The sequence below is a fragment of the Anaerotruncus sp. 1XD42-93 genome, assembly GCF_009917605.1.
Classification (GTDB): Bacteria; Bacillota; Clostridia; order Oscillospirales; family Ruminococcaceae; genus Anaerotruncus.
Map to the genome: position 1 here is coordinate 1 of NZ_QZEG01000012.1, position 54,726 is coordinate 54,726.

General features: G+C 43.9%; 74 protein-coding genes, 1 tRNA gene and 1 pseudogene (1 of these 76 only partly in view). 75 read left to right on the top strand and 1 reads right to left on the bottom strand.

Annotated features, from left to right (window positions below; genetic code table 11):
* Positions 1 to 105: pseudogene (locus D5269_RS18520) on the top strand (IS5/IS1182 family transposase); the annotation flags it as partial.
* 236 nt (positions 106 to 341) lie between these two features.
* Here D5269_RS18520 and D5269_RS06530 read toward each other — a convergent pair.
* Positions 342 to 1,580 (bottom strand): tyrosine-type recombinase/integrase, encoded by a 1,239-nt coding sequence (locus tag D5269_RS06530; RefSeq protein ID WP_120484267.1) that lies wholly within the window; start codon positions 1,578 to 1,580, stop codon positions 342 to 344.
* Between the two features lie 125 nt (positions 1,581 to 1,705).
* Between D5269_RS06530 and D5269_RS18525 the strand changes: the two genes are divergently transcribed.
* The 74 genes from D5269_RS18525 to D5269_RS18535 all read left to right on the top strand — a co-directional run.
* Positions 1,706 to 2,023: a DUF6431 domain-containing protein gene (locus D5269_RS18525; protein ID WP_120484268.1), complete on the top strand. Its 318-nt coding sequence runs from the start codon at positions 1,706 to 1,708 to the stop codon at positions 2,021 to 2,023.
* Between the two features lie 33 nt (positions 2,024 to 2,056).
* Positions 2,057 to 2,296 carry a hypothetical protein gene (locus tag D5269_RS06540; protein ID WP_120484269.1) on the top strand — a complete coding sequence of 80 codons (240 nt, stop codon included), beginning with the start codon at positions 2,057 to 2,059 and terminating at the stop codon, positions 2,294 to 2,296.
* A 95-nt stretch (positions 2,297 to 2,391) separates the two neighbouring features.
* Positions 2,392 to 2,643: a hypothetical protein gene (locus tag D5269_RS06545; RefSeq protein ID WP_120484270.1), complete on the top strand. Its 252-nt coding sequence runs from the start codon at positions 2,392 to 2,394 to the stop codon at positions 2,641 to 2,643.
* Positions 2,643 to 3,062 (top strand): hypothetical protein, encoded by a 420-nt coding sequence (locus D5269_RS06550; RefSeq protein ID WP_120484271.1) that lies wholly within the window; start codon positions 2,643 to 2,645, stop codon positions 3,060 to 3,062. The genes D5269_RS06545 and D5269_RS06550 overlap by 1 nt, the downstream gene beginning before the upstream one ends.
* Before the next feature lies 1 nt (position 3,063).
* Entirely contained in the window at positions 3,064 to 3,273 is a 210-nt protein-coding gene (locus D5269_RS06555) for a DNA-directed RNA polymerase (RefSeq protein WP_120484272.1), read from the top strand.
* A gap of 272 nt (positions 3,274 to 3,545) precedes the next feature.
* A complete protein-coding gene (locus D5269_RS06560; protein ID WP_120484273.1) occupies positions 3,546 to 3,776 on the top strand; it encodes a beta-lactamase induction signal transducer protein in 231 nt (76 codons plus the stop codon).
* Between the two features lie 50 nt (positions 3,777 to 3,826).
* Complete coding sequence (locus D5269_RS06565) at positions 3,827 to 4,216, top strand: hypothetical protein (protein ID WP_120484274.1); 390 nt, start codon at positions 3,827 to 3,829, stop codon at positions 4,214 to 4,216.
* A gap of 185 nt (positions 4,217 to 4,401) precedes the next feature.
* A complete protein-coding gene (locus D5269_RS06570) occupies positions 4,402 to 4,716 on the top strand; it encodes a hypothetical protein (protein WP_120484275.1) in 315 nt (104 codons plus the stop codon).
* 63 nt (positions 4,717 to 4,779) lie between these two features.
* Complete coding sequence (locus D5269_RS06575) at positions 4,780 to 5,139, top strand: hypothetical protein (RefSeq protein WP_120484276.1); 360 nt, start codon at positions 4,780 to 4,782, stop codon at positions 5,137 to 5,139.
* 291 nt (positions 5,140 to 5,430) lie between these two features.
* The gene (locus tag D5269_RS06580; RefSeq protein ID WP_120484277.1) at positions 5,431 to 5,646 is read left to right on the top strand and encodes a CTP synthase; all 216 of its coding nucleotides are present in this window, start codon (positions 5,431 to 5,433) and stop codon (positions 5,644 to 5,646) included.
* Positions 5,647 to 5,745: 99 nt separating this feature from the next.
* The gene (locus D5269_RS06585) at positions 5,746 to 5,934 is read left to right on the top strand and encodes a hypothetical protein (protein ID WP_120484278.1); all 189 of its coding nucleotides are present in this window, start codon (positions 5,746 to 5,748) and stop codon (positions 5,932 to 5,934) included.
* 237 nt (positions 5,935 to 6,171) lie between these two features.
* Positions 6,172 to 6,312 carry a hypothetical protein gene (locus tag D5269_RS06590; protein ID WP_158604885.1) on the top strand — a complete coding sequence of 47 codons (141 nt, stop codon included), beginning with the start codon at positions 6,172 to 6,174 and terminating at the stop codon, positions 6,310 to 6,312.
* A gap of 303 nt (positions 6,313 to 6,615) precedes the next feature.
* A tRNA-OTHER gene (locus tag D5269_RS06595) sits at positions 6,616 to 6,685 on the top strand.
* 60 nt (positions 6,686 to 6,745) lie between these two features.
* On the top strand, positions 6,746 to 7,522 hold the full coding sequence (locus D5269_RS06600) for a DUF6353 family protein (protein WP_120484279.1): 777 nt from the start codon (positions 6,746 to 6,748) through the stop codon (positions 7,520 to 7,522).
* A gap of 46 nt (positions 7,523 to 7,568) precedes the next feature.
* A complete protein-coding gene (locus D5269_RS06605) occupies positions 7,569 to 7,739 on the top strand; it encodes a hypothetical protein (protein ID WP_166545148.1) in 171 nt (56 codons plus the stop codon).
* 35 nt (positions 7,740 to 7,774) lie between these two features.
* A complete protein-coding gene (locus D5269_RS06610; protein WP_120484280.1) occupies positions 7,775 to 8,080 on the top strand; it encodes a hypothetical protein in 306 nt (101 codons plus the stop codon).
* A 29-nt stretch (positions 8,081 to 8,109) separates the two neighbouring features.
* Complete coding sequence (locus tag D5269_RS06615) at positions 8,110 to 8,658, top strand: DUF6273 domain-containing protein (RefSeq protein WP_120484281.1); 549 nt, start codon at positions 8,110 to 8,112, stop codon at positions 8,656 to 8,658.
* Positions 8,659 to 8,737: 79 nt separating this feature from the next.
* Positions 8,738 to 9,508, top strand: coding sequence for a DUF6353 family protein (locus tag D5269_RS06620; RefSeq protein ID WP_120484282.1), 771 nt, complete (start codon positions 8,738 to 8,740; stop codon positions 9,506 to 9,508).
* A gap of 67 nt (positions 9,509 to 9,575) precedes the next feature.
* The gene (locus D5269_RS06625; RefSeq protein WP_120484283.1) at positions 9,576 to 9,836 is read left to right on the top strand and encodes a hypothetical protein; all 261 of its coding nucleotides are present in this window, start codon (positions 9,576 to 9,578) and stop codon (positions 9,834 to 9,836) included.
* A gap of 92 nt (positions 9,837 to 9,928) precedes the next feature.
* Entirely contained in the window at positions 9,929 to 10,132 is a 204-nt protein-coding gene (locus D5269_RS06630; protein WP_120484284.1) for a hypothetical protein, read from the top strand.
* Positions 10,133 to 10,753, top strand: a complete 621-nt coding sequence (locus D5269_RS06635) for a hypothetical protein (protein ID WP_120484285.1) — start codon at positions 10,133 to 10,135, stop codon at positions 10,751 to 10,753. It abuts the gene before it with no gap.
* 13 nt (positions 10,754 to 10,766) lie between these two features.
* Positions 10,767 to 11,018, top strand: a complete 252-nt coding sequence (locus D5269_RS06640) for a DUF3310 domain-containing protein (RefSeq protein WP_120484286.1) — start codon at positions 10,767 to 10,769, stop codon at positions 11,016 to 11,018.
* Positions 11,019 to 11,020: 2 nt separating this feature from the next.
* Entirely contained in the window at positions 11,021 to 11,986 is a 966-nt protein-coding gene (locus D5269_RS06645; protein ID WP_161909610.1) for a DUF6353 family protein, read from the top strand.
* Positions 11,987 to 12,104: 118 nt separating this feature from the next.
* Complete coding sequence (locus tag D5269_RS06650; protein WP_120484288.1) at positions 12,105 to 12,656, top strand: cell wall hydrolase; 552 nt, start codon at positions 12,105 to 12,107, stop codon at positions 12,654 to 12,656.
* 119 nt (positions 12,657 to 12,775) lie between these two features.
* Entirely contained in the window at positions 12,776 to 12,955 is a 180-nt protein-coding gene (locus tag D5269_RS06655) for a histidine kinase (protein ID WP_161909609.1), read from the top strand.
* Complete coding sequence (locus D5269_RS06660; protein ID WP_161909617.1) at positions 12,948 to 13,547, top strand: hypothetical protein; 600 nt, start codon at positions 12,948 to 12,950, stop codon at positions 13,545 to 13,547. The genes D5269_RS06655 and D5269_RS06660 overlap by 8 nt, the downstream gene beginning before the upstream one ends.
* A gap of 38 nt (positions 13,548 to 13,585) precedes the next feature.
* Positions 13,586 to 14,095, top strand: coding sequence for a hypothetical protein (locus tag D5269_RS06665; protein WP_347707289.1), 510 nt, complete (start codon positions 13,586 to 13,588; stop codon positions 14,093 to 14,095).
* Between the two features lie 15 nt (positions 14,096 to 14,110).
* Complete coding sequence (locus D5269_RS06670) at positions 14,111 to 14,323, top strand: methionyl-tRNA synthetase (RefSeq protein ID WP_120484292.1); 213 nt, start codon at positions 14,111 to 14,113, stop codon at positions 14,321 to 14,323.
* Entirely contained in the window at positions 14,323 to 14,556 is a 234-nt protein-coding gene (locus D5269_RS06675; RefSeq protein WP_120484293.1) for a hypothetical protein, read from the top strand. The genes D5269_RS06670 and D5269_RS06675 overlap by 1 nt, the downstream gene beginning before the upstream one ends.
* 8 nt (positions 14,557 to 14,564) lie before the next feature.
* Positions 14,565 to 18,872 (top strand): DUF5906 domain-containing protein, encoded by a 4,308-nt coding sequence (locus tag D5269_RS06680; RefSeq protein ID WP_120484294.1) that lies wholly within the window; start codon positions 14,565 to 14,567, stop codon positions 18,870 to 18,872.
* An 18-nt stretch (positions 18,873 to 18,890) separates the two neighbouring features.
* Complete coding sequence (locus D5269_RS06685; protein ID WP_120484295.1) at positions 18,891 to 19,391, top strand: hypothetical protein; 501 nt, start codon at positions 18,891 to 18,893, stop codon at positions 19,389 to 19,391.
* A gap of 26 nt (positions 19,392 to 19,417) precedes the next feature.
* Positions 19,418 to 20,371 (top strand): N-6 DNA methylase, encoded by a 954-nt coding sequence (locus D5269_RS06690; RefSeq protein ID WP_120484296.1) that lies wholly within the window; start codon positions 19,418 to 19,420, stop codon positions 20,369 to 20,371.
* Positions 20,352 to 20,504, top strand: a complete 153-nt coding sequence (locus D5269_RS06695; protein ID WP_166545149.1) for a hypothetical protein — start codon at positions 20,352 to 20,354, stop codon at positions 20,502 to 20,504. The genes D5269_RS06690 and D5269_RS06695 overlap by 20 nt, the downstream gene beginning before the upstream one ends.
* A gap of 24 nt (positions 20,505 to 20,528) precedes the next feature.
* Positions 20,529 to 20,993 (top strand): hypothetical protein, encoded by a 465-nt coding sequence (locus D5269_RS06700; protein ID WP_120484297.1) that lies wholly within the window; start codon positions 20,529 to 20,531, stop codon positions 20,991 to 20,993.
* A gap of 2 nt (positions 20,994 to 20,995) precedes the next feature.
* Positions 20,996 to 22,252, top strand: coding sequence for a DEAD/DEAH box helicase family protein (locus D5269_RS06705; protein WP_120484298.1), 1,257 nt, complete (start codon positions 20,996 to 20,998; stop codon positions 22,250 to 22,252).
* 13 nt (positions 22,253 to 22,265) lie between these two features.
* Entirely contained in the window at positions 22,266 to 22,439 is a 174-nt protein-coding gene (locus tag D5269_RS06710) for a hypothetical protein (RefSeq protein WP_166545150.1), read from the top strand.
* Positions 22,440 to 22,712 carry a hypothetical protein gene (locus D5269_RS06715; RefSeq protein WP_120484299.1) on the top strand — a complete coding sequence of 91 codons (273 nt, stop codon included), beginning with the start codon at positions 22,440 to 22,442 and terminating at the stop codon, positions 22,710 to 22,712.
* A 291-nt stretch (positions 22,713 to 23,003) separates the two neighbouring features.
* Positions 23,004 to 23,480, top strand: a complete 477-nt coding sequence (locus D5269_RS18530; RefSeq protein WP_243126681.1) for an HAD hydrolase family protein — start codon at positions 23,004 to 23,006, stop codon at positions 23,478 to 23,480.
* Positions 23,467 to 23,787: a hypothetical protein gene (locus tag D5269_RS06725; RefSeq protein WP_120484300.1), complete on the top strand. Its 321-nt coding sequence runs from the start codon at positions 23,467 to 23,469 to the stop codon at positions 23,785 to 23,787. Before D5269_RS18530 ends, D5269_RS06725 begins: the two co-directional genes overlap by 14 nt.
* Positions 23,788 to 23,976: 189 nt before the next feature.
* On the top strand, positions 23,977 to 24,696 hold the full coding sequence (locus D5269_RS06730) for a hypothetical protein (protein ID WP_120484353.1): 720 nt from the start codon (positions 23,977 to 23,979) through the stop codon (positions 24,694 to 24,696).
* A gap of 1 nt (position 24,697) precedes the next feature.
* Entirely contained in the window at positions 24,698 to 24,937 is a 240-nt protein-coding gene (locus D5269_RS06735; RefSeq protein WP_120484301.1) for a hypothetical protein, read from the top strand.
* Positions 24,921 to 25,445 (top strand): DUF5662 family protein, encoded by a 525-nt coding sequence (locus tag D5269_RS06740; RefSeq protein WP_120484302.1) that lies wholly within the window; start codon positions 24,921 to 24,923, stop codon positions 25,443 to 25,445. Before D5269_RS06735 ends, D5269_RS06740 begins: the two co-directional genes overlap by 17 nt.
* Positions 25,442 to 25,657: a hypothetical protein gene (locus D5269_RS06745; RefSeq protein WP_120484303.1), complete on the top strand. Its 216-nt coding sequence runs from the start codon at positions 25,442 to 25,444 to the stop codon at positions 25,655 to 25,657. Before D5269_RS06740 ends, D5269_RS06745 begins: the two co-directional genes overlap by 4 nt.
* A 296-nt stretch (positions 25,658 to 25,953) precedes the next feature.
* Positions 25,954 to 26,301, top strand: a complete 348-nt coding sequence (locus tag D5269_RS06750) for a hypothetical protein (protein WP_120484304.1) — start codon at positions 25,954 to 25,956, stop codon at positions 26,299 to 26,301.
* Entirely contained in the window at positions 26,291 to 26,491 is a 201-nt protein-coding gene (locus tag D5269_RS06755) for a hypothetical protein (RefSeq protein ID WP_120484305.1), read from the top strand. Before D5269_RS06750 ends, D5269_RS06755 begins: the two co-directional genes overlap by 11 nt.
* Before the next feature lie 5 nt (positions 26,492 to 26,496).
* Positions 26,497 to 26,727 carry a hypothetical protein gene (locus D5269_RS06760; protein WP_120484306.1) on the top strand — a complete coding sequence of 77 codons (231 nt, stop codon included), beginning with the start codon at positions 26,497 to 26,499 and terminating at the stop codon, positions 26,725 to 26,727.
* Between the two features lie 407 nt (positions 26,728 to 27,134).
* Positions 27,135 to 27,317, top strand: a complete 183-nt coding sequence (locus D5269_RS06765; RefSeq protein ID WP_120484307.1) for a hypothetical protein — start codon at positions 27,135 to 27,137, stop codon at positions 27,315 to 27,317.
* Between the two features lie 283 nt (positions 27,318 to 27,600).
* Positions 27,601 to 28,416, top strand: coding sequence for a DUF6591 domain-containing protein (locus tag D5269_RS06770; protein WP_120484308.1), 816 nt, complete (start codon positions 27,601 to 27,603; stop codon positions 28,414 to 28,416).
* A gap of 127 nt (positions 28,417 to 28,543) precedes the next feature.
* On the top strand, positions 28,544 to 28,726 hold the full coding sequence (locus D5269_RS06775) for a hypothetical protein (RefSeq protein ID WP_120484309.1): 183 nt from the start codon (positions 28,544 to 28,546) through the stop codon (positions 28,724 to 28,726).
* A gap of 156 nt (positions 28,727 to 28,882) precedes the next feature.
* Positions 28,883 to 29,173 (top strand): hypothetical protein, encoded by a 291-nt coding sequence (locus tag D5269_RS06780; protein WP_120484310.1) that lies wholly within the window; start codon positions 28,883 to 28,885, stop codon positions 29,171 to 29,173.
* Entirely contained in the window at positions 29,145 to 29,702 is a 558-nt protein-coding gene (locus tag D5269_RS06785; protein WP_120484311.1) for a DUF2800 domain-containing protein, read from the top strand. The genes D5269_RS06780 and D5269_RS06785 overlap by 29 nt, the downstream gene beginning before the upstream one ends.
* Before the next feature lie 3 nt (positions 29,703 to 29,705).
* Positions 29,706 to 32,408, top strand: coding sequence for a helix-turn-helix domain-containing protein (locus D5269_RS06790; protein ID WP_120484312.1), 2,703 nt, complete (start codon positions 29,706 to 29,708; stop codon positions 32,406 to 32,408).
* A 22-nt stretch (positions 32,409 to 32,430) separates the two neighbouring features.
* The gene (locus D5269_RS06795; protein WP_120484313.1) at positions 32,431 to 32,682 is read left to right on the top strand and encodes a hypothetical protein; all 252 of its coding nucleotides are present in this window, start codon (positions 32,431 to 32,433) and stop codon (positions 32,680 to 32,682) included.
* A 373-nt stretch (positions 32,683 to 33,055) separates the two neighbouring features.
* Positions 33,056 to 33,400, top strand: a complete 345-nt coding sequence (locus D5269_RS06800; protein ID WP_120484314.1) for a hypothetical protein — start codon at positions 33,056 to 33,058, stop codon at positions 33,398 to 33,400.
* Positions 33,384 to 33,797 (top strand): hypothetical protein, encoded by a 414-nt coding sequence (locus tag D5269_RS06805; RefSeq protein WP_120484315.1) that lies wholly within the window; start codon positions 33,384 to 33,386, stop codon positions 33,795 to 33,797. The genes D5269_RS06800 and D5269_RS06805 overlap by 17 nt, the downstream gene beginning before the upstream one ends.
* Before the next feature lie 14 nt (positions 33,798 to 33,811).
* Positions 33,812 to 34,045 (top strand): SH3 domain-containing protein, encoded by a 234-nt coding sequence (locus D5269_RS06810; protein WP_158604886.1) that lies wholly within the window; start codon positions 33,812 to 33,814, stop codon positions 34,043 to 34,045.
* Positions 34,046 to 34,063: 18 nt separating this feature from the next.
* Positions 34,064 to 34,435, top strand: a complete 372-nt coding sequence (locus tag D5269_RS06815) for a hypothetical protein (RefSeq protein ID WP_199735697.1) — start codon at positions 34,064 to 34,066, stop codon at positions 34,433 to 34,435.
* Positions 34,428 to 34,847 (top strand): hypothetical protein, encoded by a 420-nt coding sequence (locus D5269_RS06820; RefSeq protein WP_199735698.1) that lies wholly within the window; start codon positions 34,428 to 34,430, stop codon positions 34,845 to 34,847. Before D5269_RS06815 ends, D5269_RS06820 begins: the two co-directional genes overlap by 8 nt.
* A 10-nt stretch (positions 34,848 to 34,857) precedes the next feature.
* Positions 34,858 to 36,603, top strand: a complete 1,746-nt coding sequence (locus D5269_RS06825; RefSeq protein ID WP_120484317.1) for a terminase TerL endonuclease subunit — start codon at positions 34,858 to 34,860, stop codon at positions 36,601 to 36,603.
* Positions 36,604 to 36,627: 24 nt separating this feature from the next.
* Positions 36,628 to 37,071, top strand: coding sequence for a hypothetical protein (locus D5269_RS06830; RefSeq protein ID WP_120484355.1), 444 nt, complete (start codon positions 36,628 to 36,630; stop codon positions 37,069 to 37,071).
* A 15-nt stretch (positions 37,072 to 37,086) separates the two neighbouring features.
* Positions 37,087 to 38,445, top strand: coding sequence for a phage portal protein (locus D5269_RS06835; RefSeq protein ID WP_120484318.1), 1,359 nt, complete (start codon positions 37,087 to 37,089; stop codon positions 38,443 to 38,445).
* Complete coding sequence (locus D5269_RS06840; protein WP_120484319.1) at positions 38,446 to 39,285, top strand: hypothetical protein; 840 nt, start codon at positions 38,446 to 38,448, stop codon at positions 39,283 to 39,285.
* 15 nt (positions 39,286 to 39,300) lie between these two features.
* Positions 39,301 to 41,154 carry an HK97 family phage prohead protease gene (locus tag D5269_RS06845; RefSeq protein WP_120484320.1) on the top strand — a complete coding sequence of 618 codons (1,854 nt, stop codon included), beginning with the start codon at positions 39,301 to 39,303 and terminating at the stop codon, positions 41,152 to 41,154.
* 23 nt (positions 41,155 to 41,177) lie between these two features.
* On the top strand, positions 41,178 to 41,516 hold the full coding sequence (locus tag D5269_RS06850) for a hypothetical protein (protein ID WP_120484321.1): 339 nt from the start codon (positions 41,178 to 41,180) through the stop codon (positions 41,514 to 41,516).
* Positions 41,517 to 41,808: 292 nt separating this feature from the next.
* Positions 41,809 to 42,129, top strand: a complete 321-nt coding sequence (locus D5269_RS06860; protein ID WP_120484323.1) for a DUF4406 domain-containing protein — start codon at positions 41,809 to 41,811, stop codon at positions 42,127 to 42,129.
* Positions 42,130 to 42,143: 14 nt separating this feature from the next.
* Complete coding sequence (locus tag D5269_RS06865) at positions 42,144 to 42,851, top strand: hypothetical protein (protein WP_120484324.1); 708 nt, start codon at positions 42,144 to 42,146, stop codon at positions 42,849 to 42,851.
* A 91-nt stretch (positions 42,852 to 42,942) separates the two neighbouring features.
* Positions 42,943 to 43,344: a hypothetical protein gene (locus D5269_RS06870; protein ID WP_120484325.1), complete on the top strand. Its 402-nt coding sequence runs from the start codon at positions 42,943 to 42,945 to the stop codon at positions 43,342 to 43,344.
* A gap of 27 nt (positions 43,345 to 43,371) precedes the next feature.
* Positions 43,372 to 43,917, top strand: coding sequence for a hypothetical protein (locus D5269_RS06875; RefSeq protein ID WP_120484326.1), 546 nt, complete (start codon positions 43,372 to 43,374; stop codon positions 43,915 to 43,917).
* A 7-nt stretch (positions 43,918 to 43,924) separates the two neighbouring features.
* Positions 43,925 to 45,523 carry a GH25 family lysozyme gene (locus D5269_RS06880; RefSeq protein ID WP_120484327.1) on the top strand — a complete coding sequence of 533 codons (1,599 nt, stop codon included), beginning with the start codon at positions 43,925 to 43,927 and terminating at the stop codon, positions 45,521 to 45,523.
* Positions 45,524 to 45,535: 12 nt separating this feature from the next.
* On the top strand, positions 45,536 to 45,913 hold the full coding sequence (locus tag D5269_RS06885; RefSeq protein ID WP_120484328.1) for an HK97 gp10 family phage protein: 378 nt from the start codon (positions 45,536 to 45,538) through the stop codon (positions 45,911 to 45,913).
* The gene (locus D5269_RS06890; RefSeq protein WP_120484329.1) at positions 45,910 to 52,737 is read left to right on the top strand and encodes a tape measure protein; all 6,828 of its coding nucleotides are present in this window, start codon (positions 45,910 to 45,912) and stop codon (positions 52,735 to 52,737) included. Before D5269_RS06885 ends, D5269_RS06890 begins: the two co-directional genes overlap by 4 nt.
* The gene (locus D5269_RS06895) at positions 52,734 to 53,648 is read left to right on the top strand and encodes a phage tail domain-containing protein (RefSeq protein ID WP_120484330.1); all 915 of its coding nucleotides are present in this window, start codon (positions 52,734 to 52,736) and stop codon (positions 53,646 to 53,648) included. The genes D5269_RS06890 and D5269_RS06895 overlap by 4 nt, the downstream gene beginning before the upstream one ends.
* 2 nt (positions 53,649 to 53,650) lie before the next feature.
* The gene (locus D5269_RS06900; RefSeq protein ID WP_120484331.1) at positions 53,651 to 54,724 is read left to right on the top strand and encodes a siphovirus ReqiPepy6 Gp37-like family protein; all 1,074 of its coding nucleotides are present in this window, start codon (positions 53,651 to 53,653) and stop codon (positions 54,722 to 54,724) included.
* Positions 54,724 to 54,726, top strand: the beginning of a protein-coding gene (locus tag D5269_RS18535) for a hypothetical protein (RefSeq protein WP_243126683.1). It continues 1,506 nt past the right edge of the window; 3 of the gene's 1,509 nt are visible here — the first part of the coding sequence; its start codon is at positions 54,724 to 54,726; its stop codon lies beyond the right edge, outside the window. The genes D5269_RS06900 and D5269_RS18535 overlap by 1 nt, the downstream gene beginning before the upstream one ends.

The following is a 54,726-nucleotide window of genomic DNA, read 5'->3' on the forward strand; positions in this document are numbered from 1 at the left end:
CGCCGTATCAAGCGATTTCGTCGCATTTTTACCCGCTATGACAAACTGGATATTATCTTTTTGGCTTTTGTTTTTTTTGCTCTCATTGTCGATGTGCTTATGTGAACACTACCTAGAAAATACCAGCGTATATTCCTCATGATATTTTGCAGTTTGTTTGAATTTCAGTATAGGCATTAGAATATATAAATAAAAACTTCCTAAGCTGACTACTTGCGAAAAAACCAGTAAAATCAATACTTTTAAAAGCGGTTAGAAGTGGTAAAAAGCAGGGAAATGTATGTAAATCATATATTATTCCTGCACCACTCCTATACCAACATTCCTACACAAAAGACATTCTATTTTATTTTTTCTATTTCCTCTCGCAGCCAGTCAAACTCTCTTGCTGTGTACACTTTTTCAGTGATGTCAGAAATCTTATGTCCGACCATATATTTGATGGCGTATTCATCGATGCCATATTTTTTTGCCATACTTACGAAATGTTTTCGTCCGTCATGTGGTCTATGGTCTGGATTCAACTTCAGCTCATCACGGATTCTTGTAAATCCCTTTTGATACCGGTTGTACGTGAACTTTATATTTTTCCGGTTTCTGTCCGGATCGGTGCAATTGAAAAGGAATTCGCTCCCCAGGGATTCTGCCTCTTTATATTTTCTGAGCACTAGCGACTGTATCTTTGAATGAATCGGAACAACCCTATCGGTACCGGCATCTGTTTTCATACCGCCTTTGAAAGTCCAATTCTCCAAATCAACATCTTCCAACCGTATCAATCCAAGTTCCTGCGGTCTCCATCCAGAATAGCATTGAATCAGGATTGCGTCAACATACCGTTTATCATCCACATGTTCCCAAAGCAATGCAATTTCTTCATCCGTAAACGGGATGTGTTCCTTTTTAACGGTCTGGATTTCTTTGATGGTTTCTTCCGTCAGATTGAAACTTCTGGAGTAGTTACGGTCAACAATCTCATATTCCAAAGCATAATCCAACATAAGGTTGAACAGAGATTTAATTTTATTTTTCATGGACGCACTAGGCCGCTGCTCTTTCCCCCTAACTACAGCTATTCCTTCTTCCATACAGCCTTTTACATGGCGCGCCCGAATGTCCATTACCCGCATATCGTAGACAGATGAGCAATAAGCCCAGGCAGAGGTAACGGCCCTCGCACTCGCATCGTTCTTCAGAGTCTTGAAATATTCTTCTGTCCATTTTTCATAGAGTTCTTTCGCTGTTATGGCTGGCTCTAAATCATACGGATTCTTGTTATATTCTACCAAAGCAGCATAGGCATCATTATAAGTGGGAAAGTATGACTCCGGTTTGAGTGGCTTACAAATAGGCCGTCCAGTCGGAGTTTTTCCAACTGTAACCATAGCTCGAAATGGATTTCGAAGATTTCTTCCTTTGATTTCACTTATCTGTCCGAATCCATTTGGCAGTCTTCTTCGCTTGTTGGATTTGCGAGGCTTTCTTGGTTTTATGTCTGGCTGCATCGGATAGCCACAATGAGGACAGTATGTTGCCTTATCGCTTACTTGCAGTTGGCATTCGGGACATTGCATCAGCATGGTGCGCTCACTCCTTTCTTGACAAATCTCAGAGTTTCTGTTGATTTGCCATTAGTAATCATATATCATAGTGTAGGAATTGTCAACTACTCCTACACTTATTTTTCACTCTGGAGGTGATGTATATGGTTACTCATGACGAATCAACCTGTCCTGATTGCGGCGGAGCGTTGAAATACTACGACAGCGTTCCAAGAATTGTACGAACAAAAAGGAGAAGTACAAGCTGGATTAAGGTTCGGAGATTACGCTGTATCAAATGTGGACATTTACATAGAGAGCTTCCAGATGATATTTTTCCGTACAAGCAGTATGAGGCGGAAATTATCCGAGGCGTGATAGAGGGACTTATTACTTGTGAGACGATTGGATATGAGGATTATCCTTGCGAGATGACGATGATTCGGTGGAAATCTTCGCAAAAATTACAACTGCTATTATGAAAGAATTGTTTATATTTCGAAAGGAGAATTATTATGTCAGAAGAAATTAAAACAACAGTAACGGAAGAAGAAGCTATGAAAGCACTTAGCGAGTTTGCAAATTCTTGCTATAATAAAGGCGCAAAAGACGTCCTTATTGGAGTAGGAATCGGAGCAGCTTTCTCGGCGCTGATTATATTCGGAATCGAAACTGTTGATCTGTGGAAAGACAAAATAAAACTTAAAAGAGAAATTAAAGCATTTGGAAAGTATGTAGACGAGATGGAGTCCTAACAAGGACTCTTTCTTTTTGCCGCCATACCACCGAGGTTGTTTTTACTAAAAGCGGTTCTTATCCTAGAATAGCCGTTGAAAGGAGGCAAGAGCCAATGGAAGAAATTATATTTGAGTCGGGTTCGGTGCCGGTGGTCGTCGCGGCCAGAGTGTACGGTAAGGATGCATCCTGGGTCAGAGCCGGAATCATATCCGGATGGCTTCCAATCGGAAAGGCCACTCGAAACGGCAAACTTGTAACCAACATTGAGGAGATGAATTCGAGGTACGGACGTATCAATTTCTATATCTCTCCGAAGCTCCTCTATGAAGAAACAGGCTATTTGTGGAAAGGAGAGAAACGCTAATGGGAACGACGATACGACCGGAGTTGTCCGAGAAGAATCCCTATTGGATTGAAAAACACCGGTATTATGAGTTGAAACATTTCTGTCTCCAGTATCCTATCTGGAAAAAAGCATACTTAGCCTTGAACGGGCTGGCTAAGAGACCGACAGATTTGGTTTTGTTTTCGAGTCAGCAGCATCTTGGTGATCCGACAGCAAAATGCGCTGAGGCGAGGATATTTTACTCCGACAGAATGGAATTGGTGAAACTGGTAGCCGAAGAAACCGATGCGGTACTTGGAAGTTATATTTTACAGGCTGTTACAAATGGCATCTCTTACGATTGTTTGAAAGCTAGATTAGATATTCCATGCTGTAAGGATGTCTATTACGACTTGTACAGACGATTCTTCTGGCTGCTAAACAAGGAGCGTGGTTGATATGAAGATTGTAGATGTTGCGGTGAAAAAAGTGTACCGATTCAACTGCCCGAATTGTCAAAGCCGGTTGGAAGCGGACAGTCAGGATTTGGAGGACATCGGCGGCAAAGTGATTAAATTCTTCTGCCCAGTCTGCCGGAAGGAACGTTATATTTCGTGGTCTGATTTGAGGAAGAAAATCGTCTATGAAGGTGAGGGTTCGCAGAAATAACAGCTCCTATTATGAAAGGAGAGTGATATTTTATGAAAATCAAAAATCCATACATAGCAGGGCTTATCCCTTGGATTGGCATCTGCATTATAGGGATTATCGGAACAGAATACCTTATCACAAGACTTTTAAAAGACTGAGCCAGCAATGGCTCTTTCTTTTTATTCTAGCTTAGAATTCCAGTACGCAGGTGACGGAAAAACATGGTATTTTGATATCTGAAAAATTCCCGGGTGGAAAAATTTGAAAAAACAATTTGAAAGGAGAACTCTATGGAACTTGTAATTATCCTTGTAATTATCTTTGCGATCGACATTGTAATTGCTTCAATTATAACCAAGATTATAACTAAACCTTTGGATATTGGCACTTTACGGATTGATACCTCTGACCCGGATGGACCATTTATGTTTCTGGAACTATCCAAGGATGTAGATACCGTAGCATCCAAGAAGTATGTAATTCTTAAAGTCAACCTCAAAAGTTATATTTCGCAGAAATAACAGTTCCTTTTATGGAAACTGATAAAACCGAGTGAAAGGAGAAAAACAAAATGGAAGAAATCCGCAACTTATTGGACGAGGAGATTAAAGCAGAAATCGAAGCATTATCTTCTATGCAATTCGGGAGCAAAGAACATTTGACAGCGACAGAAAATCTGGCAACGTTGTACAAGCTGAGGGTCGATGAGACTAAAACAGCACTGGACTTCGAGGAGAAATCAGAAAATCGTAAAAACGATGATGAGTTTAAGAAGAACCAGTTAGCTGAACAGGTCAAAGACCGATACTTCAGGCTTGGTACGGCAGCGGCCGAGTTAATATTGCCGTTGATGTTCTATGCAATCTGGATGCGCAGGGGATTTAAGTTCGAGGAAAGCGGAACATACACCTCAACAACATTCAGAGGATTATTTAACCGTTTTAGACCGACGAAGAAATAAGGAATTTGAGAGTTTCGGAACGAGAGGACGTGTGAAAAGCATGTCCTTTTCGTTTTTCTACGTGATTTTTACAGTCCCTATTATGGAATGGAGATGCAAAAGAGCTCTTTATCTCTTGACTTAATATAGAGAGTAACCGTACAATAATGCTGTTACTTTCGGATTATCAAGGAGGTAATGACTTTATGAGCCAAAAAATTATCAGACCCGAAGGTATGGAATTGGTAGAATACCTGAATAACGGGTATGCGATTTGCAACAAATGTGGGGCTGTAATGGACCGCAGAGAAGATCTAAACGGTGGATGTGATATTTACGCCTGCCCATCATGTGGATGGGAAGTGGATGAAATGGAATATGAGTACGAAGATGACGAAGAAGTAGAATGGACATCAAGCGTACATAAGAGTTTTGGAGGTGATATTCCACCGGCAGGATGCAGAGCCTGCGGAGGTCCATATCCGCATTGCAAAACGTCATGTAAACTATTTGACGATTAAAGAATTATCAACACAAGAGGGAGTCCTGACGAGGGCTCTTTCTTTTGCTTTTGGGAGGCTGGCATGAGATACCATTACAAAAAGCCTGCTATTTATCTTTCGATGTATGGTAAACTTTATATTTGTGAACATCCAGTTTATAACAGTTGCACTCTTTTTCAGATTAGTGATAAAGGATTAGCCGTCATTCAGCAACGATATGACTCAGAGACAAAGAGTACGTGGTGGAGTGAAGTTGACCCATGGCTGACAGATGATTTATATTTGCATCCGGGATTCAAGAAATACTTTGACGAACGAGCTGGAGAATGTAAAGATGGTCTCTACCCTACTGTTACCATCCGGCAGATTATGTGGGCGTTGAAGATGAAGCCAATTGCGAGAGAACGGTGGGAAACGGTCTTTGACAGACGTGATATTTAGACGCAAAATTTACAGCTCCTTTTATGGAAAATTATGCATTTATGAAAGGAGAAAAAAAGTGAGCAAAACAGAAAAGCATTTAAGCAGTAAGATACGCATATTTGAGGATATGCTGCTACGAAGTAAAAATGTCTATGAAATGGAAACACTCAGAAGTGAACTTGCAAAGATGCGTATATCATTACAGAAATTACAGTATGAGAGAGAGTCCTAACAAGGGCTCTTTCTTTTTGCGCTTAAAATACAACCCCCTTTATGAAAAACCAACGTTTGGAAAGGAGAAAAAGGAGTATGGACGAAATGAAAATCAACTCAAAATTCTTGAGGAACTTGATTGCCAAGTTTGTAAAAAGAGAGGTAAAGAAAAAAGCCGGATATGAAGTGGATATCCAGTTGAATGAATTCACCGCAACGGTTACAGACGGAACGGCTCATGTTCACTTGAATATAGATGCGGAATTGGGAAAAGATGAGCTTACAAAGCTCCTGGCAGCGATTGGTTTATAAAGAGTTGAGACTGTGGAAACACGGTCTCTTCGCTTTTACATACGCAAAATTTACAAGGGCTTTTATGAAAAAATAAACTAATTTCAGGAGGGTACAATTATGATGAGAGCATTAAAAGAATACAACGAAATGGTTATGAGACCGTCATGGAAATGGCTGAGGAGGCACTGGAAAGGATATTCGGTGTTACTGGTGATTTCGATGATTGTTCCGTACCTTTGGTTCTACTGGAGCGACATCACAGAGTACATCAAGAGTAGGTTTAAGAAAAACGAGGAGGAGTCCTAACAAGGGCTCTTTCTTTTTGCGCGATATTTACATTGCGTATTATGAAAGGATGGTGAAGAGTTATGACTTTATTAGGATGTGCACTGATTTTGATTGGGGTGTTAATTCTGATAAAAGGTAGAAACGATACCAACGATTAGCAAAAATGTAAAAAGGGAATGCGTTTAAACGGGTTCTCTTTTTTCTTCGCATAAAATACAACTTCTTTTATGAAAAAAATAGAAGGAGGATGAAAGTATGCTTACTATTATTTTATTGGTTACGGGGATTCTTATTTTGGGGACGCAGTTTAAAATCGTAAGAATGCTGAAACAAATTGGGAAAGAAATTAACCAGATCGAAGGATGGAACGGTATACCGAAAGAACACTATTTTTAACAGGAGTGGAGTCCTAACAAGGGCTCTTTCTTTTTGCGCGATATTTACATTGCGTATTATGAAAGGATGGTGTAACGATATGATATTATTTACGGTGTTATTGATTCTGTTACTGGTATTTAGTGTATGTGCTATTTTCACGATTGGAACATGTGGAATAGTATTTATACTGATGTTTGGTGATGTGATTATATGTATCGGTCTAATAGTTATCATTATTAGATACATTATCAAGCGAAGGAAGTGAGCCGCTAACAACGGCTCTTTTTCTTTTTACGCGAAATTTACAGGTTATATTATGGAGAGACAGTAGCTCAATTGGTAGAGCGCCACACACCCGTGGAAGTTATAGGTTCGAGTCCTATCTGCTTCTCTTAAGTTTGGAGTCGGCAACGGCTCTTTTATTTTTGCCAAAAATGAAAGGAGAAAACATATGGGCAAATTTACAATGGGGTTGCGACGATCATCCCCGACAATCCTAACTGCTTTAGGAATCGTCGGCGTTGTTGGTACGGCTGTAACGGCAGTACGAGCAACACCTAAAGCATTGCGGCTTATTAAAGCCAAGAAAGATGAGCTGGAAACGGATAAGCTTACACCTATGGAACTTGTACAGACGACTTGGCAATGTTATATTCCGTCAGTCTTGATAGGTATTGGCACCGTTACGTGTATTGTTGGTATTGGTGTAATGGACAAGCGCAATCAGGCGGCTTTGACGAGCGCATACGCTATGCTTAACGAATCCTACAAGCAGTACCAACAAGCAGCCAAAAAAGTTTATGGCGAAGATGCTGATAACAAAATCCATGCTGAAATAGCTAAAGAAACCTATATTTCGGCTGACGGGTTAGGTGTCTATTCGGCGGATATGGACTCGGAAAGCGAAAAAATTCTTTGTTATGACATGTTTTCCAAGAGATATTTTACTGCAACAATGGCCGCCATAGTGAACGCTCAGTATCATATAAATCGAAATCTTCAACTTCGAGGCTATACAACTATAAATGAGTTCTATGATTTCCTTGGTCTTGACGGAATCAAATACGGAGATGAAATAGCCTGGGCTATGGACGATCTTATGGAAGGTGGAATTATGTGGCTTGACTTTGAAAATCATCGCACTGTGATGGAAGACGGTTTGGAATGTTGTGTGATATCCGCTGTCTGGGACCCTAACAAATTTGATGGGAAATTGGATATTTCTTAGTTCGCAAAAATTGCAAGTTCTATTATGAAAAGGAGGTAATCGCTTTATGGCTACTAAGAGTAAATTGATTAAAGTTCTTGGTCTGGCGGCGACTTTTATAGGAGTGGCGGCAACGCTTGTAACCGATTGGGTCAACGAGCAGAAGATGGATGAAAAAATCGAAGAAAAAGTAAACGAAGCACTTGCCAAAAGAGATGACGAAATTGAGGAGTCCTAACAGGGACTCTTCTTTTCTGTTATAAGGGGAGAGCTATGTCTAAGTATGAACAGGTTATTTTGATTATTGAGGATTATATTTTCGATTTCACAGAACCACAACGAAGTTGGGATAAGCATTGGTTCAAGGAAGTTAGTTATCAACGATGGGCTGGAAACGAACTCTTGAATTGTATTCGCAAAAATCCGGAACAAGACCCAATTGATATCATTTCGGACTTCGCAACAAAGACACGAGAATTTTCTATGAAAGACCACGCTGATAAAAGAGACAGGCAGATATTTAATGTTGCCTATGAAATAGCAACAGACATCTTGGAAATTACAAGATGTTTGAAATAATTAGCCAAAATTGAAAGGAGAAAAAAATCATGAAGGTAGCAAGAAAGGTGCTGTTCAAGACAAACGAAATTTGTGTAGGAGATCAGATTACGGTGAGGCTGAGCGGCTTCGGAAAGTTTACGGCCACGGCTCAGAGAGTGACGGACAAGGGAATTCTTTTCCTGTTTGACGATGTTATCGCCCGGCATCCGATGAATGAGACCAACACCAATGAGGGCGGTTTCGACAAATCGGATATGTGCAGGTGGCTCCGCGAAACGGTTCTTCCGTCATTTCCGGAAAAGCTGAGAACCAAAATTCGTGAGATTACGCTTCCTACATACGGGGAGATTTTCGGTCACGACGATTTTTACGAAAACTTTGAGCCGGATAACGATGAGCAGTTCGAGCTTATGAAGCGGCGCGGAAACAGAGTCTGCGATTTTAAGGATGACTGGTGCTGGTGGTGGCTTCGCAATGCAACCAAGAGGAGCGTTTCTTCGGCTCATTTCGCCGATGTGAACGGCAGGGGCGATGCGTACTGCAACGTCGCTTCGAACTCTAGCGGGGTTCGTCCGGAGTTCTGGTTGGTTAAATAATCGCCGCCCCTTGTGGGCGGTTTTATATTTTAGAAAGGGGATGCGCTTATGTGCGACCAGATTCGAAAGGAGAACATCGATGGACAAAAAAACAATAGCGGCAGCTATCCGAAACATGCGAACTGCCGTGAAAAAACACAGTCCGGAAATTCTAACCGGTATCGGGATTGCCGGGATGATTACAACAACCGTGATGGCGGTCCGGGCTACACCAAAAGCTCTAATTCTCATTGAAGAAAGGAAGGACGAGCTGGAGGTAAACGATCTCACACCGAAAGAAACCGTTCAGGCTGCGTGGGCTTGTTACATTCCAACGGCTGTTATCGGAACTGTTTCAATAGCCTGTTTAATCGGAGCCAGTTCAGTAAATATACGGCGCAGAGCGGCGCTTGCTACGGCTTATACACTTTCGGAATCGGCTTTGAAAGAGTATCAGGAAAAAGTGGTGGAAACCATCGGAGAGAAAAAAGAACAGGGAATCCGGGATGCGGTTGCTAAGGATAAAATCGAGAAGAATCCGGTAAGCAATCGTGAGGTGGTTATTCTTGAGCGTGGAAACACTCTCTGCTTCGATACTGTGTCCGGGCGATATTTTAAGTCCGATATCGAGAAGATAAAGAAGGCTGTCAATGAGCTTAACTTACGGATGCGGGATGAGATGTATATTTCTCTGAACGAGTTCTATTACGAAATCGGTTTGAACGGGACTTCCATCGGAGATGAACTCGGCTGGAACATTGACCAAGGGTATATTGATGTGTCATTCAGCTCGCAATTGGCTGACGACGGAACGCCTTGCCTTGTAATTGAGTATCACATCGCTCCGAGATACGATTTCAGCAACGGTTAATGCGCGAAAAAAACAATGTCTTTAATGGAGTAATCCACATTATTTCATAAACGAAAGGAGAACAATTATGGAACCTAACGAAGTTATGGCAAACGAGGAACTTATCGAAACTACAACGGAGGAAGTTGTTGAAGCGAGTTCTCGCTGCGGCTGTAAGGTGGCGGCTGGTTTCGGTTTGGGCATCCTTGCAGGTATGGCAATCTGCAAGCTGGCTAAACCGGTAATGGCCAAAATCAAAGCACGGAGAGAGGCAAAGCGTATGGAGTCCGACGTGGTGGTAGATGTCGATGTCGAGGTTGCCGAAACCGATGAAGAATCAGAAAAATAAAAATCTGCGTGTATGATATTTGGTGGATCATGCGAGGGAGAGTATCTGAAACAAGGTGCTTTCCCTTTTTCCTTTTTGCAGGAGGTGTTTTTATGAACCAGTATGCATATGATGGACCGGTTATGGAGTTTGAAAACTGTGTCGCGCATCGTTGGAAATCGACCACCTATGCCGTGTCTGAGAAAAAAGCAAGGAGTAATCTTGTGTATCAATTTAAAAAGCAGCACAACAGACTTCCGAATACGAGAATTACGTTACCTGGGAAGCTGATTGCGGCTGGTGAAAGGAGAAAGTAAATGGAAGAATACAAGCCGAATTCTCATAAATCCAAAGAAGAACAGCGAGAATCCGATGCTTTACCTGAGAAAAAAGTAGGGAAAGTAATCACCGGCTCTGCCAAATCAAAAAAGAAAGGTGAAATGCAGAAGTTTGCCGATGTCTTTATTTCCGAGGATGTCGGGAATGTCAAATCCTATATCATTATGGAGGTTTTGGTACCTGCGGTAAAGAAAGCAATCTCAGATATTGTGACGAACGGAATTGACATGATTCTTTACGGTGAAACAGGACGTACCAAGAAAAACTCGACAGCATCCAAGGTATCTTACGGAAAATTCTATGACCGGGATTCTGACCGGAGGAGGGATTATCGTTCAGCGGGGACGAGGGGCGGGTATGATTACGACGACATTATATTTGAAACCCGTGGGGACGCTGAGTCAGTTCTCGATGCTATGAACGACATTATCAGCCAGTATGGAGTGGTCAGCGTTGGCGATTTGTATGATTTGGCTGATGTATCAACAAACAACTATGCCGTGAATAAGTACGGCTGGACAGATATCAGCGGATGCAAGCCCGTTCGGGTAAGAGACGGTTATATTCTTAAGCTGCCTAAAGCGCTTCCGCTGAATTAGGGAGGGATTTGCCATGTATGAATCAAGGGACAAAATGGTATCCCATCCCGATCACTACCAGTCAGAAACAGGGTTGGAAGTAATCGAGGCAATAGAAGCTTTTACGTTCGACCTCAAGGGTATTGAAGCGGTGGATACCGGTAACATCATCAAATATGCGTGCCGTTGGAAGAAAAAGAACGGAATCCAGGATTTGGAGAAAATCATGTGGTACACGCAGCATCTTATTGACCATCTCAAAAATTTGGAAAAGGAGAACAATTAACCATGAAAAAAGAAGAAATCATGACGAAGGTAAGCGGAACTTTCAATAAAGTCGGCTTTCAGTTGAAAAAACACAGCCCGGAGATTCTCATTGTGGCAGGTATCGTCGGAACGGTAGCGAGTACGGTTATGGCGTGCCGGGCAACAACGAAGGTCGGAAAAATCATCGACAAGACGAAGAACGATGTGGACGAGATTCACGATGCGACAGAAAAGGGAGTCACCAAGGCTGGCGAAGACTACTCCATTGAGGATTCCAAGAAAGACCTGTCTGTTGTTTATCTTCAGACCGGAGTTAAACTCGCCAAGCTGTATGCTCCCGCTGTGGCTCTTGGCGCGTTATCTATCACCAGCATTTTGGCATCGAACAATATTCTTCGGAAAAGGAATGTCGCTCTGGCTGCGGCTTATGCAACTGTGGATAAGAGTTTCAAGGAATATCGGAAACGGGTTATTGAGCGCTTCGGCAAGGAGATCGACCGGGAGCTTAAATACAATATCAAAGCGGAGAAGGTAAGCGAGACCGTTATCGATGAGGAAACCGGCAAAGAAAAGAAAGTGAAGAAAACCGCTTTCGTTGTCAACCCGTCCGATGTAAGCGGATACGCCCGATTCTTTGAGAAGTACACGATGGACGAAGACGGAAACAGCGTCCTGAACCCTCACTGGGAAAGCAACAACGAGTACAATCTGATGTTCCTGAAAGCACAGGAAAAGTACGCCAACGATTTGCTCAGGGCAAAGAAACGCCTTTTCTTGAACGATGTTTACGACATGCTGGGGCTGCCTCCGACAAAAGCCGGTCAGGTTGTTGGATGGGTTTATGATGCAGAGCATCCTATCGGCGACAACTATGTTGACTTCGGTTTGTATGCGGACAATCTGAGTTATTCCGATTTTGCGAATGGTTTTGAGCCGGCCATTCTTTTGGATTTCAACGTGGACGGAAACATCTGGGAACTGATGTGACTGACGGATGGATTGGATAGCGTTGGCACAGGGAATCCCTATCGGGATATGGCAGACTGCCCTTGGCTCGGTTCAAAAGACTGGCGGAGGGCAGCCGGATATTTTTAAGGAGACGTACATGAAAAAAATAACTGTAATAGCTTCAGCTTTTTCTTTGTGCGTGATTCTGATATTTTCAATCACTACGCACTCTGCCGGAAGTGAAATCTCTGCTGATTCACAGGCAATAGAAATCACTCCGGTATCTATGCCGGTGGTTACTTATATTCCGATAGAGGATATTTCAGAGTCAAGCGCAGAAGAAATTGCAGAGGAAGAACTTTTATCAGAGGAAGATATTTCGCTGATAGCATTGGTAACGATGGCAGAGGCAGAAGGAGAATGCGAAAAAGGAAAGCGATTGGTAATCGACACCATACTCAATCGCATGGATTCGGAGCATTTTCCCGATACGGTTTACGATGTTATCTATCAACCATATCAGTTTTCCTCAATGTGGAACGGACGTGTAGACCGCTGCGAGGTGAGGGATGATATTTGTCAGCTTGTCAAAGAAGAACTGGAAGTTCGGACAAACTACGATGTTATATTCTTTACCGCTGGCTGTTACAGCGATTACGGCGTTCCCATGTTCCAAGTAGAACACCACTATTTTTCAAGTTATGAATGAAAGGAGATTAACCTTATGAATGGCTTTTTAACATTGGTATCTTACACGCTGGCTGCTATGGCCGGAATCTGTTTTGTCGGCGGTCTTGCCGTGTTATCCGGCGGAAAGGAGCAGTAATCATGGATGGAATCGGGAATCTGATATCCATGCTCGATTATGTGCTGGATACAAAAAGGAAAAGACATATTACCGGCGGTATCTTACTGAGTGTATCCTTACTCTTCGGAGGACTGGCTCTTACGGTAATGACTATAAAGAACGAGGAGGATGAAGAAGAGGAGGATGAAGAAAATGAATAAAGCAGCGGGCTTTGTGATGTTTGTTTTAGGCGCGGCTGTTGGTTCCGTAGTGACCTGGCAATACACCAAGAAAAAATATGAGCAGATTGCCCAGGAGGAAATTGATTCGGTAAAGGAGATATTCTCCAGACGGGAATCGGCTGCGGATGTTGAGATTGTCACTCCTGAGCCGCAGACAGCAAAGGTTGGTAAGCCGGAAGAAAAACCGGATATTTCCGAATACGCTGCAAGGTTGGAACGGGAAGGATATACTAACTACTCGAACGCAAGCGCCGGAGAGAAAAAAGAGGAGCAGGAAGCGATGGAGATGAAACCCTATGTAATCTCACCGGATGAATTTGGCGAGTTTGAGGATTATGAACGAATCAGCCTCAGTTACTATGCAGACCAGATTCTGGCAGATGAAGACGATGAAAAAGTAGAAGATGTGGATAATGTTGTAGGTCTGGAATCTTTGACCCACTTTGGGGAGTTTGAAGACGATTCAGTCTTTGTCAGAAATGACAGGCTGAAATGCGACTACGAAATTCTTCTGGATCAGAGGACTTATTCAGACGTTATTAAGCAGAGGCCGCATCAGACGGAGGTATGATGACAAGGAGCGAGCTGAATAGCGAATACTTCGATTGGATGTGTCAGCTCGTATGCAACCGCCGGTATACCAGAGGTCTGTCCTATCAGAAACTTTTACGGTTCCTCCATAACGTGGATTTTAATTACACGATTGAAATGGATGGAAACCGAGAAGAAGATGGGATAGATCTCCGGTACCGGTTTGGCTACGAGAATTCATACGAAAACGCCATGATTTCAAGCTACTTGGATAATAGTCCTTGTAGTGTTTTAGAAATGATGATTGCTCTCGCTATTCGTTGTGAAGAACATATCATGGACGACCCGGATATCGGGAATCGTACCGGGCAATGGTTCTGGGGTATGATTGAGAATCTCGGTTTACGGAAAATGACAGATGCAAGATTCGATGAGGATTATGCAGACGAGATTATTCAGAGATTCTTAGACCGAAGATACAAGCGAAATGGGGAGGGTGGCCTGTTTACGGTGGAACACTGCCGACGGGATTTGAGAACGGTAGAAATCTGGTATCAGATGTGCTGGTACTTAGACGAAATCGTATAGTTTTGGAGGTTTCGTATGACTCACAACGAAGTATATAAATGGTTTGAACTATATTTTCCGCTTTATGCGGGTGAGAATGCTGCCACATGGTTTCCAAACGGTAAAAACAGCATCCGAGTCCGGCAGACCAATGGCGCTGAATTTATATTTACCTATGGTGGCAAAGACGACTGGCGGTTTGAAACCGCTAAAAGTTTTATCAAAGGCATGAAAGGAGGAAAAGGCTGATGTGCGAGATGCTTGGTTATATTTTTGGAAGTTTACGGTCATCGGAAACGGCAATCAAGGGAATCCGTGTCACTCTTAAGCATCAGAGCAGGTTCAACCGCAATGTCGGACTTTGGGCCTGCGCCATGACCGCTTATGTAGTTATGACGGAATTGGACCGCCGGGAACAGAATAAAAAAATAAAGGAACTCAGGAATGAGATTGAGGAATTAAAGCGCTCGGAAGGAGAGTAAAAAATGCGATGATCGACTTTTTGATGATTTCAACACGTAGTACAAAGCGTGGTGTAATAGAAATCTATCCGAAGTTCATTATTAAAAAAAGCTCCGATCTGATGATTCGAGGTGGTGACTTCTACGCTATCTGGATTGAGGAACGTGGTTTATGGTCTACGGACGAGCAGGATGCTTTGCAGCTCATTGACCGCGAACTGGATAGATATGCAGAAGAAAACCGCCGGCGCTTTGACTCCGACATAAAAGTCCTGCATATGTGGGATGCAGAATCAGGCATGATTGACTCCTGGCATAAGTATTGCCAAAAGCAGATGCGGGACTCATTCCACATGCTGGATGAAAAACTTATTTTTTTCAACACAGAGACCAATAAAAAAGATTACGCCAGTAAAAAGCTGAATTATCCGCTTGAAGCTGGCGATTTGTCTGCCTACGAAAAGCTGATGTCAACTTTATATTCCGAGGAAGAACGACGGAAGATTGAATGGGCGATTGGGTCGATTGTGTCAGGAGAATCCAAACGGTTGCAGAAATTCATGGTGTTATATGGAGCCGCAGGAACAGGTAAATCCACAGTCCTGAACATCATCCAGCAGCTTTTTGAAGGGTATTACTCAGTATTCGACGCAAAAGCACTGGGGTCATCCAGTAATTCTTTTGCGTTGGAGGCATTTAAAAGCAACCCTCTTGTGGCGATTCAGCATGACGGCGACCTGTCCAGAATTGAAGATAACACAAGGCTTAACAGTCTGGTTTCTCATGAACTTATGACGGTGAACGAAAAGTTCAAATCGACCTACGCCAACCGATTCAAGTGCTTTCTCTTTATGGGAACAAATAAGCCGGTGAAGATTACAGACGCGAAGTCCGGTTTGATTCGGAGATTGATAGACGTTTCGCCAACAGGCAACAAACTGAATCCTAACGATTACAAGGATATTGTAAAACGGGTTGGATTTGAACTGGGGGCGATTGCGTATCACTGTCAGGAAGTATATTTATCCACTCCGGGTATGTATGACGATTATATTCCGATTGCTATGCTTGGGGCGTCCAATGATTTCTATAACTTCATTGTTGATTCGTACCATGTGTTCAAAAAAGAAGACGGAACGACAATGAAAGCGGCATGGGAGATGTACAAGACCTACTGTGATGAAGCAAAGGTGTCTTTTCCATTCTCCCAAAGAATCTTTAAGGAGGAATTGAAAAACTATTTTCGGGACTACAAGGAACGGTTCAATCTTGAAGATGGTTCGCGGGTTCGCAGTTACTATTCCGGATTCCGGACTGAGAAATTTGAAACCGAAAAAAATCCGGCAGGTGAAAATGCGGAAACAAAACCAACATCCATCGAGTTCAAAGAGCAGGAATCTGTTTTCGACAAGGAATGTGAAACCTGCCCGGCCCAATACGGAACAGATGCTGGTACGCCTGGGAAAAAGTGGGCGAATGTCAAAACAACCTTGGCCTCTTTGGATACTTCACAATTACACTATGTCAAGGTTCCCGAAAACCATATCGTAATTGATTTTGATATTCCGGACGAGGAGGGAAATAAATCTTTTGAAAGGAATGTAGAAGAAGCAAGTAAATGGCCGCCAACTTATGCGGAACTCAGTAAAAGCGGATGCGGAGTGCATCTGCATTATATTTATACGGGAGATCCGGCAAGACTGAGCCGCATTTATGATGACCATGTAGAAGTTAAGGTGTTCACAGGCAACAGTTCATTAAGACGAAAAGTGTCGAAATGCAACAACCTGCCTATCGCGACAATTAGCTCTGGTTTACCGCTGAAAGGAGAAAATAAAATGGTAAATTTTGAAGCAGTTCAAAGCGAGAAAGGGCTTAGAACACTGATAAAACGTAATCTCAACAAAGAGATTCATCCGGGTACTAAGCCCAGTATCGACTTTATTTACAAAATACTGGAGGATGCATATTCCAGTGACTTAAAATATGATGTCACGGATATGAGGAATGCAGTATTGGCATTTGCAGCGAACAGTTCTCATCAGGCTGATTACTGTATCAAGTTGGTAAACAAGATGCAGTTTAAATCTGCCGACACGTCCACAGCCGTGAAAAATGAGAATGCGAAACTGATATTTTATGACGTTGAGGTCTTTCCCAACCTGTTTCTTGTAAACTGGAAAATCGAAGGTGAGGGAAAGCCGGTTGTACGGATGATTAACCCGACGCCATCTGAGATAGAGGACTTAATGAGGTTCCGTTTAGTTGGATTTAATTGCCGCAGGTATGACAATCATATTCTGTACGCCCGGCTTATGGGATATTCAAACGAGCAGCTCTATAATCTGTCCCAGAAAATTATCAATGGCAGCGCAAATTGTTTCTTCGGAGAAGCCTACAATGTCAGTTATACAGACGTTTATGACTTCGCTTCTGCCGGAAACAAAAAAAGCCTGAAGAAGTTGGAAATCGAAATGGGAAATGTCACAGAAAAGGAGCTGAAAAAGAAAGGGTTTTCCGATGACGAAATTAGAATCATCAAAGCGGGAACCCATCACCAGGAGCTTGGCTTACCGTGGGATCAACCTGTACCGGAAGAACTTTGGACAAAGGTTGCCGAATACTGTGATAACGATGTAATTGCTACCGAGGCGTCTTTTGTTTACTTGAAAGCGGATTGGACGGCAAGGCAGATTCTGGCGGATTTGGCGGATATGACCGTCAACGACACGACGAACAGCCTAACTACCAGAATTATATTTGGAAATAACCGAAAGCCGCAGGATCAGTTCCACTACCGTAATCTGGCAGAACCGGTGCATGATTTGGACGAGGAAACATATTCATTCCTTGCTGAAGCGTGTCCGGAGATGATGGAACGAACTCACGGTGAAGCAGGCAGTTTTCTTCCATATTTTCCTGGTTACAAGTTCGAAAATGGAAAATCCACTTACCGCGACGAAGAAGTCGGCGAAGGCGGGTATGTCTATGCCGAACCTGGGATGTATGGGAATGTGGCGTTGCTGGACGTTTCCTCAATGCATCCACACAGCGCAATCGCAGAAGTCCTATTCGGCGTGAAATTCACAAGAGCATTTCGGGATATTGTCGAAGGGCGTGTAAGCATCAAGCATGAAGCATGGGATATTGTCAATACGATGCTGGATGGAAAGCTCACACCGTATATCCAGAAAGTAATTGACGGTGAAATGACATCCAAGCAGCTTGCTGATGCTCTGAAGACAGCAATCAATTCGGTTTACGGCCTTACTTCTGCCTCTTTCGAGAACGCATTCCGCGATCCGAGAAACAAAGACAATATTGTAGCTAAACGAGGAGCTCTGTTCATGATTAACCTCAAACATGAGGTGCAGGAACGGGGCTTTACTGTTGCCCATATCAAGACAGATTCTATCAAGATTCCTGACGCTACGCCGGAAATTATCCAGTTTGTTATGGATTATGGTAAACGGTATGGGTACACATTTGAGCACGAGGCTACATACGACCGGATGTGCTTGGTGAATGACGCGGTCTATATTGCCAAGTACAAAGATGGTAAGCACGCCGGCGAATGGACAGCTACCGGTACCCAGTTTGCAGTTCCTTATGTGTTCAAGAAACTTTTCAGTGGAGAAGATATTGCTTTCGAGGATATGTGCGAGACCAAATCTGTAAGTAGCGCTTTATATTTGGATATGAACGAAGGGCTGCCAGATGTGTCTGAAGAAGAAAAGCAATACGCAAAGTTGCTAAAAGAACTTAGCGATGTATCAAAACTCGAAGATCCGATGACTGATGAATGTCAGGAATTTGAAAGACTTGGAAAGATTATTGCTGATGGGCACTGCTATCGTTTCATCGGAAAAATCGGACAGTTCTGCCCTATCAAGGACGGGTGCGGCGGCGGACTCTTAATGCGGGAGAAAAATGGAAGATACTACGCCGCTACTGGTTCAAAAGGATACAGGTGGCTGGAATCGGAAATGGTTCGGGAGTTGGACAAGCAAGATGATATCGACCGCAGCTATTATGACAAGTTAGTTGATGATGCAGTTAAGACTATTTCGGAGTATGGCGATTTCGAATGGTTTGTTTCCGACGACCCGTATATTAAGGAGCTTGGTGCCAACGACGCTGATGTTGATTCCGAGGTTCCATCGTGGATGCCGCCTTGCGGGGAAATGAAATATGCGACGTGCTTTGATTGTCCGAACTTCCATAACGACAAGTTCCATATGGACTGTAACCTTGGGTACGATATTTCGGATGTGATTATGAGCCATTCCATGAATCCGCCGGAAGACAATCCCAATGAAGAATATTTACCATTTTAAAAGAAAAGGAGAACGATTATGTCTAAAAGAGTAAACGACAACATCATCATGGAGAATGCCCGTATCATCTTCCGGAACTTTTCCGGTAAAGAGGGAAAGTATAACAGAGCTGGAAGCCGCAATTTCTGTGTTGTGATTGACGACCCGGAACTGGCCCAGAGATTGGCTGAGGAGGGGTGGAACATCCGTGTTCTTACCCCGAAGGATGAGGGCGATGAGCCGAAGCACTATCTCCAGGTCGCGGTAAGCTTTGAAAATATCCCACCAAAGGTGTTCATGATTACCAGAAGAACGAAAACGCAGTTGGACGAGGAGGCGATTGACTCTCTGGACTATGCTGAGATTCGTAATGTGGATTTGACCATTCGGCCCTACAACTGGGTAATCCAGGAAGGAACGAAGAACGAGAAATCTGGGGTTAAGGCATATTTAAAAAATATGTATGTCACCATCGAGGAAGATGAATTTGCGGAAAAGTATGCCGAAATGGAGGGCCCGGACGAGCTTCCATTCAACTAAGACTTATATTTTTGAAAGGAGAAACTATGGCGTTTTGGAAGAAAAAGAAGAAGCAGACCACAGCCAAAAAGAAAACGCCTGCCACTTCGCCTAAGACGGATTCGCCAAAAATGAAGCCGGTTCCGGAATGGAAACCTACGATTTCAATGCCGACCTACAAACCGCCGAGCAAAGATGTTGATTCAGAAGTTCCCAAAAAGCCGGAGCCGAAACCCAAAACAAGTCCCAGAAAAAATGACGGTAGAAAGGAGTTCTTGGATTCTTTCAGAAAACTTACCTATCGTCATAGAGCTTGGGATATTTGGAGGGATTTCGTAATCATGTTTGCCTGCTCGCTCTCGAATCCAGTGGATAAATTCCATTATGATGAGCGGGAAGCCAGATATATGAAAATCATCAAGAAATACAATAAACAGGAACAGGCGATATTTCCTGAACTTGCTGCTCAGACAGTCTTGGCCTTGGAAGAAAACCAGGAACAGGACTTTCTGGGCAGTATTTTTATGGAACTCAATTTAGGCAATGAGTCCGGAGGGCAATTCTTTACACCGTATCACGTTTGTGAACTTATGGCGGAAATTGCCTTAGGTGATAATGTGGCTCAGCAGGTTAATGAACAGGGCTACATAACTATCTGTGACTCATGCTGTGGCGCGGGAGCCACTTTGATTGCTGGTGTTCATGCCGCAAGAAAGCAGTTGGAGAAGGAACCTTTGAATTATCAGAACCACGTTTTGGTAGTTGCACAGGATATTGACGAGATTGTGGCTCTGATGTGCTATATTCAGCTTTCTCTGCTGGGCGTGGCAGCTTATATCAAGGTCGGTAACACCTTTACAGAACCTATTGCTGAGGGTGACTCGACGGAAAATTACTGGTTTACAATGATGTATTTTTCCGATGTGTGGGCAATGCGAAGAATGGTTCGTAAAATGGACGAGCTTTTGAAAGGAGAATCTGATGAAAGAAAGGCTGACTAATCTGCTGAGGGAGATTGATTTCTTCTTGAACAATTCTCCCATAGAAGATGACTGCACTAATAAGGAAAACGAAATGTATTCCGATATGGCGAATCTGAAAAACAGCATCGAAGCGGTGCTTGAAGACATGTAAACAAACATTGAAAGGAGAAAAATCATGAGCAAGGAAATGAACGCACGCGAGTTTATGAAAACCATGGAGGGATTGATCAACTCTCCGAATCAGAAGCTGATTGGTGACATGAGAGGCGGTTATGTATACGCAGCCGATACTGATAAGCCGGAATTGATGTATGCTGCCACTGAAATCAGCAAAGCGAACCGGAGGGCAACGGAGGCGGAGAATCGTCTTGATGCTTTTAAATATGCGGTGAACGATGTGTTCGGTACTGCGGAACTGCATAGAAAAATGGCACTGGAGATCAAGAAAGTCATCTTCAACAATCCAGTAACCATTGTCTTCTGGGCAGACGGCACCAAGACAGTAGTAAAGGCAAAAAATGAAGACTTCGATCCGGAGAAGGGTCTGGCGATGGCTATCGCAAAGAAAGCGTTGGGTAATAAGGGCAGCTATTTTAACAAGATTAAGAGATGGACCAACGACTACAACGAGGAAAGTTGATTATGGCGGGGGTGCAGCTCTACGACTATCAATTGGATGCTGTCAAGAAGATGAAAAATGGCTGCATTCTTTGTGGTGGCGTAGGTAGTGGAAAATCACGAACTGCACTTGCTTACTATTATATTTGCAATGGCGGAGAAATCGATACCGAAGAGTATGCGGTGATGGATGACGTTGGAATTAAAGACCTTTATATCATCACAACCGCTCGTAAACGGGATACGAAGGAATGGGAGGGTGAGTTATCGCCCTTCCTTCTTTCTACTTCTCACGAATTCAATCTGTATCGAAACAAAGTAATTGTAGATTCGTGGAATAACATAAAAAAATACGCAGAGATTACGGGCGCCTTCTTTATATTTGATGAGCAGCGTGTGGTTGGCTCTGGTACATGGGTGAAGTCGTTTCTGCAAATAGCAAAAAGGAATCAATGGATTCTTCTTTCCGCTACTCCGGGAGATACTTGGCAGGATTATATTCCGGTCTTTATTGCAAATGGGTTTTATCGGAATAGAACCGAGTTTACCAGAGAGCATATTGTTTACAGCCGATTCAGCAAATTTCCGAAAGTGGATAGATATTTGAATACTGGTCGGTTGATACGACGGCGGAATGATATTTTGGTAAACATGGATTTCAAGAGAACAACCGTTTCGCATCATGAAGATGTCTTTGTTAGGTACAACATCGAGAAGTACAAAGATGTGGGAAGAACCAGATGGAATCCTTATAAGGACGAGCCAATTGTCAATGCGGGTGAGCTTTGTTATGTCTGGAGAAAGATTGTAAATACCGACCAATCAAGGCAAGTGGCATTACTGGAAATCATCGAGAAGCATCCCAGAGCTATTATATTCTACAATTTTGACTACGAACTTGATATATTGAAGAATTTGGCTTACGGAAATGATGTTGAAATTGCAGAATGGAATGGGCATTGTCATCAACCGGTTCCGGATAGTAAAAAGTGGGTGTATTTGGTTCAGTATAATGCTGGTGCTGAAGGTTGGAACTGTATCAAGACGGATACCATTATATTTTACTCACAAAACTATTCCTACAAAATCATGAAGCAATCGTCTGGACGAATTGATAGGTTAAATACACCGTTCAAGGATTTATATTATTACCATTTGAAATCTCGTTCGGGGATTGATTTGGCAATTAGTAGGACGTTAAAAGAAAAGAAAGATTTTAATGCAACAGGATATGCGAAGCGGTATACATTTACTCCCGAAGCATTACCTAAAGCCGCATAGAAAGGAGAATTTAATGAAGGGGAAAGCCGATACCATCCTTGTAAGCTTTGACTATACACATGGGGATATTCCGGTACTGATTGTTGGTAGAAAAGATAAAGGCGAGATTGATATTATCAACGCTTTTAAGGGCGATGAAGCAAAGGAGTTATATCAGAAACTTACAATGAAGAAAGGAGAAGTGTGAATGGGACTATCACAGTTATCTGAAAGATGTCGGAAGTGTCCTTTTGTTGATAAATGCGATCATAAACGAATGGAAGCTCTGGCATATTTACCCGAACCGCAAATAGCAATGAATGCTTCTCAATCTGCGGGTATAGATGCAGCACAACCTCTGCTCCGTGAAACCATGACAATTCATATAGCAGGAAAACCGGTGGTGGTCTATAAGGATGAGATAGAAAAGCAACTATACAACCATTTATATTCTCATTTTGGACTACAATATGGAGGATGATTCGATGACTACGGATGAATGGAATGCGTTACTTAATAAGCTCACGGAAGCATAGGAACAATTTGCAGTTACTGTTAGGCAGGCTGCGGACACACTCGCAAAAATATTTGGACAGATTCGTGATGAGGAAGAAAAACGCGCCAAAGAAAAAGCAATGTTTGTGCCTCATTGTAAAAAGAATCAGTATCTAAAAAACTACACGCCGAGATATAAGGTGGAAAGGAGAATTCAAAAGCATCTCCCCTATCAACGGCGTAATTACTAATTGGTTTTCTGAAAGGAGAAAAAGAGATGGAAAACAAAATTATTGCGGTGGATTTTGACGGTACTTTGTGCAAAAACAAGTGGCCGGAAATCGGAGAAGCAAACAAAGAGATGATTACATATCTGAAAGACCGGCAGGCGAATGGATACAAGCTCATCCTCTGGACATGTCGGGTGGACGATATGCTGAAAAATGCAATTAGCTGGTCTGCCGAGCAGGGACTTGTGTTTGATGCTGTCAACGAGAACCTGCCGGAAATTGTGGCATCTTTCGGGACGGATACGAGAAAGATATTTGCCAACGAATATATTGACGACCGGAATGCTTGGCTTCCTTCAAAGGAGGTAGCGGACATTCTTTATCTCTGTGACGGAAAACAGTGTGGTGATTCCTGTCCGTCGGCGGAATGTAAGCACACTTCGGATATATCTCACGCCAAGAATTTTGTAAAGGGAGATTACGATTCTTACTGGGAAAAGAGGAACAGCGATGAACCGAAGTAGATTTATTCAGGGACTGAAAAGCGACATTCAGCTTTCAGAAAAAGAACGCCGGCGAATTATTCGGAACAGCATAAAAAAGTATCCATGGAAACTGAAATGCACTGTCGCTATGGAGGAGTTCGCCGAGTTGCAGCAACAGGTCAGTAAACAGATTCGTGGATATGGTGACAAACTTGGACTCTTGGAAGAGATAGCAGACGCTTATATTTGCTTATCTTTTCTGGAGTCCATTTTTGATGTCAAGCCAGAGGATTTGCAAAAGGCTATTGACGTAAAATTACAGAGAGAAAGAGAGAATTGCCGATGAGTGATGTAAAAAATTGTACCACCTGCACAGAAGCTATATTTTGTTCTTCTTGGGGTAGGTACAGATGCAAAATAAGAAAAATACGAATTCGACCCGATGATAATGAGTGTGCATACTGCGGTTTATATAAGAAAGGAAAGCCGGATAACGATTGCCGCTGCAAAGTGTGTGAGGAAAGGAGCAAAGAAGATGATTAAGATTGAAAAGGTAAGTATTCATGGTCTGGAGGAGACCATCAGAGGGATGCGTAACCCGATGAACAGTTGGGATAAGTCCGACAGCGGGATTTGTAAAGGCGGTGACGATGGTATCGGCTGTGAGAACTGTGCGAAAGAGGTTCCCTGCGAGCATACATACGACCACTCCTTCCAGCTTGGTAAAGCCGATCACGAGCTGATGATGAAACTGGCAGCAGGCGGGCCGGTTCACGCAAAGTACCGCCGGATGATTACGGTGTACCTGGATATTACTGCTCCGCTCTACTGGTGGAAGGAGTTCGATACCTATAAAGTAGGTACCGTAGCCAACTCCTGTTCGACCATGCATAAAATCCATGCTAAGGAGTTTACGTTGGAGGATTTTTCGCATGAACACCTGATCGGGTTCTGGGAGACTCCTCTCCGTGAAACAATCGAAATGCTCAATAAGACGAGAGATTTATATTTGGAGAGCAACAAGAAAGATAAAGAGCTGTGGTATAGAATGATTCAGCTACTCCCCTCTTCCTACAACCAGAAACGGACGGTTATGCTGAACTACGAAGTGCTTGTCGGTATTTATCGCTGGCGTAAAGATCACAAGCTGGATGAATGGCGTGAGTTCTGTCGGTGGATTAAACAACTTCCGTACAGCGAGATTATTACTGGGGATTCGGAAAAAATGTATGCTGACGGGAAAGAGGTGAACTGAAATGACTTTTGATATTCTGCAAAAAATCATCAAAGAAAATAACATTCCATCAAATGTTCATTTAACGAGCGATAGCGGGTGGGAATGCGATGCGACAGAAATGAATGGCGTGTATTACAACGAAGCAAAAAACGAAATTGTTTTTACTCAAGAGGGAAGCGTATACGATTATAGTTATCGTGACTCTTATTCATGGAAAAATATCTACAGTAAGGAGGATTCCAATGAGTGCACAGTATGATTTATATTTGCAGCAGCACCGCAACAACGTCTATAAAGGCTTTCGGTGGATTCAGGAGAACCTTCCCGAACTGTTGGTAGATGGTGTGGCTTGGCAGACAGAGTTTGCACACGATACTTCCAAGAATGAGCCGGATGAGTATGAAGCCTACGACCGGTATTTCTATGGCAACAACAAATCTTATCAGGTTGTTCAGGAGTACAGACGGGCTTGGCTTCTGCATATTCATAGAAATCCTCATCATTGGCAGCACTGGGTTCTCATTAACGATGACCCCAAAGAGGGTGAGATTGCCCTGGATATACCTTACAATTATATTCTCGAAATGATTTGCGATTGGTGGGCGTTCAGTTGGCAGAAGGATAATCTCAATGAGATATTCAACTGGTATGACGAGCATAAGGCTTACATAAAAATGAGTCCGAAAACTCGGAAGTCGGTTGAAGCCATTCTTGAAAAGATGAAAGAGAAGCTTTCCGAATCTAATTCGAAAGGAGAAAATTTATGAATTTTGTACAGTATATGCTTGCTTTTTTGGTCCTCTATCTTTGCGCGTATGCGCTGATTAACAGAGTGTGCCAGTGTATTGAGCACTGTGCGACCGCCAGAGCATATTCCAAATTCAGAGAAAACGGTGTGCTGGTAAAGATGGATGATGTAGAGGCAGGTATCATGAAATCGAAAAAGGAGAAGGACAATGTCAAAGAAACAGTTTCATAAGTTGATTCTTCATTTTGTTCTGACTTTGGCAGCGATTGTGGTCTTATTGATTGCAGTCGCTTTTTTCGTGGCTTGGATTGCCTGGAGATCGGGCGCACCGTTGCCGTCGTAAAGGGAGGATATTATGTGGAGGCGTGAATTGATAAAGAACAAATTATATTCCGCTGCGCTTATCTCTCTGGGAGCCCTTAGCATCCCGATTGAATATGATGCAACGGCTTTTATATTCACCCTGATAATGGGACTACCGCTCTTCTTTGCAAAGGAGAACTGGATTATGTGAGGAGGGCTGTGAGATGCGGATAAAGAAAGCTGCTGGGAAAGTATACGGAGCCGCTATGACTGTTGCCGAGAAAAAAGCTATGAACCTCGAAATTCAGAGGCAACTCGCAGAGTACGATAAAAAACACGCGACAGAAATTGACGCGCTCATTTTATGGGTTCTCCATTCAGAGTTCGGTTTTGGAGAAAAAAGGCTGCGTAGGTTCTATGACCGATTCAACAAAGCCATAGCAGAACTTCTCGAACGATATGTTATGGAGGAGAACGATAAAGTTTGGCTTTGTACATATTTATTGAAGCAATATGGAATCGATCTGGAAAAATGGCGTGAAGAAGGAGGTGAGAAGTCTTTTGACGGATAGAGATTTACGAAAGAATGCAGAGGGTTATTCTGACCCGACTGCTTATGAGGCTATGAAGAATCTGGATAGGGATGACGAGCGGTTTCACAAACTGTTACATACCATCTTTGATATGTGTGAACTGGCCGGCTTCCATCTGGAGGAGCGAATCGTTTTACGGGACGAGCAGACAGGAAAGATTTGGAGGTAGAACTTATGGCAACATGTGAAAAATTGGAGGTGAAGTTTGTGGACGGAGGAGTTAGGGAGACAATGTGTACTCGTTGTACACACAGAAAAGTATGCAAAAACATCGAAACATACATGGAATTTCTCAAGAAATCCGAGAGAGTGTACGAAGAATTTCCGAAAGATGTTGATTTTATAGAGCGGAAAGATCCGGTATGCAGATTCTACGATAAGAAACCCGACGTCAATTTACGGTGAATTTTGTCGTCCGTATCGGTCTTCGGAGCCCGATGAAGGCTAATCTAGGTTAAAAATCTCTGCCCACTTTTGGTTTTTGAAAATGGGCTTTTGGTCAGAAAAAGTGGGTTTGGGGTGAATCTGGGTAGAATTTGGGCAGCCTTTTGAGATTTGTACGGACGATTTTACCCGGGTTTCTGCCCACTTGCCCACTTTCTGCCCACTTTTAAAACATGAATTTGGCCACAAATTTGGAGATTCGACCATCGAAAAACCCAGTATTTATGCGGGTTTGCGGGTTTTGAAAAATTAAAAAGCCCACTTGCCCACTTTTTTTCTTAAACTATTATGATAGAAAGTTTAATAGTATATATAAATAGGGACGGAAAAAGTGGGTTTTTGGCCACAAGCAAGAAAAGAGGTGTTATATGAGTAAAAAAGTTACATGGCTTGAAATCTACAAGGACTTTCAGAGGAGGTTTCCGAGGCTGTCAAAAAACGCTGCCCGCTACCAGCCGAATGGGTATCTGTCCATACTGGTATATTTTATGGATGGTACGAAGATGGTCTATGACTATATGGAGCAGCGGGGACAATTGATTACGGCATAAAGCCTATAGCACAAATTTCCGAAAATGTCAAGCGATTGGCGGAAAATTTCTTGGAAAGTGTTTCTTTTTTCGGCTGGTTGTGCTATACTTATTCTGCGACACAATTTCATATATCTCGTTTAAGGGAAATCACTTTGGCAAAGGGTGTTTTTTCTCTTTACTTATGCCTTAAACGGGATGAGATTGTGTCGCAACAATGAGGGATTCACTTTTGCGGGTGCGTCTCATCATTGGGGCGCACTTTTTTATTGCGCTAAAATATTGAATAATTGGAGGAGACGAGATGAAAAGAGCAATAACAATTTTTTTAATCGGCATTATGATGCTGGTTATGTCGGCATGTGGCTGGAAGCCTGCGTCGGATGAGATTGAAATGGAGTCTGAATCTGTTGGAACAACTGAGGAACAGGATTCTTCGACATCCGATACAAAAACAGAAAGTAGCGAAGACGAGATTCATTATGCGGATTTGCTCCCGGTTACTACTGATTATTTTAAGAACGGAGAGATTTCAATCATCGACCCAGATGGTGGAACAGCCTATTCTTTTCGTGTTGCAAACTATCAGGATGGAGAATACGAAGAATATATTGAGGCGTGTAAATCAAATGGGTTTGACGATGTTACATATGAGGGCGAGAACGACGGTGGAAAAATGTTTTATGCCTATAGCGGTGACGGAAAATATTATCTACAAGTAATGTTGGGATATCAAATTGAAGCTGTCGATATTATTTGCAAAGAGAGTACAAAAGACCGAGGCGATTCTAGTACAGCATCAGAGGAAAGCGAAACTCCAAAAGAACCCGCGACATCGGAAGAAACTTCTAACAATAGTAATATCAGTCCAGAATTTAAAGAGGCAATGGACAGTTACGAAGAATTCTTTAATGAGTATTGTGAGTTTATGAAGAAGTATACAAATTCTGATGACGCCGCATCGATGCTTGCCGATTATACGGATTATATGACTAAGTATACCGAAACAATGGAAAAGATGGACACAATAAATCAGGATGAGTTATCAACGGCCGAAGTAGCTTATTATACTGAGGTGTCGGCGCGGATTTCTCAGAAATTATTGGAAGTTGCTCAATAACAGAAAAAGAACACAACTAAATAGAGCTTCATTATACAGAGATGCTTTTGAGTGTCTCTGTTTTTTTTACGCTTAAATTACAAGCTCTATTATGGAAAAATTCATTTTCTGAAAGGAGAAAACTATCATGAAAAAAATTATTAAAGGTTTGAAGGTGTTTGGAGGACTTTATGTATTTGTTACGGTGGCACTGTGGTTCTTTATTGGAATCAGTTTGCTTCCCGATAAATGTCGTAAGGGATATAGCTGTATTCAGGCTGATGTTGAATTGTTTGAGGAAGCTGTTGAACGTTTTAAAAAATGGATTTAAAGAGACGGAGCCGCCAACAACGGCTCTTTCTTTTGCTCTTTTTTGCCTCGCGAAAAAAACATTCCCTTTTATGAAGAGAGAGGATAAAATAGCCATTTTTAAAGACTACATTCTCTTTTTCGTTTTCTGAAAAACAAAGAAAGGAGGCTCGCTGAAATGTTGGAGAGCAATTTTCAGGCGCAGTTGATAAAAGAACTGAAAAAAATGTTTCCCGGTTGCATCGTTACAAAGAACGATTCCAGTTATATTCAGGGCATTCCGGATTTGACCATCCTCTACAAGAACAAGTGGGCTTCCTTGGAATGTAAGAAAAGCGCTGGAGCAAAAAAGCAGCCAAATCAAGAATACTATGTCGGATTGATGAACGAGATGTCGTTTTCAAGATTCATCTGTCCGGAGAACAAGGAGGAAGTGTTATATGAACTTCAACAATCATTTGAATCTTGAAGGGCAACACGCTTTTCTCGGCGCAAGTAAATATCATTGGATTAACTATGATGAGTCCAAGGTCGCCGAATCCTATTCAAAGTTTTTGGCAACACAAAAAGGAACTGTTCTTCATGAGTTCGCAGCACAGTGTATTCGGTTAGGGCAAAAGCTGCCGAAGTCGCAGAAAACATTGAATATGTATGTGAACGATGCCATCGGATTCAAAATGGTTCCTGAACAGGTTCTCTTTTATTCGGAGAATTGCTTTGGAACAGCGGACAGCATTGCGTTTAGAAACGGTTTGCTTAGAATTCACGATTTGAAGACCGGTGTGATTCCGGCACACATGGAGCAGCTTATGATTTACGCTGCTCTTTTTTGTTTGGAATATAAAGTGAAGCCTGGCGAAATTGAAATCGAATTGCGTCTGTATCAGAACAATGAAATTTTGTATCACGCTCCAACGGCTGAAGAAATTGTTCCAATCATCGATAAGATTATCACCTTTGATAAGATTATCAATAAAATCAAAGAACAGGAGGGCTAAGCCATGAATCCCATTGCGGAAGAAATGTTAATGCATTACGGGATGCCGAGACGTTCCGGCAGATATCCTTGGGGTTCTGGAGATAACCCTTATCAGCGCAGCGGAGATTTTTTGAGCCGTGTTGAGGAATTAAAAAAGAAGGGATTAAGCGAAACTGAGATTGCAAAATCAATGGGTCTCACCACAACACAGTATCGTGTTCAGAAATCGTTAGCCAAAGATGAAAGGCGCGCGTTGGATGTGGCAAGAGCCAGGTCTCTCCGCGAGGATGGAAAAAGCCTGAATGAAATTGCAGAGATTATGGGGTTCTCTAATGATTCTTCTGTCCGCTCTCTTTTGAATGAAGGGTCTGAGGCCCGAATGAATCAGGCAAAAAAGACCGCCGAATTCCTTAAGAAACAAATCGAAGAAAAAGGAATGATTGACGTTGGAACCGGCGTTGAGCGAGAACTCGGAATTTCAAAAGAGAAACTGAATCAGGCACTTTACATATTGGAACAGGAAGGTTATCCGGTTTACGGCGGAGGTGTTCCACAGGTTACAAATCCTGGTAAACAGACAAACATCAAAGTTATCTGTCCTCCTGGAACGGAACATAGGGAGATCTACAATTTTGAGAATGTCCATTCTTTGAGCGATTACATTTCCCAAGACGGTGGCGAGACATTTAGAAAAGCTTTTGAGTATCCGGCCAGTATGGATTCTGCCAGATTAAAGATTCGTTATGGTGATGATGGAGGTTCCGACAAAGATGGCGTTATTGAACTTCGGCGAGGAGTAAAGGACTTGTCATTGGGTGATGCTCATTATGCCCAGGTTCGTATCATGGTAGACGGAACCCATTACTTAAAAGGAATGGCTATTTATTCCGATGATCTGCCAGACGGAGTCGATGTCCTGTTCAACACCAACAAAAAAACCGGAACTCCAGTTATGGATGTTTTAAAAAAGATAAAGGACGATCCGGATAATCCGTTTGGTTCGCTGATTAAGGAACATGGCGGACAAAGTTATTATGACGATCCAAAAGGAAAATATACCGATCCGATGACAGGAAGGAAACAATCCTTGTCTCTCATTAACAAACGTGCCGAGGAAGGGGACTGGGGGGAATGGAGCGATCATTTACCTTCTCAGTTTCTGTCCAAGCAGAGCCTGTCTCTTATCAAAAAACAGCTTGGATTGGCGTCTGCCGATAAGCAGGCAGAGTTTGATGAAATTTGTTCCCTTACAAACCCGACAGTAAAGAAAGCTCTGCTGAAATCCTTTGCTGATGACTGTGATTCTGCGGCGGTTCATCTACAGGCTGCGGCTTTGCCCAGACAAAAGTATCAGGTTATCTTACCTATCACCTCTATGAAGGACAATGAAGTATACGCCCCTAACTATAAGAATGGTGAGCAGGTTGCCCTTATCCGTTTTCCACATGGCGGCACCTTTGAAATTCCGGTTCTTGTGGTAAACAATAAACAGGCAGATGCAAAGCGGATTCTCGGCAATGCCAAAGATGCTGTGGGGATTAACAGTAAGGTTGCAGAGCGTTTATCGGGAGCAGACTTCGATGGCGATACCGTTATGGTAATCCCGACTGGCGGAAAGGTTAAGATCACATCGACTCATGCGTTGAAAGGTTTGGAAGGATTCGACCCTAAGCTTGAATACGGCGGAAAACCGGAAGGAAGTTTTAAGGCTATGAAGAATACCCAGACTGAAATGGGTAAGATTTCAAACCTCATTACAGACATGACTCTTCGCGGTGCTACTCCGGAAGAACTTGCCCGTGCGGTACGGCACAGCATGGTTGTAATCGATGCTGAAAAACACAAACTCGATTACAAGCAGAGTGAGGTGGATAACGGGATTGCGTCTCTGAAAAAGAAATATCAGGGAAGCTATGATGAGGATGGTCGGTATCATGAAGGGGCTGCAACTTTGATTTCCAGAGCTAAGTCTGAAACCTCCGTTCTTAAAAGAAAAGGAAGTCCGATTATAGACCCGGAAACCGGAGAACAAAGCTACAAGGAAGTTTATGAAGAATATACCGACCGGAATGGACATACCAGAGTAAGGACCCAGGCAAGCACAAAAATGGCGGAGACCAGGGATGCATTCAGTCTGGTATCAGATGCCGACACCCCGCAGGAGAGAGCCTACGCTACCTATGCCAATGAGATGAAGACCCTTGCTAACCGGGCTCGTAAGGAAATGGTAAGCACCGGTAAGATCGCCTACTCTGCCTCCGCCAAAGAGACCTACCAGGAGGAAGTAGATCACCTGATGGCCCAGTTAAATGTAGCCCTCATGAACGCCCCCCGTGAAAGGCAGGCCCAGGTTATTGCAAATGCTACCGTGGCTGCCAAGAAACAGGAAAACCCGGATATGACGAGAAGCGAAATAAAGAAAGCCTCCCAGCAGGCGTTGACTGCGGCCCGTAGTTCTGTAGGAGCCTCCCGGGAAACCATTTCAATAAGTGACCGTGAATGGGAAGCAATTCAGGCTGGCGCTATTAGCGAGAACAGACTCACCCAAATCATTAACAACATTGATATCGATACCCTCAGGCAACGTGCAACACCGAGAATAACTACAACTCTTAGCACAGCCAAGGTAAACAAGATTGCGTCTATGAGTGCTTCTGGGTATAGTACAGCCGAGATAGCTGAAGCGCTCGGTGTATCACCTTCGACCGTGAACAAATACCTCTAATGAAAGGAGTGAGCTAAGTATCATGGCTAGAAAATGTGCTTTAACAACGGTTGATAATCCTTACAATCCATTTGAACAGTTCACTTCATGGTTCCTGTTCGATGAGGAAAAAGGTTATCATTCGAGTTCATACTTGGGTCGAATTGCTCGGACTTCCGATCAGCTTTCGGATGAAGAAAACAATCAGGAAATTGAAAGAGCAATTGATGAGATTATCAAGTACGACTTCACCAACATCTATCGAAAAGTAATACAACAAGTTGCAACTGCATAAAAAAGAGAATTTGAAAAAATTAAGTTTTTATATGCGTTGTCGCTTTTCGACTTAAACAAGGCTTAAACGGCCCATGAGACTGACAGATGAAAGACATAGGGGAGGGTCGCTGAAAATGCACCCCCTCCCACATCGCGGCGGTCTTTAAAAATTCTCCGGGGGTATATTTTGGATTTACCCTTGTCGTTCTTCTACGGTGTTTAAACGAACTCGCGGGGTTGGCGTGGCATTGGCTGTGGTTCTTTTGCTCTTTTTCTCCTTTCAGCGAAAAAGTATATTTGCCGGCTTCGTGAGTTCTTTTAAACACCGTAGGAGAACTATTCTAAAAGGTATGAAAAACGAGTAACAAACTAATCGAGAGGAGGCGGCAAGTATGGGAAAAGCCAAGGCTGCAAGCTCTTCTAATTCTTCAAGAAAGATGCGACCGGCGTTGACACCCGAAGCGAGGGAAAATCAAATGATTTCTCTTGCGGTAGATCTTGCTGAGAAACAATTGATGGAGGGAACAGCCTCCTCTCAGGTCATAACACATTATTTAAAACTGGGATCTACGAGGGAGCGTCTGGAGAGGGAGAAGATAGAACGTGAAAACGAGTTATTAAGGGCAAAAGTGGAATCGCTGCAATCTGCACATCGGTCAGAGGAATTGTACGAAAATGCACTGAAAGCGTTTCGACGGTATAGCGGAGAGGAGGATTCGGATGAAGAAGACTTATAGTGAGTTAATCCGAATTCCAACTTTTGAGGAACGGTATCAGTATCTCAGACTTTGTGGAAAAGTTGCAGAAGAAACTTTTGGTTTTAAACGTTGGCTTAATCAGGAATTCTATCATTCCGACGAATGGATAAGATTCAGAAACAAAATCATCATTCGAGATAATGGGTGTGATTTGGCTTTAGAGGGATTTGAGATTTTTGGGTCGATTATTATTCACCACATCAATCCTATAACCTATGAAGATATTCTGAATCGGAATCCATGCGTGTTTGACCCAGACAACGTTGTGTCTACAAAACTTTCAACCCACAACGCAATTCACTATGGAGACGAAACTCCAATCCCCCATATTCCAGTTGAACGAACAAAAAACGATACCTGTCCATGGAGACATTAAGGAGGAAACAAATTATGGAATCTAAAGAAATGACTGCAATACAGAAAGAGCCTGTAATCGGTCTGGTGAGCAATTGTGCGAATCTCAGAATCCGTAAAGAACCGGATGACAAGGCTGAGGTTCTTGGCACGATTCCGGTCAATACGGAAGTTATAGTTGACAAGGATAAATCTATCGGCGAGTTCTACAAGGTTTATACCGATTCCGGTTTGGAAGGCTTTTGTATGAAACAGTTCATCACAGTTTAAGTAAAAAGGAGGACCGCGATGGAAAAGAACATACCAAGCATACTGACATCAATAAAAAAGTTGCTCGGAATCGCAGAAGAATACCAGGTATACGATGCTGATCTCATCATGCATATTAACTCTGCGTTTTCAATTTTGACACAGCTTGGCGTCGGTCCTGCTGATGGATTTTCCATTGAAGATGAAGACGCTTTATGGACCGATTTCATTCCTGAAAAATCTAAGATTGAATTCGTAAAGTCCTATATGCATCTGAAGGTTAAACTACTCTTTGATCCACCGCTTGCTTCTGCGGTTATCGAATGTATGAACCAACAGATAAAAGAGCTTGAGTGGCGTATCCAGGTTGCATCTGATTCGAGTGGAGAGGAGGAAAATCAAAATGGATGATAACATTTTAACCCATTACGGTGTGCTTGGAATGAAATGGGGAGTTCGGCGTACTCCTGCACAGTTGGGCAGAAAGAAATCTTCAGGAGGCGACAAAGAAGAAATTAAAAAAGCCGGAGGGAAAGGAAAAGTATCTTCTGGAAATTCCGGCCGTAAAGCTGTCAAAGACATGACAGATGCCGAGCTGAAAGAACTGATAAGCCGTCTGGAACTGGAAAAGCGTTACCGTGATTTATCCAAAAGCGAGGAACAGGTGCGCAGTGCAAAGGGGCGGGACTTTGTTGCTGACGTCCTTGAAAAATCCGGGAAAAACATCGCAACACAGTTTACAACTTACATGATGGGAACAGCGGTGAATAAGCTGGCCGGTTCCGAGATTGTTAATCCTAAAAAGGGACAGAAAGATAAGTAGGTGATTCATTATGGCATTGTCGAACACTGCCGTTCCAAAGTATTACGGCGCGTTCAGAGATGCCGTAATTCGGGGAGAAATACCTGTCTGCCGTGAAATCGAGATGGAAATGAACCGGATCGACGAACTTATCGCAGACCGTGGGATTTATTATGACGACCGTCCGGTTGAGGGGTGGATTGCATATTGTGAGGAGGAACTCACTTTAACCGATGGTGCCAATCTTGTTATGCTTGACACTTTTAAACTTTGGGGTGAGCAGATATTTGGTTGGTACTACTTCGAGGAGAGGGAAGTATGGGAGCCAAACCCGAATGGTCCCGGCGGGCATTTTGTAGTAAAAACCATCAAGAAGCGGCTTATCAATAAGCAGTATTTGATTGTTGGGCGAGGGGCCGCCAAGTCTTTGTACGATTCCTGCATCCAATCCTATTTCGAAAACATTGATACTTCTACGACTCACCAGATAACAACCGCTCCGACTATGAAACAGGCAGAGGAAGTAATACAGCCGATAAAGACAGCCATCACAAGAGCCAAAGGTCCGTTGTTCCGGTTTCTTACGGAAGGGTCGTTACAAAATACCACGGGTGCCAAAGCAAACCGTGTAAAGCTTGCCTCAACCAAAAAGGGAATCGAAAATTTTTTCACGGGTTCTCTGATAGAGGTTCGTCCGATGTCTATCGATAAACTTCAAGGCTTGAGGACTAAAGTATCAACAATCGATGAGTGGCTGTCCGGTGATGTAAGGGAAGACGTGGTTGGAGCCATTGAGCAAGGCGCTTCAAAACTTGACGATTACCTTATCATTGCGACCAGCTCTGAAGGAACCGTTCGGAACGGAAGCGGCGATACAATCAAAATGGAATTGATGAAAATCCTAAAGGGCGAATACCCGGCAATCAATACTTCCATCTGGTGGTATAAGCTCGATTCCATTGATGAGATTTCTGAGCCTAACAAGTGGCTGAAAGCCAACCCAAACCTTGGAAAAACCGTTACTTTTGAAGTATACCAGCGTGATGTAGAAAGAGCCGAAAATGCTCCGGCAGCCAGAAATGATATTTTGGCGAAGCGGTTTGGTCTACCAATGGAGGGTTATACCTATTACTTTACTTATGAAGAAACTTTGAAATATCGTAAGCGTGATTTTTCTGGTATGCCTTGTTCTATGGGCGGCGATTTATCGAGAGGGGATGACTTCTGTGATTTCACTTTTATGTTCCCTTTATCAAACGGAACATTCGGAATCAAAACCAGGGCGTATATTTCAGACCTGACGTTTCGGAAACTTCCGTCGGCAATGCGAAGTAAATATGAGCAGTTCATACTGGAAGGCAGTTTGATTGTCATGGAAGGCACTGTTTTGGATATGATGCAGGTGTATGAAGATCTGGATAACCATATCGTAGAACGTGGATACGACGTTCGTTGTTTCGGGTATGACCCTTACAATGCCAAAGAGTTTGTTGAGAGATGGGCATCTGAAAATGGACCGTTTGGTATCGAAAAAGTAATACAGGGGGCAAAAACAGAATCCGTTCCTTTAGGAGAGTTAAAGAAACTTTCCGAGGAGCGGATGCTTTTATTTGATGAAGAATTGATGTCTTTCTGTATGGGCAATTGCATTACCATCACAGACACTAACGGGAACCGAAAGCTTTACAAAAAGCGGGGCGACCAAAAGATTGATGCTGTGGCGGCTATGATGGATGCTTACATCGCCTATAAGCTGAACAGAGATGCGTTTGAGTAAAGGAGGTGAGCGCGTTTGTCAGAGATGATAGAACATCATGGGATTTTGGGACAGAAATGGGGCATCCGCCGTACCCCGGCTCAACTCGGAAATCTCAGTAAAAAAGATGCAAATTGGGTCAAGAAGAAAAGCGAGAAGATTACGGAACAGGCTCGCAGAAAATCTTCAAAAGAAATGAGCCGATATGCAAATGAAATACTTCGGTCTCCCGGCGCTGTAAATAAATCGGGAAAATTGAGTTCCTCGGCGATCAACGCCTACAACAAGAAAATGGCTGAACTTATGAGTCAGTCAGCTTCAAAGATTCGGTCTCCGTCTGGAAAGGTTGTTCAATTCGTAGCAAAACGAGGGGAAATTGGCGTTATGATGGCGCTCGCTGATGAAGGTTACAACATGGCGCAGCTCCGAAATGGTGTATGGGCTTCCGGTCGGGTTGCTTACAAAAAGACAGTGCTGGATAAGGCGTAGGGAGGTGATGAAAAAATGGATATAGCGATTGGCTCCAGGTTTAAACATGCCTGGAATGCTTTCCGAAATAACGGTCAGCAAAACTATTACCGTGATATCGGAACGGGATATTCTTACAGACCGGACCGTCCTCGGCTTACCAGAGGAAATGAAAGGTCTATTGTCACTTCCGTATACAACCGTATTGCATTGGATGCGGCTGCCATCAACATTCAGCACGTCCGTTTGGATGATAATGAACGATTTCTTGAAGTTATAAAGTCCGGTTTGAACAATTGTCTTTCTTTGGAAGCCAATATAGATCAAACTGGGCGTTCTTTTATTCAGGATATTGTCATGTCGATGTTGGACGAAGGATGCGTAGCCATTGTACCTACCGACACCGATGATGATCCGGAAGACGGAGTAGCAGGTTCATTCGATATTGACAAGATGCGAACTGGAAAAATTCTCGAATGGTATCCGAAGCATGTTCGTGTTCAGGTTTACAACGAGAACACCGGTTTGAAAGAAGATATTCTTATGCCAAAGGAAGCGGTTGCGATTATTGAAAATCCGCTTTATGCGGTTATCAACGAACCGAATTCCACAATGCAACGGTTAATTCGAAAATTGAATCTCTTGGACGTTGTCGATGAGCAAAGCAGTTCCGGAAAGTTGGATTTAATCATTCAGCTTCCGTATGTTATCAAGACAGATGCAAGACGTCAGCAGGCCGAAAAACGGCGTAAAGATATTGAGCAGCAGTTGTCCGGTTCTAAGTATGGTATCGCTTATACCGATGGTACGGAGCATATAACGCAGCTAAATCGTTCCGTTGGAAACAATCTAATGTCTCAGATTGAATACTTAACGAGTATGCTATACAGCCAGTTGGGAATCACTCAGAGTATTTTAGATGGTACAGCCGACGAAACGACAATGCTCAACTACTACAACCGAACGATTGAGCCGATTGTTTCTGCTATTGTTGACGAGATGAAACGGAAGTTTCTGACCAAAACTGCTCGGTCTCAGAAGCAGTCAATTATGTTCTTCAGAGACCCGTTCAAGCTGGTGCCTGTTACGGAATTGGCTGAAATCTCTGATAAGCTGACTCGTAATGAGATTGCGACTTCGAATGAGATGCGGCAGACGATCGGATGGAAACCGTCAAAAGACCCGAAAGCGGATGAACTTCGGAATAAAAATCTCAATCAGACAGAAGGCGAGGTTAATTCCGGAAATCCGACGATGGCTGACGAAGGAACTTCAACTGGTGAGAGCGAACAGGACCGCATCGTAAATGAATTGCTGGATAGTCTTGAATCTGAAATAGAAAAGATAATCGGCGATTATATTTCCGATGATGAGGAAGAGGAGGAGGATTCGTAGATGGACAATAATCTTCAGCATTATGCCTCTCCCTATTACGACCCCCAAAAAGCTCATGAATATTACATGCGAACCAGGGAATTGAAAGGACGCCGCTCAGCTACCAAGCTTTCGGATGAAGGAAAGAAAGTCTGGTCCTATACCAAAAACGAAATCAAAGCCGAGAAAAAGGCCAAGGTTGAGGGGGAACAGGAAAAGCGAAAACAGACTATAACAGCGCTAAGAGAAAGAGCATCGGCCACAAGGGAACAAATCTCTGCACGTCTGAAGGAGTTGAATGATGCTCTAACCAAAAGGGCATCTCGTAAAAAAGAGGCAATCGATTCGGATAAAAAATCCGATTTGGAAGATATCGAAAAAACCTCGACGGCAGAGAAGGAAAGGATAACATCCAAGACTAATTCTGCGATAGAACGTCTTATGGCTGAAAAGATTCCGGACAGTTTGCCAAAAGCTGAACGAGCAAAACGGATAGCCGAGCGTAACGAGAAAATTGCCAAGTTGCGTTCGGATTCGAAAGCGGCAAAATCGAAAGTAAGCGAAGAATCCCAGTCCAGTAAAGAAGGTGTCCGTTCCGATGCCACTGCGAGAAAGCAACAGGTGTCAGAAGAAACAAAAGAAGACCGCGCGGCTAATTCTGCCAATGCTTCGGCTGAACGAAAACAGGTTGCCAGCAGGTTAAAATCGGCAATCTCCGCAGCGAGGGAAGCCTATAAAGCCGCAAAGGAGTCTTTGGACTCTTCTTATGAGGAAATTTATCAAAGGGAGTTTGACAAGATTGCCGCCGAGATGCCGAAGGTGTCCAAGCGCAAGCGTAAATCATCACAGAAAAAGAAGTAAGGAGGAAAATTCAAAATGGCAAAATTTGATTTCAGTGGCTGGGCCACAAGAAATGATTTGCAGTGCGCCGACGGAAGAATTATCCGTAAGAATGCTTTTAAACAGCAGGACGGCGAGACTGTAAGCCTTGTTTGGAACCATCAGCATGATTCCCAGGATAATGTTTTGGGACACGCATTGCTGGAAAACAGAGACGACGGGGTTTATGCCTATTGTACATTCAATGATACGGAATCCGGCCAGACAGCTAAAAAGTTGGTTCGGCACGGGGACGTTGTTTCTCTGTCCATTGCAGCGAATCAGTTGAAGCAGATGGGGAAAGATGTGGTTCATGGTATTATCCGTGAGGTGAGTCTCGTTTTGGCCGGGGCAAATCCCGGAGCCTATATTGATACGGTTATGAATCACGGCGTTGCCGTCGAGGATGAGCTGATTATCAATTACAATGAGAACATCATGCTCTATCATTCTGACGATGGGGCTGAAAACAAAGACAAGAAGCCGGATGATGGCGGTTCTAAAGAGGAAAATCCGGAAAACGATGATGAAACGGTCGACGAGGTCATGGAAAGAATCCGGCATAAGCTTTCCGATAAGGAACAGGATGTAGTGTTTACAATGATCGGTATGGCAGCTCTTGATAAAAAGGGAGGGTCAGAGGATAATAACGATTCTAAAGGAGGAAACGAAGATATGAAACATAATGTATTTGACAAAAAGGGCAAGTCTCAGGATAATGTTCTGTCCCATGCGGCTCAGAGTGAAATTCTGAAACTTGCCAAGTCCAGCAGCGTTGGTTCTCTTCAGGCTGCGATTAAAATCTACAGCGAGGAGCATGAACTTCAGCACGCCGACATCAGCGGCTTTCTTCAGACCGGCAACGGAAACATTACTACCATGTTCCCGGAATATGTTGAGGCGCATCCCAGCCGCACTCCCGAACTTATCACCAATGATATGGGATGGGTTGACGCTATCATGGCCAAGACTCAGAAAATCCCTCACGGTCGGGTTCGTACTTCTCATGTAGATATTCGGAACATCGATGCACTGTCCGCCAAGGGTTATCAGAAAGGAAACGAGAAGAAAATCACCGGCAACTACGAGCTGGTAAGGCGTACCACTGACCCCCAGACGGTATACGTCACTTCCGAACTGCATCGTGACGATGTGGTGGACATCGAAGATTTCGACTATGTTCAGTTCCAGTACAGCATCGACCAGATTTCTTTGAAGGAAACTTTGGCTGTTGCTACCATGCTGGGTGATGAGCGTCCTAACAGTGACCCTGAGAAAATCTTCCCGGACAAGATTCGTCCCATCTGGACTGACGATGAGCTGTACACCATCCACAAGGATGTGGACTTTGCAGCCATGGCAAAAGAGCTTCAGGGTGCCAACACCGAGCAGTATTTCGGCGAAAGCTTCATTTATGCAGAGGCTATGGTTACGGCTCTGCGTAAAGCTCGCAAGGACTTCCGTGGTACCGGTAAGCCGGATCTGTTCATTACCACTGATATGCACAACACCATGATTCTCGCTCGTGACCGCAATGGCCGCCGTATTTACGAGACGGATACCGAGCTTGCTGCGGCTTTGGGCGTTGCCAATATCTATGAGGTTACGCAGTTCGAGGGGAAGGTTCGTACCGATTCCGACGGCGTCAAGCACAAGCTGCACGCGATTTGCGTGAATATGGCTGACTACGGATACGGCGCTTCCAAGGGCGGCGATGTGACTCACTTCACCGACTTCGACATCAAGTTCAATCAGCTTCAGTCGCTGCTGGAGACGCGCAAGTCCGGTCAGCTTACCAGAATCAAGTCTGCTATCGTCATCGAGGAGAAAGCTGAGTCTGTCAGCGGCTAATGTCCAGGAGGTGGAAATTCAAAATGGCGAAATTTTACGGACCAATCGGCTATGCTGAGACAGTGGAAACGAGACCTGGCGTATGGGAGGAGCAGATTACCGAGCGTATGTACTTTGGTGATTTGACTCGTAATATGCGCAGGCTCCAAAGCGCTGAAACGCTCAACGACGACATCAATGTCGCAAATGAGATCAGCATTGTTGCCGATCCGTTTGCCAATGAGAATTTTCATTCGATGCGGTACGTTGGGTTTATGGGTGCTAAATGGAAGATTTCAAATGTAGAAGTTCAGTACCCAAGGCTGATTCTGACAATAGGGGGTGTATATCATGGCGACGAACAGACGTCTTCTGCTACATGAGATATTCTGTGAAATCCTTGGAACGAGGAACGCTTATTTTCAACCCCCGGAATCGGTTAAGATGAATTACCCCGCCATCGTATACGGTCTTGACGGTATCGAGAACACGTATGCGAATGACGGGGTTTATTTGTCTTATCGAAAATATTCAGTAACAGTCATCGATAAAGATCCGGATAGTCCGCTCGTAGGTAAAGTAGCCACTTTGCCCACTTGTCGGTTTATCCGGCACTACGAAAAAGACAACCTGAATCATGATGTCTTTACCATATTCTTTTAAGGAGGAACAAAAATGAAGAAAGCCATGTTGTCTCAGCCTATGGCTGGTAAGACAGAGGAGGAGATCATCGCTACAAGAGAAAAGGCGATTAAGACATTAGAAGAACGAGGTTATACGATCATCAACACTCTTTTTACAGATGAGTGGTATAGCAACGAAAAAATGGTCGAACGGGGTGTAGAACAAATTCCGCTTTGCTTTCTCGCCAAAAGTCTTGAAAATATGTCGCTTTGTCACGCAGCGTATTTTTGTAAGGGTTGGGAAAACGCGAGAGGATGTAAGCTGGAACACGAAGCTGCTAAAGCTTACGGACTTGAAATTATTTATGAATAAGGAGGAACAAATCTATGAAACTTGTTTGGGATAAAACTGGCGAGCGTCTGTATGAGACCGGTGTGGATCATGGCGTTCTTTACCCTATTCAGGCTGGCGGCGTTTACAGTAAAGGCGTTGCGTGGAATGGTCTGAGTGCTGTATCGGAAAGCCCTTCCGGAGCGGAGGCTTCTCCGATTTATGCGGATAACATCAAGTATCTGAATCTGATGTCCGCGGAGGAATTCGGGGCTACCATCGAGGCATATATGTACCCTGATGAATTCGCAGAGTGCGATGGGTCGGTTGAGGTTGTGCCCGGTATGTTTGCAGGGCAGCAGTCCAGAAAAACGTTTGGTCTCTCTTACCGGACGATTCTGGGCAACGATGTTGATAACAATGATTACGGCTATAAGCTGCATCTGATTTACGGTGCTTTGGCGGCTCCTTCGGAGAAAGGCTACTCGACTATCAATGATAGTCCGGAACCCATCACCCTTTCCTGGGAGATCAGCACGACTCCGGTGGCTATCAACACGGTTATCGATGGTAAGAAGCTCAAGCCGACGGCGTGCCTTACTTTCGATTCCACCAAGTTTGATGCCAAGTTCATGGCTAAGCTTGAGGAGATTCTGTACGGTACAGAGCCTACCACCGAGGACGGCGATGACGGAACTACTGCAAGGCTGCCGCTGCCGGATGAGATTCTGAAGCTTTATCAGGAGTCTCAGACAGCGGGCTAATTCACATTTTCATATTTAAGCAGATTGGGAGCCGTTTCAGGGTAAAAGCTGGCGGCTCCTTTTTTTTTATTGTTGAAAGGAGAAAAACATTATGTTAAAGAAAACGATTACCTACAAGGATTACAACGGAACTGAGCGCACCGAGGACCATTACTTCAATCTTTCTGAGGCTGAAGTTATGGAAATGGAGATGAGTACGGCCGGCGGGCTGGCTGAAATGATTCGTGGAATCGTGGCGGCTCAGGATGCGCCCGCGATCATTAAGATTTTCAAGGATCTGATTCTGAAAGCTTACGGTGAGAAAAGCCCGGATGGAAGACGGTTTGTCAAGTCTGATGAACTGTCCAAGGCTTTTTCTGAAACGGAGGCTTATTCTGTGCTGTTTATGGAGCTTGCGACGGATGCCGATGCAGCGGCAAAGTTTGTAAACGGTATCGTCCCGAATTCCAGGCAGGGAGTTCCTGCACCGGCGTTGGCTCCGGTAGCAAATTAAATCTGAAAACAGGAGGAGGCGAAAGGGATGCTGCGAATTACAATACCTGCTGGCGAGGAACAATGGGATGAAATAAACCAGATGTTTATCTACCCCAAAGAGCAAACATTGCAGTTGGAGCATTCCCTTGTCTCCCTTTCAAAATGGGAATCCAAATGGTGCAAGCCCTTCCTTACCAAACAGGAAAAGACGCTTGAGGAAATGTTGGATTACGTGCAATGTATGACGCTTACGCAGAATGTGAATCCGGAAGTGTATAACTATCTGACGACATCCTGTATCGACCAAATTAACCAATACATCGATGCTCCGATGACCGCCACTCATTTTACAGAGGAAAAGGCAGTAAAAGCCAGCAGGGAACAGGTTACAGCAGAGATTATTTACTACTGGATGATTGCCCTGAATATTCCGTTTGAGTGTCAGAAGTGGCATCTCAATCGTCTTCTTACTCTTATTAAGGTATGTAACATCAAAAATTCGCCGCCTAAAAAGAGAAGCAGAAGGGAAATCATGAAACGCAATGCCGCTTTAAATGCGGCACGAAGAAAACAGTTAAATTCGAAGGGGTGATGATTATATGTCTAAAGAGCGTGGAGCAGATATTTCGACCTGGCAGGGGGATGTGGATTTCAACAAAGTTAAAGCTTCCGGAATCCAGTTCCTGATTCTCCGGTCAAGCTATCGCCAGACAGTTGACGGAAGATTTCACGGGTATGTAAAGGCAGCTAAAGCGGCAGGAATCTCGGTTCTTGGCGTTTACCATTTCAGCTATGCGATGAACGTTGAGCAGGCCAGGCAGGAAGCCGTTTTCTGTATTTCACAGTTGGAAGCAGCCGGTCTTGGAAAAGACGTTATCGTGTTTTTCGATTTCGAGTACGACACGATCACGAAAGCAAAGGTTGCCGGGGTTAGTTTAGGACGGGCTGAATGCAACGCCCATACCAAGGCGTTTTGTGAATATGTCACGGAGAAAGGATACAGAGCTGGCATCTATTCCAATATCGATTATTACAGGAATATGTTCGACCACGACCTGCTGGACAAGTATGTATTCTGGCTGGCGGATTGGAGCGGGGAAGCTGATTATCCCTGTGATTTCCACCAGTATACAAGCAAAGGCGTCGTGGACGGAATCAAAGGGAATGTGGACATGGATTACCGCTTCGTCAATTCTGATGAAAAGAAGGAGGAAGCGTCCATGAGCTACTCAAGACAGGCTGTAGTCGATTTGGCAAGGTCCTGGATCGGAAAGAACGAGTCCGATGGTTCGTATAAAGAAATCATCGATATTTACAATTCCTATACCGGAAGTTTTCCCCGCGGAACAAAGATGCTTTACGGTTGGGCGTGGTGTGCGGCAACGTGGTCTGCCCTGGCGGTTAAGCTTGGTTATACGGCAATTATGCCGATTGAGATTAGCTGCTATTACATCATCGAAGCTGCAAAGAGGATGGGATGCTGGGTTGAGGATGATGCGTATGTACCCTCTCCCGGCGATGCGGTTTTGTATGACTGGGAGGATTCCGGAATCGGTGATAACACCGGTAATCCGGATCACATCGGTACTGTTGAGTATGTATCCGGCGGTTACATTACGGTTATCGAGGGGAACTTCAGCAATGCGGTAAAGCGGCGTACCTTGTCGATTAACGGAAAATTTATCCGCGGTTTCATTACACCTAAGTATGATGAGGGGACGGTTGCTCCGCCTGCGCAGAGCGAGAAAAAGAGCATCGGCACTATTGCTCATGAGGTTATCACTGGTATCTGGGGGAATGGGCCAGATCGTAAAGCTGCTCTGACCGAAAAAGGGTACGATTATGACGAGGTTCAGACCCGTGTCAATGAAATTTTGAATGGTTCGGCGACGAAACCCAGTAGCGCAGTTCAGAACCAGAATCAGCCGGCATCGAAGAAAGTCACGGCTACGGCTTATGCGAAATCTCTCAATAAGAGTTTGTCAGGTACATATAAGGTGACTGCAAAGGATGGACTCTACTGCCGTAACGATGCCGGAACAAACAAGAAGGCGCTGTGTCTCATTCCACATGGAACGGAAGTTCAGTGCTACGGTTATTACACGGCGTACAACGGAACAAAGTGGCTGTACATCCAGTTTGTCATGGATGGTATTCAGTACACCGGTTTCAGCTCCAGTGTGTATCTGAAAAAGTAAAGGAGTGTTCCAATGATAACGTTCAGACAAAAGGGCGACTTCTCCAAACTGACAAGATATTTGGAGAGGGCAAAAGAGGTCGTTAAACTCGGAGACCTTGACAAGTATGGCCGAGAGGGAGTTGCCGCCCTTGCGTCTGCAACACCTGTCGATTCGGGGCTGACAGCGGCTTCGTGGTCATACGAGATTACGAACAGGAATGGATCTGCAACGATCTCATTCAAGAATTCAAATATTCAAAATGGAGTTCCGATTGCCATCATTCTGCAATACGGGCACGGAACAAGAAACGGCGGCTGGGTACAGGGGCGAGATTATATCAATCCTGCTATCCAGCCTATTTTTGACAGAATTGCTAACGAAGCGTGGAGGGAGGTTACGAAGCTATGAGTAAGACGATTGACGAAAGAGTCGTTTCAATGCGGTTTGACAATAAGCAGTTTGAACAGAACGTTCAGACCAGTCTCTCCACGCTTGATAAACTGAAACAGAAATTAAATCTGACCGGCGCCGCAAAAGGATTGGAAGAAGTAAATTCCGCAGCCCGTAAATGTGACATGAACCCCCTTAGCAATGCGGTGGAGACTGTAAGGGTAAAGTTCTCCGCGATGGAGGTAATGGCGATTACGGCTCTCCAGAACATAACCAATTCTGCGCTTGCCGCAGGTAAAAATATTATTTCGGCCCTTACGATTGACCCGGTTAAGTCCGGTTTTCAGGAGTATGAAACACAGATCAACGCCGTCCAGACAATTCTTGCAAATACGTCTTCCAAAGGGACGACGCTGGAGCAGGTAAATAAGGCACTGGATGAACTGAATCACTATGCCGATATGACCATTTACAATTTTACGGAAATGACCCGTAATATTGGTACGTTCACTGCGGCTGGCGTTGATTTGGATACTTCCGTAGCGGCAATTAAAGGTATCGCTAACCTCGCTGCTGTATCCGGTTCTACTTCCCAACAGGCAAGCACGGCTATGTACCAGTTATCCCAGGCGTTGGCGGCGGGAACAGTGAAGCTTCAGGACTGGAATTCGGTTGTAAATGCCGGTATGGGCGGTCAGGTATTTCAGGATTCCCTAAAAGAGACGGCCAGGGTGCATGGTATAGCAATTGACCAGATGATTGAAGATGAGGGCTCTTTCCGTGAGACGTTAAGTAAAGGCTGGCTCACATCGGACATTTTAACAGAAACACTCTCGAAATTTACGGGTGATCTGAACGAGAAACAGCTCAAGACCATGGGGTATACGGAGGAGCAGATCAAATCCATCATAAAGATGGGACAGACTGCGAATGATGCCGCGACAAAGGTGAAGACTTTTACCCAGTTATTTGACACATTGAAGGAAGCGGCTCAGTCAGGATGGACTCAGAGTTGGGAAATCATCATTGGCGACTTTGAAAAAGCGAAAGAGCGGCTGACGGAGTTATCAGATATATTCAGCGGAATTATCGGACGTTCGGCGGACAGCAGAAATGCAGTCTTGGAGGGTGCGTTCAGTTCAAAATGGGATGTGCTTGTAAACAAGCTTAATACTGCTGGCATTGAAACAGAAACTTTTCAGAACAAGGTCAAGGAACTGGCTAAGAGCCACAATGTTGACCTGGATGCAATGATAGAAAAAGAGGGTTCCTTTGAAAAAGCTTTAAAAAAAGCCTTTAACGACGGAACTCTAAATAAGAGTATCCTGAAGGATGCACTTAAAAGCTTGGTGGGGGATCTTACCGGAGCAACAAAGTCTACGGAAGAAATGGCCGGACAGATGGAAAAGTACGGTGAAATCGTTGATAAAGTTATCCGTGGAGACTTTGGCAGCGGGGAAGCAAGAATAAAAGCACTGACCGAAGCCGGTTATGATTATGCAACGGTTCAGAATTTGGTTAATGAGAAACTTGGCAGTAGTGTCCGCCATATGTCTTCCCTGACGGAAGAACAGTTGAAAAATGCTGACAGTCTGGCTTCTTTATCGGACGAGCAGTTGAAAAACAAGGGGTATACGGAAGAACAGATTACCGCGCTCCGTGATTTGCAGAGGGAAGCAAATACAGCCGGTTCGTCCATAGATGAGTTGATAAACGATTTTGAGAAACCATCGGGAGCTGAGTTGGTGTGGGGGTCCGTTCTCAATGTAATCCATAGTGTTGTGGATTCTCTCGGCGCGGTCAAGAAAGCGTGGAACGATACATTTCACCATGGAATGACCGAAGATGATATCATCAAAGAACGTTCTGAAAAACTCTATAACCTGATTAAAGCCATTAACACATTTACCGAAAAATTAGAGATTACCGACGATAAGGCAGATAAGATCACAAGAACTTTTAAAGGACTGTTTGCTATTCTCGATATCGTCATGACAGTTACGGGAGGCGGATTACGCCTTGCGTTTAAAGGGTTGTCTGTGATTTTAAATGCGTTTGACATGGATGTTCTTGATCTGACGGCGAAGGTGGGTGATCTGATTTCAGGATTCCGTGATTTCATTCTCAACAATGACCGTGTGACCAGGGGCGTCAAGGCGGCGGCCAGCGGGATAAAAACAGCCTGTACGGAGGTTAAAAAGTGGATTGATGCTTTTATGGCGCTTCCGGTGGTGCAGAAGAATATCACACGCTTTGAAACTGCCTTTAGCAATACGTTCTCCGAATTTGGCAAGTATTTCCGGGGCGGAATTGACCGGATTAACGATTTTATTGAACGTGTGAAAGCTCTGGACCATATTACCTTAGATGATCTCAATAATATTTTCAGGGATTTCAAGGATAACGTGATTGATTATTTTCTGGATGTTGACGGGAAGTTTGACGACATTAAGAAAGCTATCAGGGAGTTTAAAGATGATGTCAAGAAGCATTTTGCGTCTGTCGGAGAAGATCTTGACGGCTTAAAAGAGAAAATCTTCAATTTTGCAAAATCCATAAAGCAGAAATTCAGCGACCATATCGGCATAGGGGAAATCCTGACTATTGGTCTTGGCGGCAGTTTGATTTTGTTCGTCAAGAAAATTGGAGATGCTTTGGAAACGCTGGCCGGCCCATTTGATGATTTGTCAGGAATTCTGAGCGGGTTTGACAAATTGCTTAAGAGTGCATCTAAGGCGATCAACGCTTTTGCGATGAAGACAAAATCCCAAGCGTTAATGAATGTCGCCATATCCGTCGGTATTCTTGCGGCTTCCATTGTTGCTTTAACGCTTGTTGATCAGACAAAGCTCTGGTCTGCTGTTGGAGCGCTTGGCGTTTTATCTGCCGGTCTTCTCGGTGTTTCTGCGGCAATGGGAATCATTGGCAAAATTGGTGGCGGAAAAGGATCAACGTCTATGCTTGGAATCGCCGCTTCTCTACTGATTCTTATTCATACACTGAAATCCATGGAAGGTCTTGACCAGGATAAAGTATGGCAGAATGTGGCTGTTCTTGGTGTGATGGCTTCCGGCCTTGCTGTTATGGCTGGACTGCTCGGAAAATTTGCACCGAAGCTATCGAAAGGTTCTGTCGCGTTGCTGGTGATTTCTGGTTCTTTGAAAATCATGGTCAGCGCATTTAAGGATTTGGACAGCCTGCAACTGAACAATCTGGATCAATCGATTAAGATTCTTCTTGGTGCGATGGGCGGTCTTGTGGCTCTGGCTGTAATCTGTAAAAATATCAAGCTTGGTTCCGCAGTTACGATTCTTGCTACCGTGGTGGCATTAAAAATCTTTGTAGGAGTATTTGACGATATAGCAAATCTGGATACTACAAAGATGAAAACCAACATGGAGGCTTTTGTAGGGATTTTTGGAACTTTTGCCGTCCTTATGATCTCTAGCAAGTTTGCCGGGGCAAATGCGGCTAAGGCTGGGGTTGGTATTCTGGCTATGTCTGCGGCGCTTCTTTTGATAACGGCAACCTTAAAGATACTTGGAAAAATGGAAGCCGGTGATTTGCGGAAAGCTACCGGTGCCGTTGCGCAGTTGCTTGTACTGTTTGCCGGAGTGGTCGCTGTGTCTAAGTTCGCGGGGGCAAATGCTGTTAAGGCAGGAGCGATGCTGTTGCTGATGTCAGGGGCTTTATTGATTTTATCCGGGGCAATGGTAATTATCAGTCACATAAAACCGGATGGATTAAACCAAGCATTAAAAGCTATAGCTCTGCTTGAGATTTTATTTGCGGGATTGATCGCTGTTTCATATCTGGCGAAAGACTGTAAGAGCACTTTAACCCTTATTTCTGTAACAATCGGAATTCTGGCAGTCGCGCTTGGTACGCTTTCTATGATTAACCCGGAAAATCTTTTCGCAGCATCTTTGTCATTATCCATGGTGATGGCGATGTTTGGTGCCCTTGTTGCCTCTACGTCACTGGCAAAAAAGGCTAATGGGACTCTTGTTGTTTTAACGGGGGTAGTGATAGCTTTGGGCGGGGTTTTATATTTATTGTCCGGCTTACCAGTGGATTCAGTAATGGGCGTTTCTGCAGCATTATCGTTGCTGCTATTGTCCTTGTCGGCATCCATGCTCATTATTAGTAAAGCCGGAAACGTAGCTCCGGGAGCGTACGTCACGCTTGGCGTTATGACTTTGGTTGTAGCCGGTCTAGCTGGAATTATAGGCGTGCTTGCTTACATGAATGTTGGATCTGTTTTGGAAATAGCGGAAGGATTATCGGTTCTGTTGTTATCATTATCGGCATCATGCCTGATATTGAGCGCTGTCGGCGCCACAGGTCCAGCGGCTTTTATCGGGGTCGGTGCGTTACTGACTCTTATTACCGCTGTTGGCGGGCTTATGATTGGAATCGGTGCACTTGCCAAGCATTATCCAGGAATGGAAGAATTCTTAAACAAGGGTCTTTCCCTTCTTGAAAAAGTCGGATACGGGCTGGGCTCCTTCTTTGGGAATATCATAGGCGGGTTTGTTGCCGGCGCGACGTCCGGGCTTCCGGAGATAGGGACAAATTTGTCTTCGTTTATGGAAAATGCCTCCCCGTTCTTTGAGGGGGTAAAAAACTTAGACGAAGCGGCAATGTCCGGGGTAAAAGCATTAGCTGAAACAATTCTGATTCTTACGGCGGCCGATATTCTTCAGGGTATAGCCTCTTGGATTACTGGTGGTTCATCCATGTCAGATTTTGCGGAGCAGCTCGTTCCATTCGGAGAAGCCATGAGGGACTTTTCGATTGCGATAGGCGATATGAAGAGCGAAGTAGTAGAGCAGGCGGCTACAGCAGGTAAGGCATTGGCGGAAATGGCTGCAACACTCCCGAACAGCGGTGGGGTCCTCGGTTTCTTTGCTGGCGAGAACGACATGAAAGCTTTTGGGGAGCAGCTTGTACCTTTTGGCGAGGCTATGATGGAATTTTCGCTTGCGGTGACAGGTCTTAACGCGGATACGGTGACGAATGCTGCAACTGCCGGAAAAGCTATGGCTGAGATGGCATCCACTATTCCAAATTCGGGCGGGGTTGTCGGTTTCTTCGCAGGCGAGAATGACATTGGCGAGTTCGGAAAACAACTCGTTCCGTTTGGAAAAGCAATGAAGTCCTACTCGGATGCAATATCCGGAATTGATGTAGACGCTATAACAAATTCTGCAACAGCAGGAAAGTCTTTAGTCGAGCTGGCGAATACGCTTCCGAATACGGGCGGTGTTGTAAGTTGGTTTACTGGTGATAACGATATCGGGGAATTTGGAAACAGTCTTGTATCTTTTGGTGCGAATTTTGCAAAGTATTCCGATTTTATGAGAACGGTTGATGCTGGTATCGTTACAGCAACTACAAATGCCGCTACGTCTATCGTTGAGCTTCAAAAGAGTTTACCGAAAGAAGGTGGCTGGTTCTCGGATGATATGACCTTAGCCAGTTTTGGAAGCGATATGGCTTCTTTTGGCTCATATTTCAGTTCCTACTACGGTTATATTAGCAGTATTGATACTGGACTGTTATCCAGCGTAATCACACAGACAAACAGATTGGTTGACATGGCAAACGGTATGGCTGGATTGGACACCAGTGGAATGACATCGTTCAGTTCCGCGCTGACGAAGCTTGGAGAAGCTGGAATTACTGGTTTTATTGACGCATTCAATAACGCAAATTCAAAGGTAACAGCGGCCGCCTCCAATATGCTGACAACCTTTGTGAATGCGGCAAATGCCAAGAAAACCACATTGACAACGACGTTCACAGCGTTGGTTCAGGCGGTGCTTACAGCCATCAATGCGAAGCAGCGGGATTTCCAAACTGCGGGTTCTACCTTGATGGTGAAATTCATCGCCGGGGTGAAAACTCAGGATAACAGTGCTCGGAGCACATTTACCAACATCATCAGCGGTTGTTTGACTGCTATTAAGAATAAGTATTCGGAGTTTCAGTCAGTTGGAACGCAGACGATGGTGAAGTTTATTGCGGGTGTTCGAGCGAAAGATGTGGATGCCAGAAACACATTTATCAACATCATCAGCGGTTGTTTGACTGCGATTAAGAATAAGTATTCGGAGTTTCAAAGCGCTGGCGAACAGTGTATGGTGAAATTCATCGCCGGGGTAAGGAGTAAGGATGCAGATGCAAAGAGTGCATTTACCTCTGGTCTTGGCGGGGCTATCTCCGGGATTAGGGATTACTACGGGCAATTCTACGATGCGGGTTCCTATCTCGTGGATGGATTTGCAAAAGGTATCAGTGAAAATACATACAAAGCTGAGGCGAAAGCGAGAGCTATGGCGGCTGCGGCTGCTAGGGCTGCGGAGGAAGAACTTGACGAACACTCTCCTTCAAAGGTTGGTTATCGGATTGGCGATTTCTTCGGCGTGGCGTTTGTAAATGCGATTGGCGATTACACCGAGAAAGCATACAAAGCCGGCTCCGGGATGGCGAAAGCCGCAAGAACGGGACTTGGTAATGCAATCTCCAAGGTCAAAGATTTCATTGACAGTGACATTGATGCTCAGCCGACCATTCGTCCAGTGCTTGATTTGTCAAATGTGGAAGCTGGGACAAACAGATTGAATGCTATGTTCAGCAGAACGCAGGCATTGTCCATCAGCAGAGGCATGAATCAGCAGGAAACCGCAGATGTTCAAAATGGAGAAACTTCTCCGAATTCAGGAAGCACATTCACATTTACTCAAAACAACTATTCGCCTAAGGCACTGTCGAGAGTTGAGATTTATCGGCAGACAAAGAATCAGTTCTCGGCGATGGAAAGGATGGTGAAAGCGTGATTAAGTCAATCACCGTGACAAACTATCTTGGCGATAGTATTAAACTGGTACTTGCGAGGCCGGAGGAATCCGGTTTCGTAGTTACCTCTGTAACCGGTCTGGGGTCTGGAAAGGCGAACATCAATACCACCGAAATTGCTACAAATGACGGGGATTTGTTCAATTCTGCCAGACTCCAGAAACGGAACATAGTCATTTCCTTGAAGTATCTTTGGAAAGATTCGATTGAGGATGTGCGTCAGTTATCGTATAAGTATTTTCCGATAAAGAAAAAACTTACGCTGCTGATTGAAACGGACAACCGTTCAGCAGAAATTGACGGATATACCGAATCGAATGAACCGGATATATTCAGTAAAGATGAGGGTTCGGATGTCTCCATTGTATGTCCGAATCCTTTCTTTTACTCTGCCGGGGAAGATGGGGTTAATACTACTATTTTCTATGGTGTGGAGCCGTTGTTTGAATTTCCTTTCAGCAACGAATCTCTGTATGAATGCTTGCTGGAAATGGGCGAGATCCAGAATCAGATGGAAAAAACAGTTGTGTACAGCGGAGATGCTGAGATTGGTGTGACGATTACAATTCATGCCATCGGTGAAGCACGAAACATCACCATATACAATACTGGAACCCGTGAGGTTATGCGTATCGACACTGACAAGATGAAGGCTTTTACGGGTTCCGGAATTGTGGCGGGCGATGAAATCACTATCTGTACCGTCAAAGGGAAAAAGTCAATTACCCTTCTCCGAAACGGAAAAACAACCAATATTCTAAACTGCCTGGATAAAGAAGCTGACTGGTTTCAGCTTGCAAAAGGTGACAACGTGTTTGCGTATACGGCAGAAGAAGGAAGCAGTAATTTACAGTTCAAGATAGAGAATCGAATCATTTATGAGGGGGTATAGCGATGGATTTGATAGTTTTAAACACAAATCTGGATGCGGTCTCCATCGTGGATGTATACGAGTCTTTTATCTGGACAGACCGGTATTATGAGTATGGTGATTTCGAGCTTTTCACATCCATGACAAGCACCATTCTTAGTTACATACGGCAGGATTACTATTTGCAGAATCGGGAATCGGAGCATTGTATGATTATCGAAAAGATAAGAATCACCTCAGATTCCGAGGACGGAAATCATATCACCGTAACCGGTAGGTCGCTGGAATCTATCTTGGACAGGAGAATTGTCTGGGGGCAACAGACCATAAGGGGAAATCTTCAAAATGGAATCCGGACACTCCTGAACAAAAACGTCATTTCCCCTTCCGATAGCAATCGCCGTATCAGCAATTTCATTTTTGAAGCATCTACCGACCCGGCGATTACAAAGCTGACAATCGACGCTCAGTATACGGGGGATAATCTGTATAGTGTGATAAACAAGATTTGCAGTGAGCGTGATATCGGGTTCAAGATTACACTGAACGATAAAAAGCAGTTCGTGTTTAAACTCTATTCCGGTGTTGACAGGTCTTACGACCAGACAGCAAATCCATATGTGGTCTTTTCCCCCAATTTCGAAAATATCATCAACAGCAATTATGTCGAATCAAAGTCGGCGTTGAAAAATGTCACGCTGGTTGGCGGTGAGGGAGAAGGTTCTTCAAGAAGATACACGACAGTTGGCGGCGGAAGCGGTTTGAACCGCCGGGAGCTTTTTACCGATGCAAGAGATATTTCTTCGGATGTCGGTAACGATGTCACCTTAACCGATGCAGAGTATACGGCATTACTGCAACAAAGGGGTAAAGAAAAGTTAGCGGAGAATACAGATGTAACATCTTTTGAAGGACAGGTGGAAACTACCGTTATGTTTAAATACGGTGAGGATTTCTTTAATGGAGATGTCATTCAGATTGCAAACGAGTATGGACATGAAACGAAAGCCAGGATTGTGGAAATCGTTATGACTGAAGATTCCGAAGGGGCATCCGTATATCCAACATTTAAAACAACGGAAGGAGGCGATGAATAATG

Excerpts from the sequence above, each read along its gene's own strand:
- D5269_RS06530 (WP_120484267.1), bottom strand. The coding sequence starts at position 1,580 with ATGCTGATGCAATGTCCCGAATGCCAACTGCAAGTAAGCGATAAGGCA.
- D5269_RS18525 (WP_120484268.1), top strand. The coding sequence starts at position 1,706 with ATGGTTACTCATGACGAATCAACCTGTCCTGATTGCGGCGGAGCGTTG.
- D5269_RS06540 (WP_120484269.1), top strand. The coding sequence starts at position 2,057 with ATGTCAGAAGAAATTAAAACAACAGTAACGGAAGAAGAAGCTATGAAA.
- D5269_RS06545 (WP_120484270.1), top strand. The coding sequence starts at position 2,392 with ATGGAAGAAATTATATTTGAGTCGGGTTCGGTGCCGGTGGTCGTCGCG.
- D5269_RS06550 (WP_120484271.1), top strand. The coding sequence starts at position 2,643 with ATGGGAACGACGATACGACCGGAGTTGTCCGAGAAGAATCCCTATTGG.
- D5269_RS06555 (WP_120484272.1), top strand. The coding sequence starts at position 3,064 with ATGAAGATTGTAGATGTTGCGGTGAAAAAAGTGTACCGATTCAACTGC.
- D5269_RS06560 (WP_120484273.1), top strand. The coding sequence starts at position 3,546 with ATGGAACTTGTAATTATCCTTGTAATTATCTTTGCGATCGACATTGTA.
- D5269_RS06565 (WP_120484274.1), top strand. The coding sequence starts at position 3,827 with ATGGAAGAAATCCGCAACTTATTGGACGAGGAGATTAAAGCAGAAATC.
- D5269_RS06570 (WP_120484275.1), top strand. The coding sequence starts at position 4,402 with ATGAGCCAAAAAATTATCAGACCCGAAGGTATGGAATTGGTAGAATAC.
- D5269_RS06575 (WP_120484276.1), top strand. The coding sequence starts at position 4,780 with ATGAGATACCATTACAAAAAGCCTGCTATTTATCTTTCGATGTATGGT.
- D5269_RS06580 (WP_120484277.1), top strand. The coding sequence starts at position 5,431 with ATGGACGAAATGAAAATCAACTCAAAATTCTTGAGGAACTTGATTGCC.
- D5269_RS06585 (WP_120484278.1), top strand. The coding sequence starts at position 5,746 with ATGATGAGAGCATTAAAAGAATACAACGAAATGGTTATGAGACCGTCA.
- D5269_RS06590 (WP_158604885.1), top strand. The coding sequence starts at position 6,172 with ATGCTTACTATTATTTTATTGGTTACGGGGATTCTTATTTTGGGGACG.
- D5269_RS06600 (WP_120484279.1), top strand. The coding sequence starts at position 6,746 with ATGGGCAAATTTACAATGGGGTTGCGACGATCATCCCCGACAATCCTA.
- D5269_RS06605 (WP_166545148.1), top strand. The coding sequence starts at position 7,569 with ATGGCTACTAAGAGTAAATTGATTAAAGTTCTTGGTCTGGCGGCGACT.
- D5269_RS06610 (WP_120484280.1), top strand. The coding sequence starts at position 7,775 with ATGTCTAAGTATGAACAGGTTATTTTGATTATTGAGGATTATATTTTC.
- D5269_RS06615 (WP_120484281.1), top strand. The coding sequence starts at position 8,110 with ATGAAGGTAGCAAGAAAGGTGCTGTTCAAGACAAACGAAATTTGTGTA.
- D5269_RS06620 (WP_120484282.1), top strand. The coding sequence starts at position 8,738 with ATGGACAAAAAAACAATAGCGGCAGCTATCCGAAACATGCGAACTGCC.
- D5269_RS06625 (WP_120484283.1), top strand. The coding sequence starts at position 9,576 with ATGGAACCTAACGAAGTTATGGCAAACGAGGAACTTATCGAAACTACA.
- D5269_RS06630 (WP_120484284.1), top strand. The coding sequence starts at position 9,929 with ATGAACCAGTATGCATATGATGGACCGGTTATGGAGTTTGAAAACTGT.
- D5269_RS06635 (WP_120484285.1), top strand. The coding sequence starts at position 10,133 with ATGGAAGAATACAAGCCGAATTCTCATAAATCCAAAGAAGAACAGCGA.
- D5269_RS06640 (WP_120484286.1), top strand. The coding sequence starts at position 10,767 with ATGTATGAATCAAGGGACAAAATGGTATCCCATCCCGATCACTACCAG.
- D5269_RS06645 (WP_161909610.1), top strand. The coding sequence starts at position 11,021 with ATGAAAAAAGAAGAAATCATGACGAAGGTAAGCGGAACTTTCAATAAA.
- D5269_RS06650 (WP_120484288.1), top strand. The coding sequence starts at position 12,105 with ATGAAAAAAATAACTGTAATAGCTTCAGCTTTTTCTTTGTGCGTGATT.
- D5269_RS06655 (WP_161909609.1), top strand. The coding sequence starts at position 12,776 with ATGGATGGAATCGGGAATCTGATATCCATGCTCGATTATGTGCTGGAT.
- D5269_RS06660 (WP_161909617.1), top strand. The coding sequence starts at position 12,948 with ATGAATAAAGCAGCGGGCTTTGTGATGTTTGTTTTAGGCGCGGCTGTT.
- D5269_RS06665 (WP_347707289.1), top strand. The coding sequence starts at position 13,586 with ATGTGTCAGCTCGTATGCAACCGCCGGTATACCAGAGGTCTGTCCTAT.
- D5269_RS06670 (WP_120484292.1), top strand. The coding sequence starts at position 14,111 with ATGACTCACAACGAAGTATATAAATGGTTTGAACTATATTTTCCGCTT.
- D5269_RS06675 (WP_120484293.1), top strand. The coding sequence starts at position 14,323 with ATGTGCGAGATGCTTGGTTATATTTTTGGAAGTTTACGGTCATCGGAA.
- D5269_RS06680 (WP_120484294.1), top strand. The coding sequence starts at position 14,565 with ATGATCGACTTTTTGATGATTTCAACACGTAGTACAAAGCGTGGTGTA.
- D5269_RS06685 (WP_120484295.1), top strand. The coding sequence starts at position 18,891 with ATGTCTAAAAGAGTAAACGACAACATCATCATGGAGAATGCCCGTATC.
- D5269_RS06690 (WP_120484296.1), top strand. The coding sequence starts at position 19,418 with ATGGCGTTTTGGAAGAAAAAGAAGAAGCAGACCACAGCCAAAAAGAAA.
- D5269_RS06695 (WP_166545149.1), top strand. The coding sequence starts at position 20,352 with ATGAAAGAAAGGCTGACTAATCTGCTGAGGGAGATTGATTTCTTCTTG.
- D5269_RS06700 (WP_120484297.1), top strand. The coding sequence starts at position 20,529 with ATGAGCAAGGAAATGAACGCACGCGAGTTTATGAAAACCATGGAGGGA.
- D5269_RS06705 (WP_120484298.1), top strand. The coding sequence starts at position 20,996 with ATGGCGGGGGTGCAGCTCTACGACTATCAATTGGATGCTGTCAAGAAG.
- D5269_RS06710 (WP_166545150.1), top strand. The coding sequence starts at position 22,266 with ATGAAGGGGAAAGCCGATACCATCCTTGTAAGCTTTGACTATACACAT.
- D5269_RS06715 (WP_120484299.1), top strand. The coding sequence starts at position 22,440 with ATGGGACTATCACAGTTATCTGAAAGATGTCGGAAGTGTCCTTTTGTT.
- D5269_RS18530 (WP_243126681.1), top strand. The coding sequence starts at position 23,004 with ATGGAAAACAAAATTATTGCGGTGGATTTTGACGGTACTTTGTGCAAA.
- D5269_RS06725 (WP_120484300.1), top strand. The coding sequence starts at position 23,467 with ATGAACCGAAGTAGATTTATTCAGGGACTGAAAAGCGACATTCAGCTT.
- D5269_RS06730 (WP_120484353.1), top strand. The coding sequence starts at position 23,977 with ATGATTAAGATTGAAAAGGTAAGTATTCATGGTCTGGAGGAGACCATC.
- D5269_RS06735 (WP_120484301.1), top strand. The coding sequence starts at position 24,698 with ATGACTTTTGATATTCTGCAAAAAATCATCAAAGAAAATAACATTCCA.
- D5269_RS06740 (WP_120484302.1), top strand. The coding sequence starts at position 24,921 with ATGAGTGCACAGTATGATTTATATTTGCAGCAGCACCGCAACAACGTC.
- D5269_RS06745 (WP_120484303.1), top strand. The coding sequence starts at position 25,442 with ATGAATTTTGTACAGTATATGCTTGCTTTTTTGGTCCTCTATCTTTGC.
- D5269_RS06750 (WP_120484304.1), top strand. The coding sequence starts at position 25,954 with ATGCGGATAAAGAAAGCTGCTGGGAAAGTATACGGAGCCGCTATGACT.
- D5269_RS06760 (WP_120484306.1), top strand. The coding sequence starts at position 26,497 with ATGGCAACATGTGAAAAATTGGAGGTGAAGTTTGTGGACGGAGGAGTT.
- D5269_RS06765 (WP_120484307.1), top strand. The coding sequence starts at position 27,135 with ATGAGTAAAAAAGTTACATGGCTTGAAATCTACAAGGACTTTCAGAGG.
- D5269_RS06770 (WP_120484308.1), top strand. The coding sequence starts at position 27,601 with ATGAAAAGAGCAATAACAATTTTTTTAATCGGCATTATGATGCTGGTT.
- D5269_RS06775 (WP_120484309.1), top strand. The coding sequence starts at position 28,544 with ATGAAAAAAATTATTAAAGGTTTGAAGGTGTTTGGAGGACTTTATGTA.
- D5269_RS06780 (WP_120484310.1), top strand. The coding sequence starts at position 28,883 with ATGTTGGAGAGCAATTTTCAGGCGCAGTTGATAAAAGAACTGAAAAAA.
- D5269_RS06785 (WP_120484311.1), top strand. The coding sequence starts at position 29,145 with ATGAACTTCAACAATCATTTGAATCTTGAAGGGCAACACGCTTTTCTC.
- D5269_RS06790 (WP_120484312.1), top strand. The coding sequence starts at position 29,706 with ATGAATCCCATTGCGGAAGAAATGTTAATGCATTACGGGATGCCGAGA.
- D5269_RS06795 (WP_120484313.1), top strand. The coding sequence starts at position 32,431 with ATGGCTAGAAAATGTGCTTTAACAACGGTTGATAATCCTTACAATCCA.
- D5269_RS06800 (WP_120484314.1), top strand. The coding sequence starts at position 33,056 with ATGGGAAAAGCCAAGGCTGCAAGCTCTTCTAATTCTTCAAGAAAGATG.
- D5269_RS06805 (WP_120484315.1), top strand. The coding sequence starts at position 33,384 with ATGAAGAAGACTTATAGTGAGTTAATCCGAATTCCAACTTTTGAGGAA.
- D5269_RS06810 (WP_158604886.1), top strand. The coding sequence starts at position 33,812 with ATGGAATCTAAAGAAATGACTGCAATACAGAAAGAGCCTGTAATCGGT.
- D5269_RS06815 (WP_199735697.1), top strand. The coding sequence starts at position 34,064 with ATGGAAAAGAACATACCAAGCATACTGACATCAATAAAAAAGTTGCTC.
- D5269_RS06820 (WP_199735698.1), top strand. The coding sequence starts at position 34,428 with ATGGATGATAACATTTTAACCCATTACGGTGTGCTTGGAATGAAATGG.
- D5269_RS06825 (WP_120484317.1), top strand. The coding sequence starts at position 34,858 with ATGGCATTGTCGAACACTGCCGTTCCAAAGTATTACGGCGCGTTCAGA.
- D5269_RS06830 (WP_120484355.1), top strand. The coding sequence starts at position 36,628 with ATGATAGAACATCATGGGATTTTGGGACAGAAATGGGGCATCCGCCGT.
- D5269_RS06835 (WP_120484318.1), top strand. The coding sequence starts at position 37,087 with ATGGATATAGCGATTGGCTCCAGGTTTAAACATGCCTGGAATGCTTTC.
- D5269_RS06840 (WP_120484319.1), top strand. The coding sequence starts at position 38,446 with ATGGACAATAATCTTCAGCATTATGCCTCTCCCTATTACGACCCCCAA.
- D5269_RS06845 (WP_120484320.1), top strand. The coding sequence starts at position 39,301 with ATGGCAAAATTTGATTTCAGTGGCTGGGCCACAAGAAATGATTTGCAG.
- D5269_RS06850 (WP_120484321.1), top strand. The coding sequence starts at position 41,178 with ATGGCGAAATTTTACGGACCAATCGGCTATGCTGAGACAGTGGAAACG.
- D5269_RS06860 (WP_120484323.1), top strand. The coding sequence starts at position 41,809 with ATGAAGAAAGCCATGTTGTCTCAGCCTATGGCTGGTAAGACAGAGGAG.
- D5269_RS06865 (WP_120484324.1), top strand. The coding sequence starts at position 42,144 with ATGAAACTTGTTTGGGATAAAACTGGCGAGCGTCTGTATGAGACCGGT.
- D5269_RS06870 (WP_120484325.1), top strand. The coding sequence starts at position 42,943 with ATGTTAAAGAAAACGATTACCTACAAGGATTACAACGGAACTGAGCGC.
- D5269_RS06875 (WP_120484326.1), top strand. The coding sequence starts at position 43,372 with ATGCTGCGAATTACAATACCTGCTGGCGAGGAACAATGGGATGAAATA.
- D5269_RS06880 (WP_120484327.1), top strand. The coding sequence starts at position 43,925 with ATGTCTAAAGAGCGTGGAGCAGATATTTCGACCTGGCAGGGGGATGTG.
- D5269_RS06885 (WP_120484328.1), top strand. The coding sequence starts at position 45,536 with ATGATAACGTTCAGACAAAAGGGCGACTTCTCCAAACTGACAAGATAT.
- D5269_RS06890 (WP_120484329.1), top strand. The coding sequence starts at position 45,910 with ATGAGTAAGACGATTGACGAAAGAGTCGTTTCAATGCGGTTTGACAAT.
- D5269_RS06900 (WP_120484331.1), top strand. The coding sequence starts at position 53,651 with ATGGATTTGATAGTTTTAAACACAAATCTGGATGCGGTCTCCATCGTG.